This window comes from Kocuria sp. ICS0012, from assembly GCF_001665945.1.
Taxonomy (GTDB): Bacteria; Actinomycetota; Actinomycetes; order Actinomycetales; family Micrococcaceae; genus Kocuria; species Kocuria marina.
This window is the reverse complement of the sequence record NZ_LZMM01000083.1, coordinates 1-46,929: the sequence shown is the minus strand read 5'-3', so window position 1 is coordinate 46,929 and position 46,929 is coordinate 1. Positions and strand designations below refer to the sequence as shown.

The window sequence follows — 46,929 nt, the reverse complement described above, 5'->3', positions numbered from 1 at the left end:
GGGGCCCCCCCCCGCGGCCCCGCGCCCGCCCCCCCGCCGCCCCCGCCCCCCCCCCCGCCCCGCGGGGCCCCCGGGGGCCGCGCGGCGTCGTCGTGTTCTGCGGGCCGTCCCGGGCAGCCCGCGGCGGGGGCCCGGGGATGGCGTTTCGAGCGGGGGTGCCGCGGGGGGGACCCGCGGCGCCCGGGCGGGCTCAGTCCTGCCGGACGAGCTGCAGGACGGTGTCCCGCACCGACTCCATGGCGGCGGCGTCCGGGGCCTCCACGTTGAGCCGCAGGAACGGCTCGGTGTTGGACGGACGCAGGTTGAACCACCAGCCCTGCTCGGGGTGGGTGAACGTGGTGCCGTCCATGTCCTCGACCTGCACGGCGGGGTCCGTGGCTGCGAAGTGTGCCCGGACGCGGTCCACCGCGGCGGCCTTGTCCTCGATCTCGGAGTTGATCTCGCCGGAGGCCACGTAGGGGTCGTACATGCGCATGAGATCGCTCAGCGGCGCGTCCTGTTCACCCAGCGCGGCCAGCACGTGCATCGCGGCGAGCATGCCCGTGTCCGCGTTGAAGAAGTCCTTGAAGTAGTAGTGCGCGGAGTGCTCACCGCCGAAGACGGCGCGCTCGGAGGCCATGACCGCCTTGATGAAGGAGTGGCCCACGCGCGTGCGCACGGCACGCCCGCCCGAGGCCTCGATCCGCTCGGGGACCGCCTTGGACGTGATGAGGTTGTGGATCACCACGGGCCGGTCCTCACCCGCGGCGCGGGCCCGGGTGATCTCGCGCTCGGCGACGATCGCGGCCACCGCGGACGGGGAGACGGGATCACCGTTCTGGTCCACCACGAAGCAGCGGTCGGCGTCGCCGTCGAACGCGAGCCCGATGTCCGCACCGTGCTCGCGCACGGCCCGCTGCAGGTCCTCGAGGTTGGCGGGCTCGAGTGGGTTGGCGGGGTGGTTGGGGAACGTGCCGTCCAGCTCGAAGTACAGCGGGACGATCTCGAGCGGCAGCGGGTCCAACAGTGCGTCCCCGAGCACCGCCGGAGTGGTCAGCCCGGCCATCCCGTTGCCCGCGTCCACCACGACCTTGAGGGGGCGGATCCCGGAGAGGTCCACCAGGCTGCGCAGGTAATGGGCGTAGTCACCCAGTACGTCCCGGCGCGAGACCTGGCCGCGGTGCTCGGAGGCCGGGATCTCCCCGGCGTCCAGGTAGCGCTGTGCGACGTCGCGGATCTCGTACAGGCCGGTGTCCGAGGAGACGGGGACGGCCCCGGCCTTGGCCATCTTGATGCCGTTGTACTCGGCCGGGTTGTGGCTCGCGGTGAAGGTGACGCCGGCGCTGTCCAGGGTGCCGCACGCGAAGTACAGCTCGTCCGTGGAGATGCTGCCGATCACCGTGACGTCCGCACCGCGGCGGGTGGCGCCGGCCGCGAACGCCTCCACGAACTCGGGGGAAGAGGGGCGCATGTCGCCGCCCACGACCACCCCGGAGCCGACCAGGCCCAGGACGTCCACGAACGCGGCACCGGTGGCGCGCACGCTGTCCGCGGTGATGCTCTCGCCCACGATGCCGCGGACGTCGTACGCCTTGAATGATGAGGAAAGATCTGTGGTCACCGTCCCGATTCTACGTGAGCGGGATCGGTGAACCCCGGTAGTCCGGCGTTTTCCGGGGCGCTGTGGTTACATGTTCGACATGGCCGAGTTCTTGAGGATGACCAATCCGATCCAGCACTACGCGTGGGGATCGCGATCGGTCCTCGCCGGCATGCAGGGGCGCTCCGCACCCACCGAGGAACCCGAGGCCGAGCTGTGGATGGGTGCCCACGCGAGCGCTCCGTCCCGGGTGACCCTCGACGGGGTCCAGCGCGGCCTGGACGAAGTGGCCCCCGACCTGCCGTTCCTCCTGAAGATCCTCGCGATCGCGGCGCCGCTGTCCATCCAGGTGCACCCGTCCGAGGAACAGGCCCGTGAGGGGTTCGCGCGGGAGAACGCCGCGGGCGTCGCGCGGGACTCCGCGCACCGTAATTACAAGGACGAGCGCGCCAAACCGGAGACGGTCGTGGCGCTGTCGCCCATGTGGTTGCTCGCGGGTCAGCAGGACCGGGCCGACCTGAAGCGCCTCGCCCGGGAACTGAACCTCCCGTGGCTCGCGGACGCCGCGGCGTCCGAGTGTCCCGTGCAGTATGCGCTCGAGCTCGACGACGACGCCGCTGCCGCCGCCGTGCGCACGTGCGTCACCGCTGCGGATACCACCCCGGCCACCTCGCCCCGCGGCGAGGACGCGGACAAACCCCGGTTGTCCGCGGAGGCGGATCCCGTGGAACGCGCGACGCACCTGATCCGGTTGTTGACCCACCACTACCCGGGTGACCGGGGTCTGCTCGTGGCCCTGTGTATGAACATGGTGCACCTGGCCCCCGGCCAAGCCCTGTTCACCCCGGACCGACAGGTGCACGCGTACCTCAGCGGCACCGCGGTGGAGATCATGGGGTGCTCGGACAACGTGCTGCGCGCTGGTCTGACCGCCAAGCACGTGGACGTCCCGGAACTGCTGAGGGTCATGGCCACCGCCCAGCAACCCGTGAGCGTCCTGGAACCGCGCGAGGCCGAGGACGGCGTGGTGCGGTACACGCTGTGGGACCCCGCTCTCTCCCTGGCCGCGGTGCGCGTGAGCCCGCAGCGCCCCGTCACCCGGGAGCTCGCGGGGGTGTGCATGGTGCTCGTGACCGAGGGGGACGTGGAGGTCTCCGCGCGCTCTGCTGGTGACGCGGACGCGGAGGGTGCGCGAGCGACGTCGGGCGAGTCCCTGATCTGCCTGGAGACCCCGAGCACGGTGACCCTGAGCGGGGACGGGCGGGTGTTCCTCGTGGAGGCGGTTACGCCCGCGCGCTGAGGTTTTCGGGTCTCACCCTTTAGGTTGTCGCGTAATTTCCTGTTTGAGCGTTCAATGGATGGGCACCCTTTCTACGACCCTGATATTGGAGCGCACATGGACCGGCGGATCGAACGCACCCGTGCGGCCGTGGTGGAAGCCGCCGTCGAACTGGTTGCGCGCCGGGGCTCCCAGGTGGGGATGACCGAGATCGCGCAGGCCGCGGGGGTCAGCCGCAAGGCCGTGTACGAGAACTTCGGCTCGCGGGACCAGGTGCTGCTCGGCGCCACGCAATCCTTGCTGGCCCGCCTCCCCCTGGCCCCGAGCGCCCTGCAGAACCGCGAGGCCAGTCCGCTGGACCTGGTCCTGCCCCCGCTCGTGGCGCACCTGGACGAGCACCAGGAGTTCTACCGGGCCATGCTGTGCGGGCCCGGTCCCTCCCTGGCACGTAGGGCGGTCGCGGAACACGCCATGACGGGTCTGCGCAGCCTCCGGGAGGATCGCGAGAGCGGGGAGGACCGCGGCGTCGTCGAGATCCGGGACCGGTTCGTGGTCCACGGCCTACTGGGCGTGCTCGCGGACGCACTCGCCGAACAGCAGGACGCAGACCTGTCGACCCTCGCCCGGGTGCTCAACGCGAGCCTCGCCAACGGCGGCCTCGAGAACTGAGGTCCCGCAGGGTGTGACGGGCCCGTGAGGCCGAGGCGTTCCGGCCCCGCCGGGCGCGGAGGACCCCCATATCGCGCGGCGGCAGGGGGACCGGGTGGGCCCCGGGGGTTCGGAATAATCCGCCGCTGACGCATGCTGTACCGGATGTCGGGGGCACGCGCTGTCCCCGCGACACCCGTTCCGACAGGAAGGACCCGCAATGTCCGAGATCACGATCATCGGTGGCCACGGCAAGGTGGCGCTGCAGCTGAGCCGATTGCTGTCCACGCAGGGGGACACCGTCAACGCGGTGATCCGCAAGCGGGAACAGAGCCAGGACGTGGAGAACACCGGGGCAACACCGGTCGTCGCGGACGTCCAGGAGTTGGACGTTGAGGCCATGACGGAGCTGTTCTCCGGCCAGGACGCCGTCGTGTGGTCCGCGGGCGCGGGCGGGGGCGACCCCGAGCGCACGTACGCCGTGGACCGGGACGCCGCGATCCGTTCCATGGATGCCGCGCAGGCCGCCGGCGTCACGCACTACGTCATGGTGTCCTACATGGGCGCCGGGCAGGACCACGGGGTCCCCGAGGACAACGACTTCTACTCCTACGCGCAGTCCAAGGCGGACGCGGACGACCACCTGCGCGCGAGCTCCCTCGAGTGGACCATCCTGGGCCCCGGGGCGCTCACCGACGACGACCCCTCGGGGGAGATCACGCTGGGCCGCGCCGGCAGCGACGACGAGAAGAAGACGGCACGCGGCAACGTGGCCCTCGTGGCCGCCCGGGCGCTCGCCGATCCGCGGGGCACCGCCGGGAAGTTCATCGAGTTCTCCGACGGTGACACCCCGATCGCTGAGGCGCTCGAGAACCTGAGCTGACCTGCGGCGTTCGTCAGTCGTGATCGCCCGGTCCGTGGCGGGCCCCACCGGGGCCCGCGTGGACCGGGCGATTTCTCACGCCCGGTCGCGGCAGATCGGGCCCCGCAAATCAGGCGCTGATGGTTCGGGCTCCTGCAGCTCGGCCCGACAGCCGGCCCCGGCGCCCGGTCGTGATAGCCGCTCCGGACCTGCGGGCCCTGTCTGCCGGGTCGCTCCGACCGGGGTCTTCCAGGCTGGGGTCTTCTAGGCTGGGGGCATGGAGATGCCGTCGATTCATCCCGCCGCGTCAGCCGGCCGCAGCCAGGACAAGCTGGACCTAAACGGGACCATCGCCCTCACCGCCGTGGTGCACGGGACCGTGCAGGGCGTGGGGTTCCGCTACTGGTGCTGGCGTCAGGCCGAGAAACTGGGACTCGTGGGAAGTGCCACCAACAACCCGGACGGCACCGTGACCGTCGTGGTCGAGGGTCCGCGCTGGGCCGTGGGTGAGCTGCTGCAGGCGCTCATCTCCCGGGATACCCCCGGTGCGGTGATCACTGTGGACGAGCACTTCGGCCCGTCCACGGGGGCGTTCACCGACTTCAGCACGCACTGACCCGCGGGCGGAGTTCACCTGCCGTTGATCTGCGCTTCGTGGCGCGGCACGCGGACCTCGTGAACATGTCCTTCGTGCGCAGCGCGGACGATGTCGCGGATCTGCTGGAACAGCTGTCCGAGCTCGATGCCACGTCCATGGACGTGATACTGAAGATCGAGACGGTGGGCGGTTTCGAGCAGCTGCCCATGATGTTGCTCGCGGCCATGCGGTGGCAGGACTCCGGGGTGAGCCGCGCGTGGGACGGGGCCGTGGCGGCGTCGTCGGCCGCGCGCATGATATGCGCCGTGGGTCGGGCACGCCGAAAGCGCTGCGCGCTGTGGAATAGTGGTGCTGATGTGTTCGGCGGTACCCGCCGAACACCCCCAACCCGTTTCGAGGAGTGGTCGTTGATGGACTTGAACCCCCTGAACAAGGCGTTCGATGAGAACGGCAAACCCAAGCCCGGTGTCAACAAGTTCCTGGACCATGTGCTGCGCATCCAACAGCCGTGGGTGGTCAAGGCGCTCAAACGGGAGCGTGCGCAGCACCCCAAGGAGACGCCCGCCCAGATCGCCAAGCGCGCTGAGAAGCTCTACCTGCGCTCCGTGACCATGGGCGGCGGTGCCGTGGGTGCCACCGCGGCGGTCCCCGGGATCGGCACCATCGCGTCCCTCGGGCTGTCCTCCGCCGTCGTGGCGGGCTACCTGGAGGCTACGGCCCTGTACGCGCAGGCCATGGCCGAACTGCACGGGGTGGAGCCCAAGGACGAGCAGCAGAACCGGACCATGATCATGGCGCTCATGCTCGGCGAGGACGGGAGCGCGCTCATGGGCCAGTTGCTGTCCAGCTCGTCCGCGAGCAAGAGCCTCACGAGCAAGTGGGGCCTGATGCTCGGCAAGTCCCCGGACAGCTCCCAGCGCTTCGACGTGGGCCGCTCGATCCGCAACATGTTCGTCAAGCGGTTCCTGGCCCGCCAGTCTGGCGCGGTGCTGGGCCGCGCGCTGCCGTTCGGTCTGGGGGCCGTGGTGGGGGGCGGCGCCAACCTGGCCATGGCCCGCCAGGTCATCAAGGCCTCACGCGAGGCCTTCGGGGATTTCCCGGATGAGTTCCCGCCCAACCTTGCCCTGGGTGAGCGCGCGGAGAAGTTCGAGGACGGTTCCCCCGACGGTGATCGGAAGGAACTGGAGTCCGACGCGAAGGGCCGGAAGAAGCGCAAGTAGGGCGCACAACCCCGGGCGGGGTCATGCGGTGCCCGGCGGCGCTCGTGAGTTCCGCCGGGCCCCCCGAATACATCTGTGTCCCGAAACAGCACGTGATCACGCGTGGAGCGTGCTGTTCCGGGACACAGGTGTTTGGTGCTGCCTCGGCCCTGCTCGGAGCCGCTCCGGGGGCGGGACCGGGCGGCGTCGGGCCGGACCGGCGGCTCAGTCCAGGTAACGGTCCACGAGCTGCTCGGCCAGGCCCGTGTACTGCCCGGGGCCCAGCTCGCTCAAGCGCCGGGCGGTGTCCTCGGAGAGGCCGAGGCCCGCGATGAACTCGCGCATCCGGTCGGCGTCCACGCGGTGGCCGCGGGTGAGTTCTTTGAGCCGCTCGTAGGGGTTGTCCATGCCCTCGCGGCCCGCAATGGCCTCGGCGCGCATGGCGGTCTGCACGGCCTCGCCCAGGACCTCCCAGTTCTGGTCCAAGTCCTCGGCGAGCACCTCCTGCGCCACGTCCAGGCGGTCGAGGCCCTTGAGCACGTTGGACACCGCCAGCAACGAGTGACCGAACGCCACCCCGATGTTGCGCTGGGACGAGGAGTCCGTGAGGTCCCGCTGCCACCGCGAGGTTACGAGGGTTGCGGCGAGCGTGTCCAGCAGCGAACACGAGATCTCCGCGTTGGCCTCCGCGTTCTCGAAGCGGATGGGGTTGACCTTGTGTGGCATGGTCGAGGAGCCCGTGGCACCCTCCACCGGGATCTGGTGGAAGTAACCGATCGAGATGTAGGACCACACGTCCGTGCAGAGGTTGTGCAGGATCCGGTTGAACCGGGCCATGTCCGCGTACAGCTCGGCCTGCCAGTCGTGGGACTCGATCTGGGTGGTCAGCGGGTTCCACGTGAGCCCCAGGTGGTTCACGAAGGACCGGGAGGTCTCGGGCCAGTCCGTGTCCGGGGCCGCGGCGGTGTGCGCTGCGAACGTCCCGGTGGCGCCGTTGAGCTTGCCCAGGAACTCGGTGTCCGCCACGCGCTGCACCTGGCGGCCCAGGCGGTGCGCGAACACTGCGAGTTCCTTGCCCAGGGTCGTGGGCGTGGCCGGCTGGCCGTGGGTGTGAGACAACATGGGGGTGGCCTTCGCGTTCCGCGCCATCGTGGCCACCGCCGCGACCAGTTCGCGCGCCGCGGGCAACCACACGTGGTTGATCGCATCGCGGATGCCGAGCGCGTAGGAGAGGTTGTTGATGTCCTCGGACGTGCACGCGAAGTGCACGAGCGGCGTCAGGTGCTCGAGGCCGAGCCCCGGCAGCCTGCGCCCGATGTAGTATTCCACCGCCTTGACGTCGTGCACCGTGACGGCCTCGATCTCAGCCAGTTCCGCGACCGACGCGGCGTCGAAGTCCGCGACGATTGCGCGCAGACCGCTCTTTTGCTCATCCGAGAGGGGTTCCAGACCCGTGAGCGCTCGCTGCTCGCACAGGTGGATGAACCACTCGACCTCCACGTGCACCCGTTCGCGGTTTAGCGCCGCTTCCGAGAGGTAGTCCACCAGCACGGCGGTCTGGGGGCGGTAACGGCCGTCCAGCGGTCCCAGCGCGATGGCGGGTGACTGCTGGCTCAGGGCCACACGTCCGGAGGGGAGGGTCTGCGCGGTGTTCGACATGGCCCTCATTCTTTCACGCGCCGGGGCGCCCCTCGCCGCGGTGAACGTCCTGCACCGCGGTCCTCGGGATGGCCGAGCAGGGCGTGGATACACATGCTTCCGGGGCCGCCCGAGCACAGGATCGCCGTTCCCTAGCCTGGTCGCGTAGCGCCCGCGTGGTGGGGCGCGGGAAGGAACCGGTCATGTCACAAATCGCGAGCCCGGTGTTCCCGGGAACGTCCCCGTCGGCGGTCTCGGCGCTGGTCCACGAACGACTCTGCCTCGTGGCACGTCATTACGACGACGCCGCGGAGCACCTCGCGGGGCTCGCCTCCCGGATCGCGTCCCTCGCGGAGACCCACGGTGCGTGGGAGGGCCCGGGTGCCAGGTCCTTCCGGGCCCGCGCCGATCGCCACGAGCAGGAACTGCGAGACGTTTCGCACCGCTGTCGTGAAACCGCTCAGCTCGTGCGGACGGGAGCGGCCGCGCTCGCGGAACGGGTCGCGGCTGTGGAGAGCATCGCCCAGGTGGGAGCTCCCATGGCCGCGGCACTGAGCACGGTGCTGGGCGTGGGACTCGCGATGGGTCACGCTGCGAGCGCGTCGTGGGGCGGGTCGCCGTGACCGCGGCGGCGCGGACGGTCCTGGGCTCGAGCACCGGATCTTCGGAGGACGCAGCTGTGCCGGCCGCGGGTGATGAACAGGCCGGGAGGTCGGCCGTGCCGGTGGCGGGAGGTGGCCCCGCCGCCGTGCCGGTTGCGGAAGATGCGGCCGCCTCGTCTCCGCGGGACACTGCCGTGAGCATGGAACACGGCGTGACCGAGGTCCACGGGCGGGCCGAGGACCTCCAGAGCGAATTGTTCACCCCTGGTTCCGGGGAACGCCCCACGCCGGACGGCCACGCGGACCCGGAACGGGTCGCAGCCGCCGCCGAGGGCGCGAGAACCAGCATGGAGGTCTTGGGTGACGTCCCGGGTGGCACCGCGGTCATGGTGGACACGGACGTCATCTCGGGGATCGAGGGCTCGCTCACCGCGGTGGTCGAGACCGTGGGCGGCGTCCTCGCCGGGCTCGTCCCGGTCACCGCCGAACTGCACCTGTGGTCCCTCACGGGGCAACCGTCCCTGGCGGGTGCGGGGGCGCTCGCCGATCTCGTGAGCCGCGACCTGCTCGCGCAGATCGCCGCACTGGAGGCCTCTGCCGCGCGACTGGTTCTCGCGCGGCAGAACTACGAGACCGTGGAGAGGGCATTGACGTCCCTCCTGGCGGGGCGGGTGTGGGGTTTGCCCCTGTACGGTGTGACCCGCCTTCTGGCCCGGGATTGCGGTCGGACCCTGGAAGACCTGGACGTCGCACTGGCTCGCGCGGGGATCGACTCACCGCACAAGTTCCTCGAGCGCGTCCAGCCGTGGCAGTACGGGCTCCTCATCCGGGGAGGTGGTCCGCGCGGGACCGACGCCCTCATCCGCGGGCCTGGCCTGGACGATCTCATGGATGGGCTGCTTCAGTACCCCGTCGTGCCCGGCGGGAGTGCCTCCGGGTCCCACACCGCCCCGGGAGCCGGTGCGGGCACCCCGGGAGCCGGTGCGGACGCACCAGGGCCCGGCGCCGTCGCGGCGGAGCCGGGCGGGAGAACCGGCGGTGCGGCGTCGTCGGCGCCGAGGCCCTTAACGCTGGGCCAGCACGCGCGAGCGCTGGCCGTGGGGTTGCTCACCGCGTACGGCAGGTCCGAGAAGACCACTGGGGGCGCGGGCGACCCGTGGCGGGATGCAGCGGGGGAGGAACCCGGGGTGCTCGGGGCCATGCTCGCGCCCGCCTCGGCCGCCGTGCTGTCGGTTTCTCTGGCGGGCATCGCGTGGTACACGCCGTATCGCAAGGGGCGCCGGTTGACCCCGGCAGAGGCCTTCGACCGCGGTGTACCGGCTGCCCTGCGACCGGTGCTCGCCCCGCGCGCGTTACGCGAGGCACGCCGGGAGGTGTTCACCGGGGTGACCGCCGCGAACGCGGCCCGCCACCACATGACGGGCATGCCCGAGCGACCGCTTCCGGCGGGGGTGCGGCACGCGGGAGCCGTGCCCACCACGATCGCGGGGACCGCCGCGGCGCTCGAGGACGCCAAGAACATCGTCTCGGGCGCGGGCCCGGACGGGGCGCAGGTCGAGAACAGCACGGTCATGGTGCAGAAGGCCACGGACGGGAACGGGAGGACGGCGTACTCCGTGGTGCTGACCGGGACCGAGAAGTGGGAGGACAGTCCCGGCGTGCATGATCTGAAGGGGATCGGGCAGGGCATCACGGCGCAACCGGACGCTGCACTCACCGAGCTGCCCCAGGCGCAGCGCATGGCCGTGCAGGCGCTGCAGGACGCGGGCATCCGCTCCGGGGACACCGTGGTGCTCACGGGCCACAGCCTGGGCGGGATCGACGCCGCTGGGCTGGCTGCCAACCGTGCGTTCCGTGAGCGTTATGACGTCGCCGCGGTCACCACGTTCGGTTCGCCCGTGGGGGACTTCGAGATCCCCGAGGGCACGTCCGTGATGGCGGTGGAACACGTGGACGACGTCGTGCCCACCCTGGACGGCGTGCCCAACCCGGATGCCGACCACCGATCCACGGTGCGCGTGAACACCCCCTATCAGGATGCGCTGACCCTGAAGCAGGGGTTCAGGGGGATCGGGGCGCATGAGATGTACGTGTACACGGTGGGCGCCCAGGGGATCACCGATTCGCGGCACCCGGTCGTGGTGGCCCATGAGCAGCGGCTCGCGGACGCGGTGCCCCATGGGCCCGGGACGCGCACCGAAACGTACGTCTACGAGGGACGGGAGGAACACTGAGGCACCGACGAAGTGGGGCGGTCCCTGGCGTTAGCATGGCAGCTATGGAAACTTCCACGCCCGCTCCCGGATCGCAGGGGTCACCGCAGCGGACCACGCGCGTTACGCCGCGGGCGGTACTCGGCAAGCTCCCCGCGTACGCCGCGGGCAAGTCGGCCGCCGGGATCCCCGGTCTCGTGGCCTACAAGTTGGCATCCAACGAGAACCCCTTCGGTCCCGTTCCGGCCGTGCGGGAGGCGCTCGCGTCCTTCGACGCCTACAACCGCTATCCGGATCCCGCCGCGAGCGCCCTGCGTGAGGCCCTGGCGCAGTACCTGGACGTCCCCGCGCAGGACGTCGTGGCCGGTGCGGGCAGCCTGGGCGCACTCAACCAACTGCTCGCGGCCTTCGCCGGTTCCGGGGAGGACGGTCGCCCGGACGAGGTGATCCACGCGTGGCGCTCGTTCGAGGCGTATCCGATCTCGGTGGGTCTGGCCGGCGCGCTCGGCGTGCAGGTGCCCAACCTCCCGGACGGCTCGCACGATCTCGACGCGATGGCCCGCGCCGTCACCGACCGCACGCGGGTCATCCTGCTGTGCACCCCCAACAACCCCACGGGCCCCAGCCTGCGCGACGACGCCGTGCGCGAGTTCCTGAAGCGGGTCCCGTCCCACGTGGTGGTCGTCGTGGACGAGGCGTACTGGGAGTTCCAGCGCGCCGAGGGCCTGGCCGACGGAATCGAGCTCTACCGTGATCACCCCAATGTGGTCTCCCTGCGCACGTTCTCCAAGGCCCACGGTCTGGCCGGGCTGCGGGTGGGTTACACCGTGGCCCAGCAGGAGGTCACGCAGTACCTGCGCCAGAGCGCGCCGGCGTTCAGTGTCACGGAGGTGGCCCAGCTCGCTGCGATCGCGTCCCTCACGAACATCGACCAGGTCGAGGAACGGGTCCAGCGGGTCGTGGACGAACGGGAGCGCGTGCTGCGCGGACTCGACGACCTGGGGTGGCAGTACCCGCCCACCCAGGCGAACTTCGTGTGGCTGCCCCTCGGGGAGCACGGCGAAGCGTTCTCACAGCTGTGCGATCAGCACGCCCTGTCCGTGCGGCGTTTCGGTGCGGAAGGGGTGCGCGTGAGTTTCGGGGAGCCCGAGGCGAACACCCGGTTCCTGGAACTGTGCGCCGCGTTCCCGCACCCCAGCACCATGCCCCTGCCTGGGCAGCCCTGAGACCGTTACGAGTACCGAGAACCCCGCGCACGCCCGGATCGCCGTGACGGTGGCGAGACGGCAGGCGAGGACAGCGGAAGGACCGACACCACCCATGGCATCACGCACCCACGCAGGCGCCGTGCCCAGCACGCTCCCACGTCACCAGATCCTGGACGAACAGGGGGCGATCGCGGACGATGCCCTGTTGTCCCCGTACGTCGCGGACGTCACGGTCGAACAGTTGCAGCACCTCTACCGTTCCATGACCGGGGCGCGGCGCGTGGACGAGGAGGGTACCTCGCTGCAGCGTCAGGGCCAGCTCGTGCTGTGGGTGCCCCTGCGGGGTCAGGAGGCCGCCCAGGTCGGTTCTGTGTGGCCCACGCTGCCCACCGACCGGATCTTCCCGTCCTACCGCGAACACGCCGTGGCCTTAGAACGCGGTGTGGCGCCGTCCGATCTGATGCGGTTGTTCCGCGGCATCACGGCCGGGGGCTGGGACCCGGAAAAACACAACCTGAACCTCTACACCATGGTGCTCGCCTCCCAGGTCCCGCATGCGGTGGGTTACGCCATGGGAACCGCCCTGGACCGCAAGGCCGCCCAGGATGCGGGCACTCCGCCGGAAACCGACCCGGAGGCCGTCATCGCGTACTTCGGGGACGGTGCGAGCACCGAGGGTGAGATCCACGAGTCCATGGTCTTCGCGGCGTCCTACGACGCCCCCGTGCTGTTCTTCATCCAGAACAACCAGTGGGCCATCTCGGTCCCGTTCGCGACCCAGTCCCGCGTGCCCCTGGCCACGCGCGCGGCCGGTTACGGCTTCGAGGGGTTGCGCGTGGACGGCAACGACATCCTGGGCGTCGTCGCGGCCACGCGGTACGCGCTCGAGAAGATCCGCGCGGGAGAGGGGCCCGTGCTGATCGAGGCGGAGACCTACCGCATGGGGGCCCACACCACGGCGGACGATCCCACCAAGTACCGCGAACGGGACGAGGAAGAGCAGTGGGGTCACCTGGATCCCGTGGACCGGCTGCGGGCCCACTTGCGGGACGCCCACGGGGTCGAGGACGAGTTCTTCGAGACCGTGGCGCGCGAGAACGACGAGATCGCGCAGCGCATGCGCGCGGACGTCCTGGCCATGACCCCGCCCCGGTTCGAGGACTCCTTCGCCAAGGCGTACGCCGAGCAGCATTCACTGGTGGACGCCGAACGCGCCGAGTACCTGGACTACCAGGCGGGCTTCGCACCCCAGGACGAGATGGACGACCACGACACCCGAGGAGCCGGCGCGTGACACAGCTGACCGTGGCCAAGGCCATCAATGCCGGGCTCGCACGGGCCATGGAGGAGAACCCCAAGGTCATGCTCATGGGGGAAGACATCGGCTCCCTGGGCGGCGTGTACCGCGTGACCGAGGGGCTAAAATCCAGGTTCGGTGCGCACCGCGTGCTGGACACACCCCTCGGTGAGGCGGGGATCGTGGGCACCGCGGTGGGCCTCGCCGAACGCGGGTACCGGCCCGTGTGCGAGATCCAATTCGACGGGTTCACGTTCCCGGCGTTCAACCAGATCACGACCCAGCTGGCCAAGATCCACGCCCGCTCGGACGGGCAGCTCACGGTTCCCGTGACGATCCGCATCCCGTACGGAGGTGTGATCGGCTCCGTGGAACACCACTCGGAATCCCCGGAGGCGCTGTTCGCCCACACGGCGGGACTGCGCTTGCTCGCGCCGTCGAACGCGCAGGACGCCTACTGGATGTCGCAGCAGGCCATCGCGTGCGACGACCCCGTCATCATCTTCGAACCCAAGCGCCGGTACTGGCTCAAGGGCGAGGTGGACGAGAAGACTTCCCCGGGGGACCCGTTCAAGGCCTCCGTGATCCGCGAGGGTGAGGAAGCCACGATCGTGGCGTGGGGACCGCTCGTGCCGGTGGCGCTCGCCGCCGCCGAGGCCGCCCGGGAGGACGGGCGCAGCGTGGAGGTCATCGACCTGCGCAGCCTGTCACCCATCGACTTCGACACCGTCACGGCGTCCGTGCGCAAGACGGGTCGCCTGGTGATCGCCCACGAGGCCCCCACGTTCGGTGGTCTGGGCGGGGAGATCGCCGCGCGCGTCACCGAGCGTGCGTTCTACTCGCTCGAGGCTCCCGTGCTGCGCGTGGGCGCCTACCACCTGCCCTATCCTCCCGCAGCCGTGGAGGAGAACTACGTCCCGGATCTGGACCGGGTGCTCGAAGCACTCGACCGGTCCTTCGCCTACTAGAGCATCCACCCCACCGTGATCCGGCGCGGACACGGTGGCCCGGAGGGAGAAGTCATGTCCCAGGTATTCACACTGCCCGACGTGGGTGAGGGTCTGACCGAGGCCGACATCGTGGCCTGGAAGGTGTCCGAGGGGGACACCGTGTCCGTCAACCAGGTGCTCGTGGAGATCGAGACCGCCAAGTCCGTGGTGGAGCTGCCCTCGCCGTTCGAGGGCACGGTCCAGGAGATCCTTGTCGCGGAGGGGGACACCGTGGAGGTGGGCACGCCCATCATCTCCGTGAGCTCCGCCGACGACGCTCCCGCCGGTGCCACTGACCCCGGCTACACGGGTTCCGCCCCGGAGGACGGTCTGGCCGTCGCCCCCGCGCCCGACACCGCCGCGTCGACCGGTGAGGACGCCACGTCCGGTTCGGGGCGCAGCATGGACTCCGCCCAGGGCAAGGCCCTCGTGGGCTCGGGGCCCAAGGCGGACCCGGTGCGTCGGCGGCGTCGTACCCGCGTGGGCATGCGCACGGACGCCGAGGCGCCCCAGGGTCTGAGCGCCTCGACCTCCCGCGCCGACGACGCCGCGGGGCCGGCCGACGAGCGCAAGCACGGTTGGGCGGACCGGTTGTCCCGCACGGGACTGGGAAGTGCCGCCGTGGACCTCGCGGAGAAGGCCGGGAAGATTCGGGACCGCGGGGAGTCCTGGTTGAAGTCTCGGGACGAGGGTGCCGAACAGGGGCCCGCCTCGGCGTCGATCCCGCGCCGTCCGAACCTGGCCAAGCCCCCGGTGCGCAAGGCGGCCAAGGAGATGGGCATCGATCTCGCGGACGTGCAGGCCACCGGCGACGGCGGCCAGGTCACCAAACGCGACCTGCTCGCCTACGCGGCACACCTGCGCGAGGTGGAGGACGGCCCGGACACGTTCTGGACCCACACCGGCCAGCCGGCCAACGTGCGGGAGGAACGCATCCGCGTCAAGGGCGTGCGCAAGGCCACCGCCCAGAACATGGTCAAGTCCGCCTTCAGCGCGCCCCACGTGTCGATCTTCGTGGAGGTGGACGCCTCACGGACCATGGAGTTCGTCAAGCGGCTCAAGCAGTCCCCGCACTTCGAGGGTGTGAAGGTCACGCCGCTGTTGATCCTGGCCAAGGCCGTGATCTGGGCGGCCGCCCGCAACCCGCAGGTCAACGCCACGTGGACCGACACCGAGATCATCATCAAGCGCTACATGAACCTGGGCATCGCCGCGGCCACGCCCCGGGGTCTGCTGGTTCCCAACATCAAGGACGCGCAGGACCTCAGCCTCCGGGAGCTGGCGATCGCGCTGCACGAGCTGACGCAGACCGCGCGCGCCGGGCGCACCCAGCCGGGGGACATGCAGGGCGGGACGCTGTCCATCACGAACATCGGTGCGCTGGGCATCGACACGGGAACCCCCATCATCAACCCCGGTGAAGCTGCCATCGTGGCCTTCGGGACCATCAAGCAGAAGCCGTGGGTCGTGGACGGGGACGTCATCCCGCGGTGGATCACGACCCTGGGGGGTTCCTTCGATCACCGCGTGGTGGACGGTGACCTCTCCGCGCGGTTCATGGCGGACGTGGCCCGCATCCTCGAGGAACCCGCTCTGCTGCTTGACTGAAGCTCAGCCGCCGTCGCCCGGCTCCGTGCGGAAGCACCCGGCGAGGTGGCCCGGTGCCCGGCCGATGCGCTGCAACCATCGGTAGGCGGTGACCGGGCCCACCAGCACGATGCCGTGGGATCGCAGCACCTGGGACAGTCGGCGGGACTCCGTAGAACTGTCCGGGAGTTCCAGCGCGTTGTCCGGCGCCGCTTCCGGGGCGTCACCTGGGAAGGGCACCCCGGCCTCCTCGAGCAGCGCGAGCCACCGGTCCATGTCCCAGTCCCGGCACACCTCCGCGTTGTGGATCACGGCCTCGATCTTGGCGCGGTTGCGGATGAGTTCGGCGTTGACGAGGAGGTCGTCCACGTCGTCCTCGTCGAACAGGGACACGCGGGCGGGTTCGAGATCGGCCATGTGGAGGTACCACGAACCGTGGCGCGCGGACTGCGACCACCGGGCCAGCCCCGAGTCCACGAGTTCCAGGGTGAGCGTGGCGAAGTACTCGTCCGCGCTCGAGGGGGCCGTCCCCCAGTCGTGATCGTGATCCGCGAGCGCCCCGGGTGTGCTCACGGCCCACGGGCAGCGCCCCAACCCGTCCCCGCAGTGCACCACCCGGAAGGCGGTGTGGGGCGTGGAATGTGAGGTGTCCTGGGCATCTGCCGAGGTGGTCTCCGATGAAGTCGTCATGGCAGCACGCTAGGGCGGGTGATGTCCTGTGATCCGCGCTCGCGGGCCCCCGGGTATCACCGGCGTGTGAACCCGCCCGGCGGGCGCGCTGTGCAGGGCGATTGCCGCGGGGCGGGACCGTCGTGGATGAGGCGGGTACATGGTGGGCGGGGCCGGTCCATGGCGGGGTCCGGCCGGTGCGGGGGGGTGCTACAACTACAGCTTTTCCCAATTCGCGGTGGGTACGGACGCGAACGGGCTGACGGGCACAGCCATCTCGCAGGTGAACGCGCCGTCCGTCACGGTCACCACGAGAGTTGTCCGTGGCGGCAAAGCTGAGGCGGTGAATCCGCGCAGTGTCGGCCCGTCAACCGGGATGTACAGTTCGAAGTTCAACGGCAAGATGGATTACCAAGGCGAGCAGAACGGCTACCCGACGAGCACAGCCCCTTATCCCATCTCCGGGCTCACCCAGGCATCTCCCGGGCTCGTGCTGAACATCGGGTACAACACGACCACCAGGGTGACGTTCGAATTCCCGGTCCCACTGACGTCGGCGAGCATCACCATCCTGGACATCACCCGGTCAAACAGCACCCTGTCGAGTGGCGCATACCAGTACACAGACACCGCGATGATGGATCAACCCTGGGTCATGACGGGGGACTTGACGCCCGCCAACGCGACGAGGGGTGCTGCGGGGGCCACCTTTTTTCGTTCGGCGGAGTACGTGAGTTCACAGACGAAAACGGTACGGAACGTCATGAGCACGAACACGACATCGCGGTTCTCGTCCCTGACCTTCACCTATACGGCGCCGGTCGCGGGCGGGTGGGAATTCCTCGCCATTCCCAGCATCAGCTTCTGCGTGGCCTGACCGGGAGACGCAGCGCCGCGGCGTCGTCATGCGGAATGCACGCTCGAGGCATCCGGGGTCAGAAAACGGAAACGGCCCCCGTGCCGTCTGCGATCTCCACGGCCACGGGATCGGCGTCCGGGTCCTGGGAGTCGTGGACGATGAACACCGCGGTGGGGTCACCCGGGGGCAGAGCCCGCACGGTCACGGCGCCGGAGCGGGCGTTCGCGAGGATCGCCGAGAGCTGCTGTGTGGTGGCTTCCAGAACCTCGGGCGACGGAGCACTGCCGCGCTCGTCCAGGATGTCCACGGTGATCCCCCGGGCACGTGCCGCGCGGGTGAGCTCCAGGATGTAGGGCGTCGCGATGGAGCGACCGCGGATACTGTCCCGCAGTTGGGCCTCGGTGAGGCGGAACTGCTGGACGTCGTAGTCGGTCACCTCGGAGGAATCCTTGGCGATCTGCTCCAGCAGCCCACCGGCCAACCGGCGGACCTCGTCCACCCGCCGGTTGGAGGCATAGCGCATCCCCTTCTCGGCCTCGTCGCGGCTGCGCGCGGTGGCCAGTAGGCGCTGGGTGTCCTGTCTGCCCCGCATGAAGAAGTCGTACTGCCGCTCGACCATCCACGTCACGAGCACCACGGCGATGCCCACCACGTGATATGCCTCGATGGGCATGATCACCCCGTTGACCACGGGCCACCGGCTCACGGACAACACCGTGACACCGAGCCACACCGCGAAGGCCCAGCCGGGGCGGCGTCGCATCCCCAGGCCGAACAACAGGGCGATAAACCCGAGATGGAACCACGGGGTCTGTCCCGCCTGCAGCGTCACGGGGGTCGCGGCGTAGCCCTGCTGGGCGGCCACCAGGAACAGGACGGACGTCAACGCGGTGGGGATCAGGGGGAACTGGGAACCGTCCCAGCGGGGTAGCGCGATGATGGACCCGGCCAGCGCGTAGTTCACCACGGACACGGCCAACTGCTCGGGTCGGATGGAATCCTGGAGGTAGCCCACGGCGGCCACGAAGGGTGCGCAGAATGCCGCCAGCAGGGTGAGGCGCATGTGGCGGTGGGCGAAGACCGCGCGCGTGGACCCGCTCATGCCGTCACGTCCTTGGGCCACACCAGCGTCACACGCGTCCCACGCCCCGGTGCGGTGTCCAGGGACACTCGTCCGCCGATGGACTCAAGGTTCTCCACGATGGACACGCGCACCCCGAGCCGCCGGTTGGGGACGTCGTAGTAGTTGAAGCCCCGGCCGTCGTCACTGATCGTGAACCGCAGGAAGAAGCCCTCGGGATTGGTCCCGCTGGCGGGGCACAGCTCACCCTCCATCGACACGGTCGTGTACTCACTGCCCGAGTGCCGGGCGCTGTTGGACACCGCTTCCGTCACGGCCTGGGTCAAACCGTGCGCCACGTCCGCGGGGACGAACACCCGCGGTTCGCCCACGGGCCGCATGGGTGCCCGCAGGTTGGTGAATCGCACACGTGCGCGCCACGGGGCGAGGGCCTCCATGAGCTCGTCCATGAGCACGTGGACCATCACGGTGTGGTTCGCGGAGGGGCGGTCGGACTCCTCGGCCAGGATGTCCAGGGCCCGTGCGGCGAGCTGGCGCGTGCGCTTGGGTAGGACACCCCGGGTGCGGGAGGCGTCCAACAGGGCGGCCATCACGTTGTCGTGGATCAACCGGTCGATTCGCTCCTGGTCGGCGGTCTCCGAACGGCTGCGCCGCAGCGCGAGCGTCTGCGACAAGGCCTCGGCGTAGGCGATGTCCATGCGCTCGACACCGTGCTTGCCGGCGGTGAGGACCACCACGAGCATGAGGCTGAACACCATGCGGGAGAGTCCCGCCGTGAGCCATGACTCCGGGATGGGCTCCGCGGTGATGAGCAGGGCGGAGATCAGGGCGTACACGCCCTCGTTCATGATCATGTACAGGATGGCGGCCGTGGGGCTCCACAGCACCGCCGCCGCTCCCACCGCCAGGATGATGAACCCCGAGATCCAGGGGTTCTGGGGCATGGGCTCACCCGTCCACGCGAGCGGCAGGGCCAGGATGGCCGCGGAGACCACGGCCGTGTAGGCCAGGAACACCCAGGGGCGCACGGAATGGCGCAACCCGTAGAACAGGGTGAGGCCGGGGAGCACCGCGAGCGCCAACAGGAAGATCGTGTACCACCCGTGGAGGGAGTGCTGCTGTTGCGCGAAGATGGGCAGCGCCTCGATCAGGTGGGTCACGGCGAACACGCCGAAGCCGATCATCGCGAACCAGTGGGCGCGGTAGGTGTTCAGCCCGAGCTCGTCCGGGGCGGTGGTCGCGAAGAAGCGCTTCCACCGCAACCGCGTGTTGACCGTCCGGTAGGAGCGGGCCCGGCCCTCCGGTGGCCTCCCCAGCAGGATCACGGGGTGTCCGGTGGGGGAATCACAGCTTCTTCTCGGCGCTCGCCACGTCGTCCTCGGGGTCCACGAGACCGTCCTCGATCGCGCGGATCCGCAGGTCGATCTTGGTGGGGGCCGGGCGCCCGATCCGCGCGTACTTCTCACGGATCCGGTCGATGTTGGTCTTCACCGCGGACTGCTTGATCCCCATGCGGCGGGCGACCTGCACCTGGGCGAACCCGGAGGCGTACAGGCGCAGGGTCTCGCGTTCGCGCGGGGACAGGGCGGCGCGGGAGAACTCGACGTCCCCGTCGATGGCCGCGGCCAGTTCCTTGGTGATCACGGGTTTGCCGTCCGCGATCGCCCGCGCCTCCTCGATGGCGTGCTCGAGCGGGTCCGATTTGCGCACCAACCCCAGGGCGCCGGCGCGCAGCGCCTCGCGGATCAACCCGGCGTTCTCGCCGATGCTGAAGATCAGCACCTTCATCCCGGCGCTGCGCAACCGTTCCACGTTGCCCGCCGGGCGTGACTTGTCCGCCAGGGACAGGTCCAGCAGGACGACGTCGCACTCGATGCGTTTCGAGCCCTGCGCGGTGAGGGCGGGATTCTCCGGGTCCCGGCCCAACTGGTCCAACAGGGTGGACACGGAATCTGATGACCCCACGAGCTTGACGTCCGCGAGCGATGTCATGGACACCAGGCGCACGCCTTCACGGACCACTTCATGATCGTCGACTACGGCGACGAGTGTTGAAGGCATAGAAATTTCCTCCGTACTCCCCAGTGAGGACCCAGCCCAGACCCTCGACAGAACGGAAGTCTACTAGCTTATTGCATTCGAAACCGTCCAGGCGTCCACTTTACGGTGGTAGCGCATGCCCCACACCCCGCCCAGGACCGCGCCCGCGAGTCCCAGCAGCACGAGGCCCGCGAGCGCGATGAGACCCATTCCCACATCGCTCCCGATCAGCTCCTGCGCGACCCAGCGGGGACCGGCCGCCGTGGCGGCGTCGGCCCACAGCAACACCGCGACCGAGGCGACGGCGCGCGCCAGCAGGGACCACAGCCACACGCTCACGCCCTGGGCGACCCCCGAGAAGCGCGCCATGCGCCCGGCCACGTACCCTCCCGCGATCATGGAGAGCAGTTCCACGACGCCCAGGACGGCGACGGCGATCCACGACTGCGCCGCCCCCGGCGCCTGCCATGCCCGGGCCAGGGTGTCGCCCGCTCCCCGGGTCACGTCGAGGCCCAGCTGGGGTCCCAGCAGCCCGGCGAGCGTGAGCAACAGGCCACCCAGTGAGATGGCCGTGAGCAGTCCCAACACCCCGGGGATCAGTTGCATACCGCCGAAGTGCTGGCGCTGCCGCCGCCGCAGTTCCTCCACTGTGGGCCGGGCCGCGGCGGTGGAGCCCTCCGGGCGCACCGCGGGGCGCATGGAGTCCCACGCGGCCTCGGCCGAGATCCGCTCGCTCGGGGGTGTGAGGTGGTCGTCGCCCACGGGGTCCGTGTTGCCGGAGCGCTCGTCCCGCGGGTGCAGGCGTCCGGAGGCGACGCCGGTGCGTCCCGTGCGCGGTGCCGTGTCCCGGGCGGGGGAGCGGACGTCGTCGTACGGGGAGACCGACGGCAGGGTGGCGGTGTCGCCGGCCGCGGCGTCGGCGTGCCGGACCCCGGGACGGGGGAGGGGGCGCGTGGCCTGGGCATCGCCGGCGGGGCTCACCCGGGAGGTCGGCTCGGTCCAGGGTGCGTTGCCGTCATCGAGAGGATCGCGAGCGGTGGAGGGGGACATGGAGGGCCTCGATTCGGCGGGGATTCCGGTGGCGGGTCCCCAGAAGTCTATCGAGACCGGGACCGTGGGACGGGTCCGGGACGCCGGGTGCGACGTCGTCGTGGGACGCGGGCGAATGTCCCACGGCGGGACGGGCGGGACGGTAGCCTCGCTGACATGGCTGAGACGAATTCCCGAGACTTCCTGGCGACCCGCCCGTGGACGGCGAGCTACGACCCCGGCGTTCCCCGAGACCTGGAGCTGCCCGAGACCTCCCTGGTGCACATGCTCGAGAAATCGGTGGCCCGCCACGGCGCGAAGACGGCGGTCGAGTTCTTCGGCGCGGGAATGACGTACGCGCAGCTCGGTGACCAGGTGCGACGGGTCGCGGAAGGACTGCGGCGGCTGGGCGTGCAGGCCGGGGACCGCGTGGCCATCGTGCTGCCCAACTGCCCCCAGCACATCGTGGCCTTCTACGCCGCCCTGCGGCTCGGGGCCATCGTGGTGGAACACAACCCGCTGTACACGACCCCGGAACTGCGCCACCAGTTCGAGGACCACGGTGCGCGCGTGGTGATCGCGTGGGACAAGGTCGCCGCGAGGATCACCGGGATGCCCAAGGACCTGGCCGTCGAGCACGTCGTGGCCGTGGACATCACCGCGAGCATGCCCACGATGATGCGCGTGGGACTGCGCATGCCCTTCAAGAAGCTCGCCGAGCAGCGCCGAGAGCTCACCCAGCCGGCCCCGGGGACCATCGCGTGGAAGTCCCTCGTGGACTCCGACCCGATCCGTGAGGACCACCCCCGGCCCGCGGCCACGGACATCGCCCTGCTGCAGTACACGTCCGGGACCACGGGCCTGCCCAAGGGCGCCATGCTGAGCCACCGCAATCTGGAGTCCAACGCCGTGATGGGCCAGCACTGGTTGGACAGCTCGTCCGACGAGGTCGTCTACGGCGTGCTGCCCCTGTTCCACGCCTTCGGGCTGACCCTGGGTGTCACGTTCGCGATGTCCCTGGGCGCTAAGCTCGTCCTGTTCCCCACCGTGCGCGCGGACCTCATCCTGCGGGCCATGAAGAAGAGCATGCCCACGGTGCTGCCGGCCGTCCCGCCCGTGTACCAGAAGGTGCTCGACGCCGCCGCTGAGCAGGGGAAGGATCTCACCGGCATCCGGGTGGCGGTGTCCGGAGCCATGACCTTGCCCGTGCCCCTGGTCGAGACGTGGGAGGACGCCACGGGCGGGGTGCTGATTGAAGGCTACGGCCTCACCGAGTGCTCCCCGTTGGTCGCGTGCAACCCCCTCAACGAGCACCGCCGTTCGGGTTCGATCGGCATCCCCTTCCCCAGCACGGACGTGCGCATGGTGGATCCGGAGACAGGTGAGGACGTTCCCGTGGACGCGGAGGGTGAGCTGCTGGTCAAGGGCCCCCAGGTCACGCAGGGCTACTGGAAGCGCCCCGAGGAGACCGCGAAACTGTTCACGGAGGACGGCTGGTTGCGCACCGGTGACATCGTGACGGTGGACCAGGACGGCTTCCTGCGCGTGGTGGACCGGATCAAGGAAGTGGTGATCACGGGCGGCTTCAACGTGGCCCCCTCCGAGGTGGAGACCGCCCTGAAACTGCACGACAGTGTCGCGGACGCGGCCGTGGTGGGCATCCCCAACGACGACGGCAACGAGACCGTGGTTGCGGCGGTCGTGCTGGAACCCGGGGTCACCCTAGATGAGGACGCCCTGCGCAAGCACTGCTACGACAAGGTCACCCGCTACAAGGTGCCGCGCCGGATCGTGGCCATGGACGACCTGCCCCGCACGATGCTCGGTAAGACCCTGCGGCGAGCGGTCAAGCAGGACATCATCAAGAACAACCTGTTGGACTCCTGACACCTCATCGGCCGGGATCAGCTCGGTCGGAACAACTCCTGCCGAACGGGCGTGCGCCACGGGGGCCGGGTGGCCTACATGGGGCTCAACCACCCCGCCCTGCTGGAGACGTTCTTCGCCGCGGGGTCGATCGGGGCGGCCGCAGTCCTGGTGAACCCCCAACTGCGGCAGGCGGAAGTGGAGTACATTCTGGGCGACTGCGGTGCCACCACCGTGGTCTTCGGGCAGGACCAACGCGAGAATGCTGCGGGTCTGGAGGCCGAACTGACCGGCGTGCGCTCCTGGGTGAGTGTGGACGGCGGCGGACCCGGGGAGGAGTACGAGCGGTTCCTGGCCTCCGGTTCCGAGGAGCTCGTGGACGAACCGGTGGAGCAGGACGACCTGGCCCTGATCATGTACACGTCCGGGACCACGGGCCGGCCCGAGGGTGCCACGCTCACGCACCAGGCAACCTCTTCTACCAGTACGTCAACACCCTGATCGGTCAGGACCCGCGCCAGGACGAGGACCACCTGGCCGTGGCGCCCCTGTTCCACATTGCCGGGCTGACCATGATGACGCTGCCCACATTCATGCTGGGCGGGACCATTATCATCCACCGTCAGTTCCGCACCCCGGACGTGGTGACTCCGGGGACATCGCCGTGGAGGACGAGGACGGGTACCTCTACACCAAGGACCGCATGAAGGACATGTACATCTCGGGCGGGGAGAACGTGTACCCCGCGGAGGTGGAGAACGCCCTGCCGGGTCTCGAGGAGATCCAGGAAGCGGCCGTGATCGGTGTGCCGGACGGGCGTTGGGGCAAGACCGGCCGCGCGTTCGTCGTGCTGTTCGAGGACGCCCCCGAGCTGAGCGGGAACGAGATCCTCACCCGGCTGCGCGAGGGGCTGGCCACCTACAAGCTTCCCACCCGGGTGGAGGTCGTGGCCGAACTGCCGCGCACCACCACGGGCAAGATCCAGAAGAACGTCTTGCGCGAACGTGCCTGATCCCGAGGAATCACCATGTCATCAACCACCGCCCCGGGGACCGAGCTGCGGTCCATGGATCGCAGGCCGCAGGACAGGGAAGCGCACCGCGTGATCCTCTCCAGGTACCTGGGCTCCACCATCGAATACTACGACTTCCTGCTCTACGCCTCCGCCTCCGCGCTGGTGGCCCCGCACGTGTTCTTTCAGGACCTGGACCCGGTGGCCGGCGTGATCGCCTCCTACGGGACGTTCGCCGCGGGCTACCTCGCGCGGCCCCTGGGCGGTGCGATCTTCGGTCACTTCGGGGACAAACTGGGCCGGAAGAAGATGTTCATCCTGCCCATGTTCGTCATGGGTATCGGCTCCACGCTGATCGGGCTGATCCCGTCCTCCGCGAGCATCGGTTCGTGGGGTGCGATCCTGCTCATCCTGCTGCGCGTATTCCAGGGCATCCCGGCTTCCGCCGGTGTGCACTTCGGCGTCGTCAAATTCTGACAATATCTATTTCTAATCCCTGTGATTATGGCTAAACTCCATATCAAGGTGGCGGACGCGGACCGGGGAGAACCATGGAGCTTCGACAACTCAACTACTTCATCGCAGTGGCGGAGGAGCGGCACTTCGGCCGTGCCGCCAAACGCTTGCACATGGCGCAACCGCCGTTGTCGCAACAGATCCGTCAGCTCGAGGAACAGCTCGGCGTCAAACTGCTGGACCGCACGACCCGGCGCGTGGACCTGACTCCGGCCGGACAGGAGCTGCTGGACCGCGGACGTCAGATCATCAACGAGGTGGAGACGCTCAAGGCGGACGTCTACCAGGTGGGCAACGGCGCCACCGGGGTGCTGCGCGTGGGCTTCTCGGGCTCGGCCACCTACAGCGTCATGCCGCGGCTCGTGCGCCACGCCAAGGAGCAGCTGCCCGGAGTCTCCCTCACCCTGCAGGGCGAGATGCTGACGCCAGCCATGGAGGCAGGACTGCGGGACCACACGCTCGACGCCGCGATCCTGCGCCCTCCCGTGGCATCCCAGGACATCGAGTACCGGATCGTGGGCCGGGAGAAGCTCGTGGTGGCCATGCCCAGCGACAGCCCCCTGGCGTCCGGGCGGCCCGTGGCGGCGAACGAACTGCAGGAGCAGAACTTCGTGTCCTACCCGCCGGGATCGGCTGTGTACCGCACCGTGTCCGAGATGTGCCGCCGGGCGGGCTTCCAGCTGCGCATCGCGCAGGTCACCCACGAGACCTCCACCATGCTCTCGTTTGTCGCGGCCAGCAGCGGGATCGCCGTGGTCCCCGAGTCTGTGCGGGCGCTGCAGCTCGAGGGCGTGCTCTACGCGGGTCTCGAGGATTCCCCCGTGACCGAGATGGCCGTGGCCTGGCGGCGGGACGACCGCTCGGCCCTGCTGGGCAATTTCCTGAACCTCGTCATGGACGTCACCGACCACGACTGACCCGAGCACCACCCGCTCAAGAAAGGCGACCATGAACATCACCCGCATCGAGGCGATCCCCTACTCGATCCCCTACGTGCACCCCCTGCACTTCGCCTCGGGTTCCGTGACGGAAGCGGACCACGTCCTCGTGCGGGTGCACACGGACGAGGGCATCGTGGGCACCGCGGACACCCCGCCCCGGCCGTACACTTACGGTGAGACCCAGAAGTCCATCGTGGCGGTGATCGAGGACATCTTCTCCCCGCAGCTCAGCGGTCTGGACGCCTTCGCCCGGGAGCGGATGCAGACTGTCATGGACCGCACCTTCCACAACCAGACCGCCAAGGGCGCGGTGGACATCGCCGTGTGGGACGCGATCGGCCAGCTGCTCGGACAACCCGTGTCCACGCTGCTGGGCGGGTACACCGACCACATGAGCGTCTCCCACATGCTGGGGTTCAAGCCCGCGGAACAGCTCCTCGAGATCGCCCTGGAGTTCCGGGAGACCTACGGGATCACCACCTTCAAGCTCAAGACGGGGCGCCACCCCGTCTCGCTCGACGTCGAGGCCGCCCGCGTGCTGCGCGAGGGCCTGGGTCCCGAGGCGCGGATCTACATGGACGCCAACCGCGGGTGGAGCGCCAACGAGGCCTCCGAGGTCCTGCGCCTCACCGCGGACCTCGGCATGGAGTTCCTCGAGGAGCCCGACGACGCTCGGGAAGTCATGGGCCGACGTCGCCTCGTAAGCACCTCGCCCATCCCGATTGCCGCGGACGAGTCCGCCCCGAACCTGGGCACGGCGGCCAAGGAACTGTTGAGCGGGGGAGCGAACCTGCTCGCGATCAAGACCGCGCGCTCGGGCTTCACCGAGGCCACCAAGATAGTGGGTCTCGCGGAGGGCCTGGGCGTGGACGTCTACGTGGGCAACCAGATCGACACCCAGGTGGGGACCATCGCGTCCGTGACCTTCGGCGCGGCCTTCTCCCACACGTCCAAGCGCGCGGGGGAGCTGTCCAACTTCCTGGACATGGCGGACGACCTGTTGACCGAGCCCCTGCGGATCGTGGACGGGAAGATCCACGTGCGGGACGTCCCCGGGGTCGGCACCGTGATCGACGAGGACAAACTCGCCTACTACCGGGCCCGCTGAGGCGGCCCGCCCCCGTCCCTCGCGCGGGGCGGGGTGGGCGGGCCGCATCCTGCGTGCGGTCGTGGGCGGGTGGCGACACCGGGGTCGTCCCGGCTCTCGACTCCCGGCCCAGCAGGGCCCGTTATTCCTGCTCCGGTACAGGGCCGCGAGCTCGCTGCGGGAATAGATGCCGAACTTGGTATAGATCCCGGCCGCGGCTCATGTCGTTCCACGGCGCGGAGGTGGCCTGGTACGTCTTCTGGCAGGAGCGGAACTCCTCGAGATCGTCCGGGTGGCCATACCGGTGGCGTTGAAGAAGTCCTCGTACTGGCGGATCCGGTGGGCGCGGGACTTGTCCGACTCACCCTTGGGAGCGATGCAGTCGCAGCACCTCGAGGCCCTCCGGGGACTGCTCCACGATGGAGTCGATCACTTTGGTGGCGTCACCCAGGTGCTCCTCGAGGGGTAGGACATCCGGGTTCAGCGATCCGAACAGGAAGTCCTTGTAGTTCTCGAAACGGGCTACCTTGGTGAGGTCGTGGGAGCCGTCCTTGTTGAAGTTCTCCGGGTAGCCGGCGCCGCGGGAGTCCTTGACCTTGAGCAGCTCACCGGAGTTGCGGAACGTCCAGCCGTGGAACGGGCAGGTGAACGTGGTGCGGTTGTCGGTCTTGCGGCGGCACAGCATGGCACCGCGGTGGGCGCACGCGTTGATCAGGGCGTGCAGTTCACCGTTCTTGTCCCGGGAGATCACGATGGGCTGACGGCCGATGTACGTGGTGAAGTAGTCGCCCACGTTGGGGATCTGCGTATCGTGGGCCAGGTACACCCAGTTGCCCTCGAAGATGTGCTTCATCTCGAGCTCGAAGATCTCGGCGTCGGTGAAGATCTCGCGCTTGGCGCGGATGATCCCCTCCGTGCGGTCGTCCTCGACGGCGCCGTCGAGGACGTCGTGCAAACGGCTCAGGGTCTCGGTCATGGCGTAACTCCTTGAACATTGGGCGCCGACGTCAGCCCACGAGGTGGTGCGGGTGCGGGTGCGGGGCCGAGGGGCCTGAGGGGCGCGATCCCGCAGGTGAACCAGCAGGTGCGTATCCCTCATACTGATGGAGGGTGACCCCACTCACATCAGGGGGAACCCTAGGCTGAACCTGGGGTCATTTTTTCGCTTTATAGAATGAGTAACACCGGATTAAGTATTTGTTGAATATAGATTCGCCGCACTAATCTGAGATGGACGTCACGGAGCGCAGTTGCGTGCCTCACGGTCGCCATCCGGCCAGGGATCCGATCGACGGGTCCGGAGCGCGGAGCGAGGGGCCGCTGCCATCACCCCCGGGCGTCCCCATCTGCTACGAGAACCGTGGAGGTCACCATGACTGACAACCCTTCCGCCGCACACCTCAAGGAGAGCCAGGGCACCGCCGTCGAAGCCGGTACCAAGGCCACCGAGCGTTTCGCCGCTTCCGGCAAGAAGTCCAAGCTCGACGTCCCCAAGGAGCGCGTCTCGCTGCTCGCGGGTGCGCTCATCAAGGCTGCCAACGACATCGTGGAAGAGCACGAGGTCACCTATGAGGAGTACAACGCCCTGAAGGCCTGGCTCATCAAGGTGGGCACGGATGGTGAGTGGCCGCTGTTCCTGGACGTGTGGCTCGAGCACACTGTGGAGGACGTCAACTCCAAGGAGCGCCCGGGCACCGTGGGCACCATCGAGGGCCCCTACTACGTGCCGAACGCCCCCGAACTGCAGACCCCTGCCACGCTCGAGATGCGCGAGGATGAGGAGGGCACCCCGCTACTGTTCCACGGTGACTTCACCGACACCGACGGCAACCCCATCAAGGACGCCCAGGTGGAGATCTGGCACGCCGACGCCGCCGGGTTCTACTCCCAGTACGCGCCGGACATGCCCGAGTGGCTCTTCCGCGGCACCGTCAAGGCCGACGAGAACGGGCACTTCGAGATCCACACCATGCAGCCCGCTCCGTACCAGATCCCCACGGACGGTGCGTGCGGTCAGCTGATCGCCGCCGCCGGTTGGCACGCGTGGCGCCCCGCGCACATCCACATCAAGGTCTCCGCTCCCGGTTACCAGCTGGTCACCCAGCAGCTCTACTTCCCGGATGACCCGCACAACGAGGACGACATCGCCTCGGCCGTGAAGCCCGAGCTCATGCTGGACGTGCAGGAGCGCGCGGACGGCTCCGGCAACGAGGTTCAGTACGACTACGTGCTCGCCAAGGAAGGCGAGAGCCGCTGAGTCTTTCGCTCGGTCCCGTTACGACGGCGCACCCCGACCCCGTGTTCGCGCACGGCGGTGGGGTGCCTTCGTTGGCGTGCCCACCGGTGGCGTCGGTCAGCGATGCCGGCTGGAGGTGGGTCACCGGCAGCGGACAGCTGCGCCAGCCGAGGATGGGTCATTGCAACGGTCGACTGCAGCGGTCAGTTGCACCGGTCAAGGGTGCCGAACCTCGAAGGGAAACAGGTGTAGACGATCACACCTGACCGGGGGACAATACAAAGCATGTGAATATAACGAAATAAGTCTACTTGTGATGCAGCGGACCCCCGGATTTCCGGGGGTCCTCGTCGATTCTCGGGATCATCAGTAGCTTTACTTGCGTATCAATGTAGTTGCTGCATAAAATCGGGTTGTCGGCCGAAGTGGCCCGGGCGCATCCCCCCAAATACGCGCCCGGATGATCCCCCGGCTGGCCGGCGTCCCGATCTCCCCCAGATTCGGGATGTCCGACGGGTCCTGCCGATCCCCCAAGTGGCAGGACCCGTCCCCTGTTAACGGGCCTTTTTCGTGGAAACCCGCTGGACCCGCCGGCCGCAGCAAGCCCCGGGGTCCACCGCGAGGACCACGGCTCGAAGGTCCGTCAGGCGAGATCCATGGACCGCAAGCGCGGCAACACCTTGTCCGCGATGCTCACCAGGGCCGTCTGTTCCTCCTTGCTGAGCCGGTCCATGAACGCGGCACGCACCATGTCCAGGTGGGCGGGGGCCGCGCGCACGATGACCTCGCGTCCGTGCTCGGTGATCCCCACCACGAGCCCGCGGGCATCGGTGGGGCTGGGGGAGCGGCAGATCATGTCCCGCCGTTCCATACGGGAGAGCATGTGGGACAACCGCGAGCGTTCCCAGCCCAGTTCCCGGAGCAATTCACGCGAAGGCAGTTCCCCCGAGTCGCTCTCGGACAGCGGGACGAGGACCTCGTACTCGGATCCGGACAGTTTGCTGTCACGTTGCAGCTGCCGGTCCACCGCGCGCTCCATGCTGCGGGACAGGGTCAGGAAGCTGCGCCACACCCGGTCCTCAGTGTCGCTGAGCCACGGCGTGTGCCGGGTGCCGGTCGTGCTGTCCATGGGTGTTTCCTCGTGGTGCGCCGCGCGGGGCGGGGGCGGGCGGGTGGGCGGGGGTGTCAGTCCCGGGGGTCGTGTCTGATCCAGTCCGAATCGTAATAGTTGCCTTCGTCCCGCCGGTCCCGGTCACGCAGTCGCTCGGCGTAGTCCGTGGGACGAAGGGGCGAATCGTCGTCGTCGGGCCGGGTGAGCCGGGACGTGGCCACGAGGCCGAAACCGAGCCCGGCACCCACGATCATGGTCATCCCACCCACGATGAACGCCAGGATGTAGTCGTCCAGCAGGTCCGCGGGCACGGAGGGCCCGAGCCACGAGGGGACTACGAAGGCCGTGGCGATGCAGCCGAGGCCCAGGAGCAGCAGGGCCGCAGGGATCAGCCACAGCTTGGACCACGCACGGCGCACGGGTTGCGTGGGATCCCGGAAGATCGGCAGCGCCCGGGTCTGCACGAGCGCGTACCCCGCGACCCCGGCCACAGTGAGGACCGCCCCGATGACCCAGCCGAGCCACGCGCCCTGCGCAATCAGACCGAGGCCGACGAGCAGCCCCAGCAGGACCACGGTGAAGGACAGCCCGCGGCCCATGCGCCGCGCCGCACGCGACGACGCCGCGCGGGCCTCCGCTGACGGGGACGCAGCCAGGCGCGGGGTCGAGGCGGACGGGGACCCAGTGGACGGCGCCGCGGTCGGGGAGCCGGGGGAGGCGGCCGAGCCGGGCGCCGTCGTTCCGCCCGAAGCAGACTGGGTGTCCCGGTCAGCGGAACCCTGCGGGCCCCCGGGACCCTGCGCGTCCCCGGGACCCGTGGTGCGGATGCCGTAGGTCGGGCGTTCGCGGGGAGCGGGCACGGGTGACCGCGCGCCGCCGCGTGACGGTGCGTCCTGGGAGGGGGAATCGGACGGGTCGTGCTCGTCCCGTGGGTGTGGGGCAGAAGTCATGGGCAAGTTCTCGGGTGAGGGGACAACGGGCTCACGCGGGGTGTTTCGACAGGGCCACTTTAGCCCTCCGCGCGAGTCCTCCGCGCGGTCCAGGGCACCCCGGGGCTACCCCACTCGAGGATTGGTGACGTATCATCAAAATATATTCACGGAAGGTACAGCATGTTGGATTCCACGACCCAGAACATCGAACAGGCCGAGGACGGGCGCTACTCCACCGCCGGGGCCTACGTCCACGAGGGCGAGGAGTACAACCGCGACACCACCTACATCGAGGACCGCATCGTGGCGGACCCGGAGCACGCGGAACTGGCCGAAGGCGCCCGGGCGTGGCCCGTGGAGGCCGGTCGGTACCGGTTGGTGGCAGCGCGGGCGTGCCCGTGGGCCAACCGCACGCTGATCGTGCGCCGCCTGCTGGGCCTCGAGGACGCCATCTCGGTGGGCCTGCCCGGACCCACGCACGATTCCCGTTCGTGGCGTTTCGACCTGGACCCGGACGGGCGTGACCCCGTGCTGGGCACCGAGCGGCTGCAGGAGAACTACTTCAAGCGCTTCCCGGACTACCCCCGGGGGATTACGGTGCCGGCCATCGTGGACATCCCCACGGGCCAAGTGGTGACCAATAACTTCCCGCAGATCACCGAGGACTTCAGCACCGAGTGGAAGCAGTTCCACCGGGAGGGCGCCCCCGATCTGTGGCCCGAGGAGCTCGTGCCCGAGATGCGCGAGGTGATGCACCGCATCTACACCGAGATCAACAACGGTGTGTACCGCTGCGGTTTCGCGGGCTCGCAGGAGGCCTACGAGTCTGCGTACGAGCGGTTGTGGACGGCCATGGACTGGGTCGAGGAACGGCTCTCCGGCCAGCGCTACCTCATGGGCGATCACATCACCGAGGCGGACGTGCGCTTGTTCACCACCCTCGCACGTTTCGACCCGGTGTACGTGAGCCACTTCAAGGCGTCCCGGAACAAGCTCACGGAGATGCCCAACCTGTGGGGTTACGCGCGCGATCTGTTCCAGACCCCGGGCTTCGGTGACACCGTGGACTTCCAGCAGATCAAGGAGCACTACTTCGTCGTGCACCGGGACATCAACCCGTCCGGCATCGTGCCGCTCGGCCCGTCCCTGGAGAACTGGACGAGCCCCCACGGTCGCGAGTCGCTGGGCGGCTCCCCGTTCGCCCCCGGTGCCACGGCATCGGGTCCCGTGCGGGACGACGAGCGAGTGGACCCGGACCACACCCCGCTCGCCTCCTGATCACCTCACGCGGCCCCCGGACGATGCGCAGGACCCGTCCGGGGGCCGCGTGCGCCCGTGTGGTGGTGAGCACCCTCACCGGGGGTACGCCATGCCGTACGGAGGTCGCTTCTCATCGCGCGACGCCGGGGTGGTTCGCGCATCCTCGTGGGATCCCCACAAACCCCCGGCGGGGGCTTTTGTGCCCCGGACCGACGGCGCTCGATGGCCCCTCGTACTAGGGTTGATGTCGCGTGTCGGGTGACTTCACCCGCGCGGCACCGCCGCCGTACCGCACCCGATGGGCGCTCGCCGCGGTCCCGGACGACACCCCGATCCCACGGTTACGAATCGCGCCCTGACGCCGTCGTCCCGCGGGGTGCGACGAGCCGCCCCGAACGCCCCCAGACCGATCCCACCCACTTCCCCAGGAGACCCATGGCCCCGTACCGTAACCAACGCGCCGCTGCACTTCCCGCGCGACTCTCCCGCTCGTGGTTGCTGACGTCCGCGGCGGACACGTCGCTGTTCGCGCCCGCGCTGGCCTCGGAAGCGGACTCCGTGATCCTGGACATCGAGGACGCGGTGCCGGAGGAGGACAAGGACCGCGCCCGTGAGGACATGATGGAGGCCATGCACCAGGGCGTGAGCGCATGGGTGCGGATCAACGACATCACCACCCCGCACTGGGAGAAGGACCTGGCCGCGCTGAATGAGGTCGACAACCTGCGGGGCATCGTGCTCGCCAAGACCGAGCACCCGGACCACATCACCAAGACCGCCATGATGAGCCACGCGGGAATCCCTGTGGTCGCACTGATCGAGTCCGCCGTGGGCCTCATGAACGCGTACGACATCGCGCGCGCCCCGGGCGTGTTCCGGCTCGCGTTCGGTGTGGGCGACTTCCGCCGTGACACCGGTGCCTCGGGGGACCCCATGGCCCTGGCGTTCGCGCGCTCGACCCTGGTCACGGCGTCGCGCGTGGGTGAGCTGCCCGGTCCCATCGACGGCCCCACCAACGGGGTGTCCGGGGCGGAGCTCGAGGCCGCGTGCAAGGTCACGCAGTCCATGGGCATGACGGGCAAGCTGTGCCTGGACCCGGACCAGACGGACGGCATCAATCACGCGTTGGCCCCGAGCGATCAGGAGATCCGCTGGGCCCGTGAGATGATCGAGCAGGCCGAGTCCGGTCACGCCGGTGCGGACGGTTCCTACCTCCCGCGCCTCGCGCGCGCCAAGAAGGTCTCGGAACTCGCGGAGACCTACGGCCTCTGGAACAGCTGATCCGCCGCGGGGTCCGTCCAGTGGGCCCAGCTGCGGACTCCCCGCACCTACAGCGGCAGTCCCCACACCCGCAGCATGTCCCCGACCGCGGGGTCGGCCAGCGACTCCGCCCGGAAGTGGGACGTGATGGGTTCGTCGTGGCCGTGGGGCACTCCCAGCACCCACAGTCCCGCGGCGACCGCGGCTGCGGTGCCCGCGGGGGAGTCCTCGACAGCGAGCGCGTCCGCGGGCTCCACGCCCAGGCGCCGCGCGGCCTCCTCGTAGATGTCCGGGGCGGGTTTGCCGCGGGGTACGTCCTGCGCGCTGACCCACGTCACGACGACGTCCGCGAGGCCGATCGCGTGCATCTTCCGATCCAGGATCCCGCGGGTGGAGTTGCTCGCCACGGCTACCGGGACCCGCTGGGCGCACGCCCGCACGGTCTCGATCGCGCCCGGTAGCGGTTCCAGGACCTCACCGACCACGTCCTCCTCGGTGCGCACGAGCCGCTCGTACACGGCGTCGAACCCGGGAGCGGGCTCGTTCCGCTGCTCGGCCACGGCTGCCGCGCGCCGCGAGATGTCCCGGGCCACGTCCGCGGCGGACAGCCCCATGAGGGACGTGCCCGCGCGCTCGTCGAGCGTCACGCCGAACGATTCGGCGACCTGGGCCTGCACACGCGCCCACGCGCTCTCGGTGTCCATGAGCACGCCGTCGCAGTCGAAGACGACGGCGCGCGGGCGCCAGTGCGGGCCCGGGCCGGGCAGGGTGGTATCCATGCCCCCCAGTCAACCACGCGCCCCCGACGCGTCCGGCGTGTCCGCGCGGCGCTCCGGGCGTGATCCCGGTGGGCAGCGGCGTCGTCGTCGACCGAGGGGACCCGTCCCCGCTGGCTAGAGTGGGGGCATGGCGGAGAACGCAGGAACTTCAGGGGAAACGACTGTGCAGCGCTTGGCCACCGAGTACGGGGTGGCCACCGAGTACCGGGGCTTCGACGGGGGAGTCGAGACCGTGCCGGAGCGGACGCTGCGCCGTGTCCTCACGGCACTCGGCGCGGACGTCTCGGACGACGACGCCGCGCGGCGCAGTCTGCGCGACCGCGAGCTGGCGCCGTGGCGCGAGCTGCTGCCGCCCGTGGTGATCGCGGAGGAGCAGTGTGAGGCCATCGTGCCCGTGGCTACCGCGCAGGGGGACACCGTGCGGGTGCGGTTGTGGCCCGAGGACGATCCGGACGCGGTGCGCGAGTTGCACCCGGCGCCCGACGTGGCTCCCGAGACCCGCGAGGTCGATGACACGGTCCGCGAGCGCGTGCCCTACGAACTGCCCCGAGACCTCCCGCTGGGCTGGTACCGTCTCGAGGCCCGGACGGGCTCGGGGCAGCGCAATAGCATCGACGTGGCGGTGACCCCGCAGCGCCTCAGCACCACGGACCGGCTGCGCGGGCGCCGCCGGTGGGGCTACATGGCCCAGCTGTACTCGGTGATGTCCTCCCGCTCGTGGGGCGTGGGGGACCTCTCGGACCTCGCGTCCCTGGCCGCCATCAGCGGTGTGCAGGGCGCGGACTACGTGCTCATCAACCCCCTGCATGCCGCGGAACCCACGCCTCCCGTGGAGCCCTCCCCGTACCTGCCCTCGAGCCGACGCTTCTTCAACCCGCTGTACCTGCGGATCAGCGACATCGCGGAGTTCCCGTACCTGCGTCCGGGGGACCGTGAGGTCGTGGCCCAACTCGCCGCGGTGCAACGCAAGGCCGTGCTGGACCCCAGCACGATCGACCGCGATTCCGCCTACGCCGCGAAGCTGAAGAGTCTCGAACTGCTGTTCACCGTGCGCCGTTCGCCCTACCGCCAGCAACAGCTCGAGGCGTTCGTGGCGCATGCCGGGCAACCCCTGCAGGACTTCGCGCTGTGGTGCGCCCTGCGGGAGGAACTCGGGGAGGACTCACCCCTGTGGCGGGACGAGGCGAGTTCCCCGGAGGCGCCGTACGCCCAGGAGGCGCGTACCCGGTTGCGCCACCGGATCAGTTTCCATGTGTGGTTGCAGTGGCTGCTCGACGAGCAGCTCGAGGCCGCGCAGCGTGCCGCGTACCGGGCCGGGATGGACATCGGTGTGGTGCACGATCTCGCGGTGGGGGTGCACAAGCAGGGCGCGGACGCGTGGGCGTTGCAGGACGTCCTGGCCCCCGGGGTAAGCGTGGGTGCCCCCGCGGACATGTACAACCAGCTGGGTCAGGACTGGAGTCAGCCGCCGTGGGATCCCCGCAAGCTCGCCGAGGCGGGGTACCGGCCGTGGCGGCAGATGCTCGGCAACATCTTCCGTCATGGCGGGGGTGTGCGGATCGACCACGTGGCGGGACTTTTCCGGTTGTGGTGGATCCCCGATGGCAACCAGGCCTCGGACGGGACCTACGTGTACTACGACCACGAGGCCATGGTGGGCGTCCTGGCCCTCGAGGCCGAGCTCGCCGGCGTGGTGGTCGTGGGTGAGGACCTCGGCACCGTGGAGGACAGTGTGCGCGAGTTCCTGGAGCGCAGGGGCGTGCTGGGAACCTCCATCATGTGGTTCGAGATGGACGGGGACGTCCCCCTGGACCCCTCCCGCTACCGCGAACTGTGCATGGCCTCCGTGAACACCCACGACCTCCCGCCCACGGCGGGCTACCTCGAGGGCGTGCAGCTGCAACTGCGCGAGGACCTGGGACTGCTCGCGCGCTCGCCGGAGGAGGAACGGGAGGAGGCACGCCGTCAGCTGGACACTTTCTTCACCGCGGTCGCGGATGCCGGCTATCTGCCCCGGGATGAAGACCCGGGGGAGCAGGCCAGGATCGAGGCGATCCACCGCTACCTGTGCGACGCGCCGTCCGTGTTGATCAACGTCTCCCTCGTGGACGCGGTCGGGGAGAAGCGGATCCAGAACCAGCCCGGCACGAGCGACGAGTACCCGAATTGGCGGGTCCCGCTCGCGGACTCGGATGGCCGGCCCGTGATGCTCGAATCCCTCCCGGGGTCCGAGCGGGTCAACTCGCTCGTGGACGTGGTCAACGGCGCGCTGGGTACGCATCGCCGGGATCCCAAGGCCAAGGCGCCGGAACAGCCCGAACACCGGGACGTGGCGGACCCGTTCACGGGCGAGTTCTGAGCACTCACTCCGGCACGATCCTGTCAGGGGGTTGCCCCGCCCGGGGGATTAGGTAAGAATTACCTTACCTAATCCCCTGGGTGAGGGGATGGGGCTGAAGAAAACGTGTCGGGGTGGCGGGCCGGGTCATGGACGGACCGCCACCCTCGCGTGTTTCCCGTTGTGTTCTTCGGCGGTTTTTCCGGGGGCTCTTCCCGGAGGGATTCTCCCCTGGGTGCGCCGTTCGTGGGGCCCGTCACGGCGGGGCGGACGAGTTGGTCCGTTGCGAGCCAGAGGCTAGGATCGAGGGGCGCACAATCGCACCGTTTCCGCCTTCGGATTTGCGAGCGAGTCCGTAGAAGCCTAGAATCTAAGGCTGTCGTGTGGTGGAGTCCATCTACCGGCGCCTTGATCTTCACCGTCTTCGTCGTAGCGAGTGCCCTGACCGGTACTGCCGCGGGGTAAACCCATCACGCCCGGCGCGCGAACGGTGGCATTTTCTTGAGGTGGCGGACCACTCTTGGCTATAGCTGCCGGCGGGAAACCGCTCGGCGGCGACCATGCGTGCCGTCATTTCGTCGACATTGGACATTGGAGGAGAATACTATGGCAGCGCACTGCCAGGTGACCGGGGCCCAGCCGGGCTTTGGCCACAGCATCTCGCACTCGCACCGCCGCACCAAGCGTCGGTGGAACCCGAACATCCAGAAGAAGCGTTACTGGGTGCCCTCGTTGCGTCGCAACGTCACGCTCAACCTGAGCGCCAAGGGCATCAAGGTCATCGATGCGCGCGGCATCGACGCCGTGGTCAACGAACTCATCGCACGTGGGGAGAAGATCTGAGATGGCCAAGGACAAGGACGTACGTCCCATCATCAAGCTCAAGTCCACGGCCGGTACCGGGTTCACCTACGTCACCCGTAAGAACCGCCGCAACAACCCCGATCGCCTCGTCATGAAGAAGTACGACCCGGTGGTCCGCAAGCACGTCGATTTCCGCGAGGAGCGCTGAGACATGGCCAAGAAGTCAAAGATCGCCAAGAACGAGCAGCGCAAGGTCGTCGTCGAGCGTTATGCCGCCAAGCGCGCTGAACTGAAGAAGACCCTCGTGGACGAGAACGCGTCCCCCGAGGCTCGCGAGGAGGCCCGCCTGGGTCTGCAGAAGCTCCCCCGTGACGCTTCCCCCGTGCGCGTGCGCAACCGCGACCAGATCGACGGTCGCCCCCGCGGCACCTTCCAGCGCTTCGGGATCTCCCGCGTGCGCTTCCGCGACATGGCTCACCGCGGCGAATTGCCCGGTATCTACAAGTCCAGCTGGTAATTTCTGCACCGGAAGGACCCGACCCCCGGTCGCCCCTTCCCCAGCGAATGCCAACCCAGTCCAGGAGGACAAGCACATGGCTATGAACCGCAGCGAACTCGTCGCAGAGGTTGCCGAGAAGTCCGGTAGCACCCAGGCCGCCGTCAACGGCGTTCTCGACTCCCTGTTCCAGGTTTTCGAGAGCTCCGTTTCCAAGGGCGAGAAGATCACCATCCCCGGCTGGCTCTCCGTGGAGCGCACCGATCGCGCCGCACGTCAGGGTCGCAACCCGCAAACCGGCGAGGCCATCCAGATCCCGGCTGGCCACGGTGTCAAGCTCACCGCGGGCTCCAAGCTGAAGGCTGCTGTTTCCTCCAAGTGAGGTAAGACCAGCGGGTCCCAGGACCCGGTGCTCGAAGGGACCGTTCACTCACTCCGTGAACGGTCCCTTCCACATGTGCGCCACTCCACCTCTTCCGCGGGCCGCCGGGTTCGTGGTTCCCCGCGCGGTGGCGCATAATGGAATCCCATCCTTTCCCCGTGAGTCCCGGAGGTGTTCGGTGTCCCCTCGCGCGCGCCGACTTGCCCGGGGCTGGATGGTCGCCTTCGTGGCCACCACTCTTGCGGCCGGTTCGCACGCCGCGGTGGACGGGACCTGGCCCTCCCCGCTGATCATCGCGCTGTCCATGTGTCTGGCGGCCCCGCTGTGCATGCTGCTGGCGGGACGGGTGCTCTCACGCTGGAGCGTGGCCGGTAGCGTCCTGCTGAGTCAGGCGCTGCTGCACACCCTGTACGCCCAGTCCGGCGGGATGGTCCACGCGATCGACTACACCCACCACCACGCGGCCCCCACGGCGGACGGTCCCGCCGTGGTGATCTCGGTGTTGCCCGCGGCGCATCACGGGTGCGGCATGCTCGCCGCCCACGCCGTGGCGGCCGTGGCCACCTACGCTCTGCTGCGCCACGGCGAGACCGCGGCGTTCCGCCTGCTGGACGCCGTGTCCCTGCGCGTGCTGCGCCTCCTTGTCCTGGCCCTGCGCCCGGTCACCACGGCCGTGCCGCGGCGGACCTCCTGGACCTCGCCGCGCGCCCTGGCCGATCAGCTCCTGCTCTCCTCCGTCTGCGGATACCGCGGACCGCCCGCCCTCGCCTAGGCATCGGCGGGGACACCCCTGGATCCGATGCCGCCCCGAGCATCCATCGCATCCATCGGCAGCCCACCTCGCGGCCCCCACGCCCCAGGGCGCAGGAGAGAACACCCATGAACCCTTCGTACTCAACACCACCTCAGCCACGGCCCACTCTGCGGACCCCGGCGCGGACGGGTGACACCGCGGCGTCGTCGGCCGCGCCGCACGCCCGCCTTTCGCAACGTTCGGCGACGTCGCTCGCGGCCCTGTTCGCCGCGCTGCTGGCCCTCGCGCTGGTCGTCACCACGGCGGGGCCCGCGAGCGCCCACGACGAACTTGTGCGGACCAACCCGCAGGCCGGCGCGAAGCTCGAGAAGGCCCCCACGGCGCTCGAACTGACGTTCTCCGGGAACATCCAGGACATCGGCAGCGAGGTCCGGGCCACCGACTCCCACGGCACGGACATGACGCGCGGCACGCTGGCCGCGCAGAACACCACGGTGTCCCAGCCTCTGCGCGAGGGCGGGGGCGAGGACGAGACCTACACGGTCACGTGGCGCGTGGTCTCCCAGGACGGGCACCCCATCGAAGGCACGTTCACGTACACCGTGGGCGACGGCGCCGCGACCGCTGCGTCCCCGGCCCCCGTGGCCTCTGCGGACGCCTCCCAGGGCGCGGCCCAGGATGCGAACGGAGCCCAGGAGGACGTGAGCGGCACGGGCATCCCGAGTTGGGTACTGCCCGTGGCCGGTGGCGCCATCGCGCTGGTCCTGCTGCTGGTGATCCTGGCCTTCGCCACCCGCCCCAAGCAGCGCTGATTCCCTGATCCGGGCGGCCCGCCCGGATCATCCTTTTCTCGTCAGGCTCCCGCCGCCGCGCTCACGCGTTCCGGCGCGCCGCTGATGCGGCCCGTCACTGACTCGGCCCACCGCTGACTCGATACCGGCTCGATGTGATCGACGGACGTGACCGCGCTGCCGCTCGGACGAGCACCGTTCGTACGACACCGGCTGCTCTGGCACCCCGGTACTCAGGGAGCGGCCTGTGGCTCGGGCATCGAGTGGGCACAGCCCGTCTGTCGAGCGGGCATGGTCCCGGTGTCGAGTAGGCGCAGTGCCGCGTCACTCGACGCCGCGTCCGACGACACGCGCAGCGGACGGGCGAGCCGGAGCACGATTCACTCCTGAGGACTCACATATGAACTACAACCTGAACACCACGTCCGTTCCCGCCCCGCGCCGTGCGCTGGCCGCTGTGGCCGTCTTGGGCCTCGGCCTGGCTACGCTGAGCGGGTGCTCGGCGCAGGGTGGGGAGGCGGCGTCGCCCGCGGGGACGGACTCCGCGACGCACAGCACCGCCGCCGCGCCCCTGGAACTGAGCGACGGCTGGGCCAAGGCGGCCGACTCCGGGATGACCGCCGTGTTCGGCAAGCTCACGAACATCTCCGGGCAGGAGGTCACGTTCACCGGGGCGGGCGCGGACGGCGTCGCGCGCTCGGTCGAGCTGCACGAGACCGTGGCGGACGGCGGCTCCGGCGCCACACAGATGCGGCAGATGGAGGGTGGCTTCACCCTCGCACCGGGGGAGAGCCTGGACCTGAAGCCGGGCGGCAATCACATCATGCTCATGGGGCTCACGTGCTCGCTCAAGGCCGGTAGTGACCTCACGCTGCAGCTGCGCACCGACAGCGGGATCCGGGACGTCACCGTCCCGGTGCGCGACTTCACGGGCGCGAAGGAGCGGTACGCGCCCGGCGAGGACGAGCACGCGGGCCACGGAGGCGAGCACGGCTCGGGGGGCGGACACTCGTCGTCGGATGCCGCCCACGACCACGGGTCGCACGAGGGCATGAGCACGAGTCCATCCTCGAGCGCACTGCCCACGTGTCATGACCACTGATCGGGGCCCTTCCGCTTCGGGGTGGAGCCGGCGATCGTTGCTCACGGGCGCGGGCGCCGGCGCCGGCGCCACGGGACTCGGGGCGGTTTCCGCTGCGGCCCTCGGCGCCGAGGACCCCCGGCTCGCGGCGGCGGGACAGGACAGCCAACGGCCCGGGCTGCGGACCGAAGCCTTCCACGGCCCACGACAGGCGGGCGTGGCCACGCTGCCGCAGGCGTTCTGCGTGTTCATCGCCCTGAACCTGCACCGGGACGTGGACCGGGACGCACTGCGGCGGTTGCTGCGCGTGCTCACGGACGACGCCGCGGCCCTCACGCAGGGCACCGCCCCCGTCAACGACCAGGAACCCTGGCTCGCCCAGAACCCCTCGCGGCTGACCGTCACGGTGGGTTTCGGACCGCGGGCCATGGCCGTGATCGACGCCGACCGGGCCCCGCAATGGCTCAAGCCCTTGCCCGCTTTCACGATCGACAAACTGCAGGACCGGTGGAATCAGGGGGACCTGTTGCTGCAGCTGTGCTGCGACGACAAGCTGACCATGGCCCACGCCCAGCGGGTGCTGCTCAAGGACGTCCGGTCCTTCGCGACCGTGCGCTGGGTGCAGGACGGGTTCCGCAACACCGTGGGCGCCACCCCGGACGGTCAGACCACGCGCAACCTCTTCGGTCAGGTGGACGGCACCGTGAACCCGTACCCGGGGGAGGCTGATCACGAGAAGGTCGTCTACGGTCAGGGCGGGTTCACCCCGTGGATCGAGAACGGGACATCCGTGGTGATCCGGCGGATCCACATGAACCTGGACACGTGGGACGAGGCCGACACCCCCGCGCGCGAGGACTCGGTGGGGCGCCGGTTGTCGAACGGCGCACCGTTGACGGGCGCCGCCGAGCACGACGAACCGGACTTCGAGGCCAAGGGTCCCCTGGGATTCCCGGTCATCTCGTCCTACAGTCATATGCGGCGTTCGCGCAGCGACAACCCGGACGAGAAGATCTTCCGCAGGGTGTACAACTACGATCTGGCGGTGAGTGATGCATCCGGGCACAGCCGCTCCGGGGACGTCCGGGGCGGGGTGTCCAACACCGGGCTGATCTTCGCGTCCTACCAGTCGGACCCCGTGAAACAGTTCGTGCCCATCCAGCGGCGGCTGGCGCAGTTGGACATGCTGAACACGTGGACCGTGCCCATCGGATCCGCCGTGTTCGCTATCCCGCCGGGTTGCGAAGTGGGTGGGTTCATCGGGGACACGTTGTTCACGTGACCCCCGTGCGCGGAGCAGCACAACGAGAGAATCAACGGGCCGGAGGAACGCCACGATGAGTACCAGCGCACGCACCAGGGACACCGGCCCGCGCCGGGACGGTTCGCGGGGCGACGTCGCTCCCGGCCGTGAGCGCGATAGCGCGCCGGATGTCGGGCGCCCGCTCGGCGCCGGCTCGTCGAAGGGCGCGAGCTCGTCGAACGGCGCGAGTTCACCGAACGGCGGGACCGCTCCCGCGGGAGCGGTGAGTGTGAGCCCGTGGACCATCACGGTCGTGCTCGTCGCGGCCATGATCGGGATGACCGCGGCCCTGGTCTACGGGGGAGCGGCGGCCCCCCGGCAGGTCGCGGACCCGGGAACGCTCGTGCGCTGGGGGCTGCCCGTGGTGGAGACCGTCCACAACATCGCGATGACGGTGGTGATGGGCGGGTTGCTGCTGGCGATCGGCGTGGTGCCCCGTTTCGCGGACCGCTCCCGGAAACGGCCACCGCGCAACAGCAAGGACCAGGCGGGCGAACCGGAACACCCGGTCTTCCGCAGCGTCATGCAGCTCGTCGAGGCCGCGGCCGTGGTGTGGACCGTGGCGGCCGTGGCCGTGCTGATCTTCACGTACTCGGACGTCTCCGGATCCGGTATCGGCACGGGGGGCAACTACACCCAACAGTTGCTGCACTACATGACCGGGATCTCCATGGGCCAGTCCCAATCGGTGATCGTGATGGTGGCCGCCGTGGTCACGACCCTGGTTTTCGGCGTGCGGGCGCTGCTGGGACTGTTCTGCACCCTCGCGCTGTCCTTCGTGGCGATCGTGGCGCTGGCACTCAACGGTCACGCCGCGGGTGGTGCGGACCACATGGGTGCGGTGAACTCCCTGGGGCTGCACCTGCTGGGAGTGTGCCTGTGGGTCGGCGGGCTGCTGGTGCTGATCTGGGTGGGGCCGTTGCTGTCCCGTGAGTTCACGGTCAGCGGCCGCGGGGGCTCCCGCCACACCGAACCCCTGCTCGCGGTCGTACTGCGGCGCTACTCCGTGGTGGCTCTGGGTTGCTACCTGCTGGTGTTGCTCTCCGGGATCATCAATGCCGCGGTGCGTATCGGAACGTGGGAGCAACTGACGTCCTCCTACGGGATCCTGGCGCTCACCAAACTCGTGCTGACCCTGTTGTTGGCGCTGGCGGGTTTCGCGCACCGGCAGTGGCTGATCCCCGGGGTCGCGGACGGCTCCCGGTCCCGCGCGGCCACCATGTGGCGCGTGCTCGTGGTAGAAGTCGTGCTCATGGGGCTACTCATGGGCATCGCCACGGCCCTGAGCCGCACCGCCCCGCCCGTCCCGGAGGAGCTTGCACCGGACGCCTCCCCGGCGCGGATCCTCACGTGGTACGAACTGCCCCCGGAGCCCACGTTCGCCCGCTGGTTCACCACGTGGCGCCTGGACTGGTTCTGGGTGGCCGTGGTCGTGTTCATGGCCGTGGTGTACCTGTGGGCCGCGATCAAGGTGTGGCGCCGCGGGGACTCGTGGTCCGTGCTGCGCACCGTGTCCTGGTTCAGTGGGCTGGCTGCACTGCTCTACGCGACGAGCGGCGGGGTGGCGGTCTACGCCCGCGTGCTGTTCTCCGCCCACATGGTCGAACACATGAGCCTGACCATGATCGTGCCGCTGTTCTTGGTCTCGGGCGCACCCATCACCGTGGTGCTCAAGGCCCTCGAACCACGAGGGGACGGTACCCGCGGTCCGCGTGAATGGATCCTGCGTCTCGTGCACTCCACGTGGGGCAGGATCGTGACGCACCCGATCTTCGCGGCCGCGAACTTTGCGTTCTCGATCGTGCTGTTCTACTTCACGGACCTGTTCCGCTTCACGCTGCGCTACCACGTGGGCCACGAGTTCATGATGGTGCACTTCCTGTTCACGGGGTACATGTTCGCGCTCGTGCTGATCGGCATCGACCCCATCCCGCGCCGGCCCAGCTACCCCATGCGTCTCGTGCTGCTGCTCGCGACCATGGCCGCGCACGCGTTCATCGGCATCAGCATCATGAGCCTGACCACGGTGCTGCAGGCCTCGTGGTTCGGCAACATGGGCCGCCCGTGGGGTCCCAGCGCCCTGGACGACCAGCAGCTCGGCGGCATGCTCATGTGGGGGATCGGCGAGTTCCCCACGTTCCTGCTCGCCGTCATCGTGGCCGTGCTGTGGGCCATGGAGGGCGCCAAGGAGAACCGCCGGGTGGACCGGCAGGCCGATCGCACGGACGACGCCGAACTGCGCGCCTACAACGAGATGATGGCCGAGCTCGCGGAGCGGGACGAGCGGCGTCGTTGACGTCCGCCGGGACGGGCGCCGGCGAGGCCGGGCGGTTGGCGGACGGGTCCGCGGGGTGTGCGGGAGCGTCACGTAACGCACGGGAAGCTCTGCCCCGCGGATAACGTTGTCCCAGGAAGAAACCCTTGACCCCCGGTGGAAGGACCCAGACACCGTGACCTCCGCACGCATGAACACACCCGTCCGCGCCTCGGAACTTGAGGGCAGAGCCTGGCTGAACACCGGCGGTGAGCGACTGGACCTGCAGGCGCTACGGGGCAAGATCGTGATCCTGGACTTCTGGTCCTTCTGCTGCATCAACTGCCTGCACGTGCTGGACGAGCTGCGCCCCCTCGAGGAGAAGTACGCGGACGTGCTCGTGACCGTGGGCGTGCATTCCCCCAAGTTCGAGCACGAGGCGGACCCGGACGCACTGGCCGCGGCGGTGGACCGCTACGAGATCACCCACCCGGTGCTCGACGACCCCCGGTTGAGCACGTGGGACGCCTACACGGCGCGCGCGTGGCCCACCCTGGTGGTCGTGGACCCCGAGGGGTACATCGTGGCGCACCTCTCCGGTGAGGGCCACGTCCAGGGGCTGGAATCCCTCGTGTCAGAACTCGTGGCCGAGCACGACGCCAAGGGCACCCTGCACCGCGGGGACGGCCCTTACGTCCCGCGCCCGCAGCCCGAGGGGGACCTGCGCTTCCCCGGCAAGGTCGTGGCCCTTCCGGACGGTTCCTTCATGGTCAGCGACACCGGTCACCACCGCCTGGTCCATCTCGAGGAGGACCTCACCACGGTTCGTCGGGCCATCGGTTCCGGCACCAAGGGCTGGGCGGACGGCCCCCGGGACGCCGCGCGGTTCAACGAACCCCAGGGCATCGCGGTGCTCCCCGAACGCGTGCGTGCCGACGTCGGCTACGACCTCGTGGTCGCGGACACCGTCAACCACCGGCTGCGCGGCGTGGAACTGGGCACCGGCGCGGTGCGCACTTTGGCGGGCAATGGCGTCCAGCGCCTGCTCGACGACGCCCGCGCGCGCGGCGTGGACCCCAACGAGATCCCGCAGGATGCCCCGGCCACGTCCGTGGCGCTGTCCTCCCCGTGGGACGTGACGTGGTCCGACGCCGCGGACACCCTGGTGGTCGCGATGGCCGGGACGCACCAACTGTTCTCGTTCGACCCGCGCACCGGGGCGCTCGCCGTGCTGGCCGGGACCGGGGACGAGGGACTGCGCGACGGTTCCGCGCCCGAGAGCTGGTTCGCCCAGCCCTCCGGCCTGGCTCAAGACGCCCACGGGGCCGTGTGGGTCGCGGACTCCGAGTCCTCCGCGCTGCGCAGCGTGCGCTTCGGCGAGGACGGGTCCGCATCGGTGGAATCCGCCGTGGGACTCGGACTGTTCGACTTCGGGTTCCGGGACGGGCCGGCCGATCAGGCACGGTTCCAGCACTGCCTGGGGGTGTGCGTGCTCCCGGACGGATCCGTGGCCGTGGCCGACACCTACAACGGTGCGGTGCGCCGGTTCGACCCCGCAACCGGTGAGGTCTCCACGCTGACCCGCGGACTCGCTGAGCCCTCCGACGTCCTGCTCGACACGAGCCACGACGAGCCCGTCCTGGTGGTCGTGGAGGCCAATGCCCACCGCCTCGTGCGGGTGGCGGTGCCCAAGCAGGCCCAGACCGTGGACGAGGGTGCGGCCAGCATGCAGCGCAAGCGCACGCCGGTGGCCCCCGGGGAGCTCGAGCTCACGGTGCGGTTCTCGGCCCCCACGGGTCAGAAGCTCGACACCCGGTGGGGTGATCCCACGCAGCTGAAGGTGTCCTCGTCCCCGGAGGACGCGCTCGTGCAGGGTGACGGGACCGCCCAGGGGCTGACCCGCTCCCTGCGGATCGCGGACGGTGTCACGGAGGGGGTCCTGCACATCACGGCCCGCGCGGCGGCGTGCGACGGCTCCCCGGACGGGGAGATCCCGGAGCACGCGGCGTGCCACCTGTACCAGCAGGACTGGGGGATCCCGTTCACGGTGGACCCGCAGGCCCCGGCAGGACTCACGCTGGACCTGCGCGGAACGGACTGAGCGGGGCCCACGGGCACCACGGCCCGTCCTTCTCCCACGCCCCGCCCAATCCGTCTCCCACCACCCGCCCCGGGCGCAGATGCACCCGGGGCACACCCGTCAGCGCGGCGCCCGCCCGTCAGCGCGGCGGGGGGGGGGGCACCGGGCCCCGGGGGCGCCCCCGCCCGGGGCCCGCGGGCCGGGGCCCCAGGGGGGGGGGGGGGGGTTGGGGGGGGGAGGGGGGGCCCCCCGGGGCGGGGTGGCGGGCG

Annotated in this window: 42 protein-coding genes and 1 pseudogene; 32 read left to right on the top strand and 11 right to left on the bottom strand. The window is 69.5% G+C overall.

Translation table 11 applies throughout. The features are described 5' to 3' along the window. Window positions 1-190: 190 nt before the first annotated feature. Window positions 191-1,600, bottom strand: coding sequence for a phosphomannomutase/phosphoglucomutase (locus A5728_RS12850; RefSeq protein ID WP_064847432.1), 1,410 nt, complete (start codon window positions 1,598-1,600; stop codon window positions 191-193). Between the two features lie 79 nt (window positions 1,601-1,679). Here A5728_RS12850 and manA point away from each other — a divergent pair, with 79 nt between their 5' ends. The 5 genes from manA to A5728_RS12825 all read left to right on the top strand — a co-directional run bounded on the left by manA (window position 1,680) and on the right by A5728_RS12825 (window position 6,186). Next, a complete protein-coding gene (gene manA / locus A5728_RS12845) occupies window positions 1,680-2,879 on the top strand; it encodes a mannose-6-phosphate isomerase, class I (RefSeq protein WP_064847440.1) in 1,200 nt (399 codons plus the stop codon). 54 nt (window positions 2,880-2,933) lie between these two features. Further along, a complete protein-coding gene (locus A5728_RS12840; protein ID WP_231885656.1) occupies window positions 2,934-3,527 on the top strand; it encodes a TetR/AcrR family transcriptional regulator in 594 nt (197 codons plus the stop codon). Window positions 3,528-3,726: 199 nt separating this feature from the next. After that, window positions 3,727-4,389, top strand: a complete 663-nt coding sequence (locus A5728_RS12835) for an SDR family oxidoreductase (RefSeq protein WP_064847430.1) — start codon at window positions 3,727-3,729, stop codon at window positions 4,387-4,389. Between the two features lie 256 nt (window positions 4,390-4,645). Beyond that, the gene (locus A5728_RS12830) at window positions 4,646-4,984 is read left to right on the top strand and encodes an acylphosphatase (protein ID WP_082943481.1); all 339 of its coding nucleotides are present in this window, start codon (window positions 4,646-4,648) and stop codon (window positions 4,982-4,984) included. A 38-nt stretch (window positions 4,985-5,022) separates the two neighbouring features. Next, window positions 5,023-6,186: a hypothetical protein gene (locus A5728_RS12825; RefSeq protein WP_231885655.1), complete on the top strand. Its 1,164-nt coding sequence runs from the start codon at window positions 5,023-5,025 to the stop codon at window positions 6,184-6,186. Window positions 6,187-6,390: 204 nt separating this feature from the next. Here the strand turns inward: A5728_RS12825 and purB are convergent, their stop codons facing one another. Continuing rightward, window positions 6,391-7,824, bottom strand: coding sequence for an adenylosuccinate lyase (purB, locus tag A5728_RS12820; RefSeq protein WP_369795640.1), 1,434 nt, complete (start codon window positions 7,822-7,824; stop codon window positions 6,391-6,393). Between the two features lie 182 nt (window positions 7,825-8,006). Here purB and A5728_RS12815 point away from each other — a divergent pair, with 182 nt between their 5' ends. From A5728_RS12815 to A5728_RS12790, 6 genes are all read left to right on the top strand, one after another. Then, window positions 8,007-8,426: a hypothetical protein gene (locus A5728_RS12815; protein ID WP_064847428.1), complete on the top strand. Its 420-nt coding sequence runs from the start codon at window positions 8,007-8,009 to the stop codon at window positions 8,424-8,426. Window positions 8,427-8,605: 179 nt separating this feature from the next. Beyond that, window positions 8,606-10,639, top strand: a complete 2,034-nt coding sequence (locus tag A5728_RS12810; RefSeq protein ID WP_156523469.1) for a hypothetical protein — start codon at window positions 8,606-8,608, stop codon at window positions 10,637-10,639. A gap of 44 nt (window positions 10,640-10,683) precedes the next feature. Then, the gene (locus A5728_RS12805) at window positions 10,684-11,844 is read left to right on the top strand and encodes a histidinol-phosphate transaminase (RefSeq protein WP_064847426.1); all 1,161 of its coding nucleotides are present in this window, start codon (window positions 10,684-10,686) and stop codon (window positions 11,842-11,844) included. Between the two features lie 94 nt (window positions 11,845-11,938). After that, on the top strand, window positions 11,939-13,120 hold the full coding sequence (locus A5728_RS12800) for a thiamine pyrophosphate-dependent enzyme (protein WP_064847425.1): 1,182 nt from the start codon (window positions 11,939-11,941) through the stop codon (window positions 13,118-13,120). Further along, entirely contained in the window at window positions 13,117-14,091 is a 975-nt protein-coding gene (locus tag A5728_RS12795) for an alpha-ketoacid dehydrogenase subunit beta (RefSeq protein WP_064847424.1), read from the top strand. Before A5728_RS12800 ends, A5728_RS12795 begins: the two co-directional genes overlap by 4 nt. A gap of 54 nt (window positions 14,092-14,145) precedes the next feature. After that, a complete protein-coding gene (locus A5728_RS12790; protein WP_064847423.1) occupies window positions 14,146-15,720 on the top strand; it encodes a dihydrolipoamide acetyltransferase family protein in 1,575 nt (524 codons plus the stop codon). A gap of 3 nt (window positions 15,721-15,723) precedes the next feature. Here A5728_RS12790 and A5728_RS12785 read toward each other — a convergent pair whose 3' ends face one another. Further along, window positions 15,724-16,389: a DNA-3-methyladenine glycosylase I gene (locus A5728_RS12785; RefSeq protein ID WP_082943480.1), complete on the bottom strand. Its 666-nt coding sequence runs from the start codon at window positions 16,387-16,389 to the stop codon at window positions 15,724-15,726. Window positions 16,390-16,606: 217 nt separating this feature from the next. Here A5728_RS12785 and A5728_RS12780 point away from each other — a divergent pair, with 217 nt between their 5' ends. Then, window positions 16,607-17,245, top strand: coding sequence for a hypothetical protein (locus A5728_RS12780; RefSeq protein WP_156523467.1), 639 nt, complete (start codon window positions 16,607-16,609; stop codon window positions 17,243-17,245). 58 nt (window positions 17,246-17,303) lie between these two features. Here the strand turns inward: A5728_RS12780 and A5728_RS12775 are convergent, their stop codons facing one another. From A5728_RS12775 to A5728_RS15000, 4 genes are all read right to left on the bottom strand, one after another. After that, the gene (locus tag A5728_RS12775) at window positions 17,304-18,329 is read right to left on the bottom strand and encodes a hypothetical protein (protein ID WP_064847421.1); all 1,026 of its coding nucleotides are present in this window, start codon (window positions 18,327-18,329) and stop codon (window positions 17,304-17,306) included. Next, window positions 18,326-19,633: a sensor histidine kinase gene (locus A5728_RS12770; RefSeq protein WP_231885654.1), complete on the bottom strand. Its 1,308-nt coding sequence runs from the start codon at window positions 19,631-19,633 to the stop codon at window positions 18,326-18,328. The genes A5728_RS12775 and A5728_RS12770 overlap by 4 nt, the downstream gene beginning before the upstream one ends. Before the next feature lie 19 nt (window positions 19,634-19,652). Continuing rightward, a complete protein-coding gene (locus A5728_RS12765; RefSeq protein WP_064847420.1) occupies window positions 19,653-20,369 on the bottom strand; it encodes a response regulator transcription factor in 717 nt (238 codons plus the stop codon). Between the two features lie 63 nt (window positions 20,370-20,432). Beyond that, window positions 20,433-21,398, bottom strand: a complete 966-nt coding sequence (locus tag A5728_RS15000; RefSeq protein WP_064847419.1) for a hypothetical protein — start codon at window positions 21,396-21,398, stop codon at window positions 20,433-20,435. A 156-nt stretch (window positions 21,399-21,554) separates the two neighbouring features. Between A5728_RS15000 and A5728_RS12755 the strand changes: the two genes are divergently transcribed. The 6 genes and pseudogenes from A5728_RS12755 (at window position 21,555) to A5728_RS12730 (ending at window position 26,820) form a co-directional block, all read left to right on the top strand. Then, window positions 21,555-23,264, top strand: coding sequence for a long-chain-fatty-acid--CoA ligase (locus A5728_RS12755; protein WP_064847418.1), 1,710 nt, complete (start codon window positions 21,555-21,557; stop codon window positions 23,262-23,264). A 78-nt stretch (window positions 23,265-23,342) separates the two neighbouring features. Next, the gene (locus A5728_RS14595) at window positions 23,343-23,744 is read left to right on the top strand and encodes an AMP-binding protein (RefSeq protein ID WP_064847417.1); all 402 of its coding nucleotides are present in this window, start codon (window positions 23,343-23,345) and stop codon (window positions 23,742-23,744) included. Window positions 23,745-23,907: 163 nt separating this feature from the next. Beyond that, window positions 23,908-24,255 (top strand): hypothetical protein, encoded by a 348-nt coding sequence (locus A5728_RS12745; protein WP_064847416.1) that lies wholly within the window; start codon window positions 23,908-23,910, stop codon window positions 24,253-24,255. 54 nt (window positions 24,256-24,309) lie between these two features. Beyond that, window positions 24,310-24,690, top strand: a pseudogene (locus A5728_RS12740) (MFS transporter); the annotation flags it as partial. 116 nt (window positions 24,691-24,806) lie between these two features. Beyond that, window positions 24,807-25,688, top strand: a complete 882-nt coding sequence (locus tag A5728_RS12735) for a LysR family transcriptional regulator (RefSeq protein ID WP_064847414.1) — start codon at window positions 24,807-24,809, stop codon at window positions 25,686-25,688. Window positions 25,689-25,719: 31 nt separating this feature from the next. Continuing rightward, window positions 25,720-26,820 carry a mandelate racemase/muconate lactonizing enzyme family protein gene (locus A5728_RS12730; RefSeq protein WP_064847413.1) on the top strand — a complete coding sequence of 367 codons (1,101 nt, stop codon included), beginning with the start codon at window positions 25,720-25,722 and terminating at the stop codon, window positions 26,818-26,820. A 340-nt stretch (window positions 26,821-27,160) separates the two neighbouring features. Here A5728_RS12730 and A5728_RS12725 read toward each other — a convergent pair whose 3' ends face one another. Beyond that, window positions 27,161-27,775, bottom strand: coding sequence for a Rieske 2Fe-2S domain-containing protein (locus A5728_RS12725; protein ID WP_064847412.1), 615 nt, complete (start codon window positions 27,773-27,775; stop codon window positions 27,161-27,163). A 396-nt stretch (window positions 27,776-28,171) separates the two neighbouring features. Here A5728_RS12725 and catA point away from each other — a divergent pair, with 396 nt between their 5' ends. Further along, complete coding sequence (gene catA, locus A5728_RS12720; RefSeq protein WP_064847435.1) at window positions 28,172-29,056, top strand: catechol 1,2-dioxygenase; 885 nt, start codon at window positions 28,172-28,174, stop codon at window positions 29,054-29,056. 622 nt (window positions 29,057-29,678) lie between these two features. Here catA and A5728_RS12715 read toward each other — a convergent pair. Then, window positions 29,679-30,164, bottom strand: a complete 486-nt coding sequence (locus tag A5728_RS12715) for a MarR family winged helix-turn-helix transcriptional regulator (protein WP_064847411.1) — start codon at window positions 30,162-30,164, stop codon at window positions 29,679-29,681. Between the two features lie 56 nt (window positions 30,165-30,220). Next, window positions 30,221-31,096 (bottom strand): hypothetical protein, encoded by an 876-nt coding sequence (locus tag A5728_RS12710; protein ID WP_156523466.1) that lies wholly within the window; start codon window positions 31,094-31,096, stop codon window positions 30,221-30,223. A 162-nt stretch (window positions 31,097-31,258) separates the two neighbouring features. On the opposite strand from A5728_RS12710, the gene A5728_RS12705 reads away from it, so the two are divergent. Next, window positions 31,259-32,356 carry a glutathione S-transferase family protein gene (locus A5728_RS12705; protein ID WP_064847409.1) on the top strand — a complete coding sequence of 366 codons (1,098 nt, stop codon included), beginning with the start codon at window positions 31,259-31,261 and terminating at the stop codon, window positions 32,354-32,356. Between the two features lie 417 nt (window positions 32,357-32,773). Beyond that, entirely contained in the window at window positions 32,774-33,619 is an 846-nt protein-coding gene (locus tag A5728_RS12700) for a CoA ester lyase (protein ID WP_064847408.1), read from the top strand. Window positions 33,620-33,666: 47 nt separating this feature from the next. Here A5728_RS12700 and A5728_RS12695 read toward each other — a convergent pair whose 3' ends face one another. Continuing rightward, the gene (locus tag A5728_RS12695) at window positions 33,667-34,377 is read right to left on the bottom strand and encodes an HAD family phosphatase (RefSeq protein WP_064847407.1); all 711 of its coding nucleotides are present in this window, start codon (window positions 34,375-34,377) and stop codon (window positions 33,667-33,669) included. Between the two features lie 127 nt (window positions 34,378-34,504). On the opposite strand from A5728_RS12695, the gene malQ reads away from it, so the two are divergent. The 11 genes from malQ to A5728_RS12640 all read left to right on the top strand — a co-directional run bounded on the left by malQ (window position 34,505) and on the right by A5728_RS12640 (window position 46,681). After that, entirely contained in the window at window positions 34,505-36,736 is a 2,232-nt protein-coding gene (gene malQ / locus A5728_RS12690; protein ID WP_064847406.1) for a 4-alpha-glucanotransferase, read from the top strand. A 585-nt stretch (window positions 36,737-37,321) separates the two neighbouring features. Beyond that, window positions 37,322-37,558 carry a 50S ribosomal protein L28 gene (rpmB, locus tag A5728_RS12685; RefSeq protein WP_012397434.1) on the top strand — a complete coding sequence of 79 codons (237 nt, stop codon included), beginning with the start codon at window positions 37,322-37,324 and terminating at the stop codon, window positions 37,556-37,558. A gap of 1 nt (window position 37,559) precedes the next feature. Continuing rightward, on the top strand, window positions 37,560-37,727 hold the full coding sequence (rpmG, locus tag A5728_RS12680) for a 50S ribosomal protein L33 (protein WP_012397435.1): 168 nt from the start codon (window positions 37,560-37,562) through the stop codon (window positions 37,725-37,727). Between the two features lie 3 nt (window positions 37,728-37,730). Beyond that, window positions 37,731-38,036: a 30S ribosomal protein S14 gene (rpsN, locus tag A5728_RS12675; RefSeq protein WP_064847405.1), complete on the top strand. Its 306-nt coding sequence runs from the start codon at window positions 37,731-37,733 to the stop codon at window positions 38,034-38,036. Between the two features lie 76 nt (window positions 38,037-38,112). Further along, entirely contained in the window at window positions 38,113-38,397 is a 285-nt protein-coding gene (locus tag A5728_RS12670; protein WP_064847404.1) for an HU family DNA-binding protein, read from the top strand. Between the two features lie 178 nt (window positions 38,398-38,575). After that, entirely contained in the window at window positions 38,576-39,169 is a 594-nt protein-coding gene (locus A5728_RS12665) for a hypothetical protein (RefSeq protein ID WP_064847403.1), read from the top strand. A 107-nt stretch (window positions 39,170-39,276) separates the two neighbouring features. Further along, entirely contained in the window at window positions 39,277-39,963 is a 687-nt protein-coding gene (locus A5728_RS12660; RefSeq protein ID WP_082943478.1) for a copper resistance CopC family protein, read from the top strand. Window positions 39,964-40,342: 379 nt separating this feature from the next. Then, the gene (locus A5728_RS12655; protein ID WP_064847402.1) at window positions 40,343-41,044 is read left to right on the top strand and encodes a copper chaperone PCu(A)C; all 702 of its coding nucleotides are present in this window, start codon (window positions 40,343-40,345) and stop codon (window positions 41,042-41,044) included. Next, window positions 41,034-42,305 carry a Dyp-type peroxidase gene (locus A5728_RS12650; RefSeq protein ID WP_064847401.1) on the top strand — a complete coding sequence of 424 codons (1,272 nt, stop codon included), beginning with the start codon at window positions 41,034-41,036 and terminating at the stop codon, window positions 42,303-42,305. The genes A5728_RS12655 and A5728_RS12650 overlap by 11 nt, the downstream gene beginning before the upstream one ends. 55 nt (window positions 42,306-42,360) lie before the next feature. Beyond that, the gene (locus A5728_RS12645) at window positions 42,361-44,622 is read left to right on the top strand and encodes a cytochrome c oxidase assembly protein (RefSeq protein WP_231885653.1); all 2,262 of its coding nucleotides are present in this window, start codon (window positions 42,361-42,363) and stop codon (window positions 44,620-44,622) included. 169 nt (window positions 44,623-44,791) lie between these two features. Next, a complete protein-coding gene (locus tag A5728_RS12640; RefSeq protein ID WP_064847433.1) occupies window positions 44,792-46,681 on the top strand; it encodes an NHL domain-containing thioredoxin family protein in 1,890 nt (629 codons plus the stop codon). Window positions 46,682-46,929 lie beyond the last annotated feature (248 nt).

Coding starts and splice junctions, on each gene's coding strand:
- manA (WP_064847440.1), top strand. CDS start 1,680: ATGGCCGAGTTCTTGAGGATGACCAATCCGATCCAGCACTACGCGTGG.
- A5728_RS12840 (WP_231885656.1), top strand. CDS start 2,934: ATGGATGGGCACCCTTTCTACGACCCTGATATTGGAGCGCACATGGAC.
- A5728_RS12835 (WP_064847430.1), top strand. CDS start 3,727: ATGTCCGAGATCACGATCATCGGTGGCCACGGCAAGGTGGCGCTGCAG.
- A5728_RS12830 (WP_082943481.1), top strand. CDS start 4,646: ATGGAGATGCCGTCGATTCATCCCGCCGCGTCAGCCGGCCGCAGCCAG.
- purB (WP_369795640.1), bottom strand. CDS start 7,824: ATGTCGAACACCGCGCAGACCCTCCCCTCCGGACGTGTGGCCCTGAGC.
- A5728_RS12815 (WP_064847428.1), top strand. CDS start 8,007: ATGTCACAAATCGCGAGCCCGGTGTTCCCGGGAACGTCCCCGTCGGCG.
- A5728_RS12810 (WP_156523469.1), top strand. CDS start 8,606: ATGGAACACGGCGTGACCGAGGTCCACGGGCGGGCCGAGGACCTCCAG.
- A5728_RS12805 (WP_064847426.1), top strand. CDS start 10,684: ATGGAAACTTCCACGCCCGCTCCCGGATCGCAGGGGTCACCGCAGCGG.
- A5728_RS12800 (WP_064847425.1), top strand. CDS start 11,939: ATGGCATCACGCACCCACGCAGGCGCCGTGCCCAGCACGCTCCCACGT.
- A5728_RS12790 (WP_064847423.1), top strand. CDS start 14,146: ATGTCCCAGGTATTCACACTGCCCGACGTGGGTGAGGGTCTGACCGAG.
- A5728_RS12785 (WP_082943480.1), bottom strand. CDS start 16,389: ATGACGACTTCATCGGAGACCACCTCGGCAGATGCCCAGGACACCTCA.
- A5728_RS12775 (WP_064847421.1), bottom strand. CDS start 18,329: ATGAGCGGGTCCACGCGCGCGGTCTTCGCCCACCGCCACATGCGCCTC.
- A5728_RS12765 (WP_064847420.1), bottom strand. CDS start 20,369: ATGCCTTCAACACTCGTCGCCGTAGTCGACGATCATGAAGTGGTCCGT.
- A5728_RS15000 (WP_064847419.1), bottom strand. CDS start 21,398: ATGTCCCCCTCCACCGCTCGCGATCCTCTCGATGACGGCAACGCACCC.
- A5728_RS12755 (WP_064847418.1), top strand. CDS start 21,555: ATGGCTGAGACGAATTCCCGAGACTTCCTGGCGACCCGCCCGTGGACG.
- A5728_RS14595 (WP_064847417.1), top strand. CDS start 23,343: ATGGGGCTCAACCACCCCGCCCTGCTGGAGACGTTCTTCGCCGCGGGG.
- A5728_RS12735 (WP_064847414.1), top strand. CDS start 24,807: ATGGAGCTTCGACAACTCAACTACTTCATCGCAGTGGCGGAGGAGCGG.
- A5728_RS12730 (WP_064847413.1), top strand. CDS start 25,720: ATGAACATCACCCGCATCGAGGCGATCCCCTACTCGATCCCCTACGTG.
- A5728_RS12725 (WP_064847412.1), bottom strand. CDS start 27,775: ATGACCGAGACCCTGAGCCGTTTGCACGACGTCCTCGACGGCGCCGTC.
- catA (WP_064847435.1), top strand. CDS start 28,172: ATGACTGACAACCCTTCCGCCGCACACCTCAAGGAGAGCCAGGGCACC.
- A5728_RS12715 (WP_064847411.1), bottom strand. CDS start 30,164: ATGGACAGCACGACCGGCACCCGGCACACGCCGTGGCTCAGCGACACT.
- A5728_RS12710 (WP_156523466.1), bottom strand. CDS start 31,096: ATGACTTCTGCCCCACACCCACGGGACGAGCACGACCCGTCCGATTCC.
- A5728_RS12705 (WP_064847409.1), top strand. CDS start 31,259: ATGTTGGATTCCACGACCCAGAACATCGAACAGGCCGAGGACGGGCGC.
- A5728_RS12700 (WP_064847408.1), top strand. CDS start 32,774: ATGGCCCCGTACCGTAACCAACGCGCCGCTGCACTTCCCGCGCGACTC.
- A5728_RS12695 (WP_064847407.1), bottom strand. CDS start 34,377: ATGGATACCACCCTGCCCGGCCCGGGCCCGCACTGGCGCCCGCGCGCC.
- malQ (WP_064847406.1), top strand. CDS start 34,505: ATGGCGGAGAACGCAGGAACTTCAGGGGAAACGACTGTGCAGCGCTTG.
- rpmB (WP_012397434.1), top strand. CDS start 37,322: ATGGCAGCGCACTGCCAGGTGACCGGGGCCCAGCCGGGCTTTGGCCAC.
- rpmG (WP_012397435.1), top strand. CDS start 37,560: ATGGCCAAGGACAAGGACGTACGTCCCATCATCAAGCTCAAGTCCACG.
- rpsN (WP_064847405.1), top strand. CDS start 37,731: ATGGCCAAGAAGTCAAAGATCGCCAAGAACGAGCAGCGCAAGGTCGTC.
- A5728_RS12670 (WP_064847404.1), top strand. CDS start 38,113: ATGGCTATGAACCGCAGCGAACTCGTCGCAGAGGTTGCCGAGAAGTCC.
- A5728_RS12660 (WP_082943478.1), top strand. CDS start 39,277: ATGAACCCTTCGTACTCAACACCACCTCAGCCACGGCCCACTCTGCGG.
- A5728_RS12655 (WP_064847402.1), top strand. CDS start 40,343: ATGAACTACAACCTGAACACCACGTCCGTTCCCGCCCCGCGCCGTGCG.
- A5728_RS12650 (WP_064847401.1), top strand. CDS start 41,034: ATGACCACTGATCGGGGCCCTTCCGCTTCGGGGTGGAGCCGGCGATCG.
- A5728_RS12645 (WP_231885653.1), top strand. CDS start 42,361: ATGAGTACCAGCGCACGCACCAGGGACACCGGCCCGCGCCGGGACGGT.
- A5728_RS12640 (WP_064847433.1), top strand. CDS start 44,792: ATGAACACACCCGTCCGCGCCTCGGAACTTGAGGGCAGAGCCTGGCTG.